Genomic DNA, 57,671 nt, shown 5'->3' on the forward strand with positions numbered 1-57,671 from the left:
CCGCGATCCAGGCGGCCGTGGCTGAATACGCCGGGCAAGCTGATGACTTTCAGCGGGCCTTCGGCCAGCGGCAACTCATAGGTTTGCGCCAGGCTTTCCAGCGGTTTGGCTTGTGGCGCATTGGCTACGGTGACCAGCCAGAGCTGGCAGTGCCGCGCGCTGTCGAGCTTGCGTGGCTTGCCGAACGGGTTGAGCTGTTTGGCTGCGCCTTCGATGCCGCTTTTTTTCTCACCGACCAGGTACAGCTCGCGACCGGCCAGCCGCGACGCGAGTGCGTTGAGGATGTAGTCGGTCAGGTCCTTGGACTTGGGCAGAAACACCACGGCACTCTCGAATGCACGCTCAGGCGCGTTCACGCCAAAATGGCTGCGCTCGGCAAAGCGTGCATCCAGCGCGGCCTGATCGCCGGCATGCCAGCACCAGCCATGGGCGTCGGGCAAGCGGCCCAGCAAATCATCGGCGGGCAAACCGGCCAAAAGCACCGAGCCCTGGAATAATTCGGCCTGACGAAGCAGTACTTCACTGCGCGGATCCATAACTGCTCCTGTGAAAAAAAGTGCCGCAGTTTATCAACTGACGACCCGCAGCGCCTTACCGCTGAAGTATCCCAAGGCGTTTTCGGTCAATTGGCCAACGATTCTCTGCCGTGCTTCACGGCTTCCCCAGGCGTTGTGCGGGGTGACGATCAGGCGCGGGATGTCATGGGCCAGCAACGGATTGCCGTTGTTCGGCGGCTCCACGCTCAAGACGTCAGTGGCAGCGCCACCCAGGTGGCCACTGCGCAAGGCGTCGGCCAGTGCCTGCTCGTCGATCAGGCCACCGCGGGCCGTGTTGACCACGAATGCGCCGGGCTTCATTGAGGCCAGTTCGCCGGCCCCAATGAAGTGACGGGTGTGTTCGTTGAGCGGGCAGTGCAGGGTCAGGGCGTCGATCTGTGGCAGCAGTTCGTCCAGCGGCAAGCGATCCGGCCGGGCAGGGCGCCCGGGAATCTGCCCGAGCAACACGCGCATGCCGAAGGCTTCGGCCAGCCGTGCGACGGCGCCGCCCAATTCGCCATGGCCAAGCAAACCCAGGGTTTTACCTTCCAGCTCGACGATCGGATAGTCCAGCAGGCAGAACTGTCTGGCCTGCTGCCAGCGACCTGCGCCGACGGCTTTCTGGTAGTCGGCCAGGCGCGTGGCCAGGTTGAGCAGTAGCATGATCGTGTGCTGGGCCACCGATGGCGTGCCATAGCCCTGGCAATTGCACACGGTAATACCATGGGCGCGGGCGGCCGCGAGGTCGACGTTGTTGGTGCCGGTGGCAGTAATGAGAATCAACTCAAGCTCGGGGCTGGCCGCCATGGCCGCCGCATCGATGAGGATTTTATTGCTGATGGCCACCGTAGCGCTCTTGAGGCGATCGATCACTTGCTCCGGCGACGTCTGAGCGAACAACTGCAACTCACCGAAACAAGCGCGCAGGGGGTTCAAATCGAGGTCGCCGAGGTCCAGGGAAGGATGGTCAAGGAAAACGGCGCGGTGAGTGTTCGTCATCAACTGTACCTTTTGTGCAATGAACTGAAGGCGTAATCTGCCGAGCCTACCAGATGAAATAAATAGTTACGCTTGGCCTTAAGGAGCTTCAATGTACTGGACAGAGTTCTTGACCGTTGCCCTGATTCACTTGTTGGCAGTGGCCAGCCCGGGCCCTGACTTCGCCGTGGTGGTGCGTGAAAGCGTGACCCACGGTCGCCGCGCCGGCACATGGACGGCGCTGGGTGTGGGCACGGCGATTTTCCTGCATGTCGGTTATTCACTGCTGGGCATCGGCCTGATCGTGTCCCAGTCCATCATGCTGTTCAACGCCTTGAAATGGGCCGCCGCCGCTTATCTGCTGTACATCGGCTTCAAGGCGCTGCGTGCACGGCCGGCCAAGCCAGTGGCGGACGATCTGCACAAGGAAGCCGGCGAGCGCACCGCGCGTGGGGCCTTCACTTCAGGGTTTGTCACCAATGGTCTGAATCCGAAAGCCACGCTGTTTTTCCTCTCGCTGTTTACCGTGGTGATCAACCCCCACACGCCGCTGTCTGTGCAGGCCGGTTACGGGGTTTACCTGGCGGTGGCGACGGCAGCCTGGTTCTGCCTGGTGGCGATGCTGTTCAGCCAGCAGCGCGTGCGCGCCGGTTTCGCCCGCATGGGCCACTGGTTCGACCGGACCATGGGTGCGGTGCTGATCGCAATCGGCGTGAAGCTGGCGTTTACCGAAATGCATTGATCCAATGCGCAGCCACCGCCATTGCTGGCAAGCCAGCTCCCACAGAAATTGAGGTCGCGCGCGCAAGGAAGTTGTGCGCGCAGAACTGTAGGAGCAAGCTTGCTCGCGACGAGGCCGGTACAGCCGCGACTGCGTCGACAGACACGCCGCCTGATAAGCCAGCTCAAGTGGGTGAACAATACGCGACACTTGATGGCGCAACGCTAGCATTTGCGAGGTTCTGCAAATCATTCCTTTGGCTGATTTGGCTGACGATCAGGAGCACTACAGTGCTAGCTTTCAGCCACGACCGTGCAGTCAGGAAAAGGGATTATTATGTTGCAGACTCGCGTTATTCCCCCAGCCGAAGGCGCTTACCAATATCCACTGCTGATCAAGCGGCTGCTGATGTCTGGCGCACGTTACGAGAAAACCCGCGAGATCGTTTACCGCGACAAGTTGCGCTACAGCTACCCGACCCTGATCGAGCGGGTCGCCCGGTTGGCCAATGTGCTCACGGCGGCGGGAGTCAAACCCGGCGATACCGTGGCGGTAATGGATTGGGACAGCCATCGTTACCTGGAATGCATGTTCGCCATCCCGATGATCGGCGCGGTGATCCACACCATCAACGTGCGCCTGTCGCCGGAGCAGATCCTCTACACCATGAACCACGCCGAGGACCGCTTTGTGCTGGTCAACAGCGAGTTCACCGGGCTGTACCAGGGCATAGCCGGGCATCTGACCACGGTCGAGAAAACCCTTCTGCTGACCGATCTGCCGGAAAAGACAGCCGAGCTGCCGAACCTCATTGGCGAATACGAAGAGTTGCTGGCGGCCGCGAGCCCAAAATACGACTTCGAGGATTTCGACGAAAACTCGGTCGCAACCACCTTCTACACCACCGGCACCACGGGTAATCCCAAGGGTGTGTACTTCACCCATCGGCAACTGGTGCTGCACACCATCGGCGTGTCGACCATCATGGGCGCGATCGACAGCGTGCGTCTGCTGGGCACCAACGACGTCTACATGCCGATCACCCCGATGTTCCATGTCCATGCCTGGGGGCTGCCGTATGTGGCGACCATGCTCGGGCTCAAGCAGGTTTATCCCGGCCGGTATGACCCGCAATACCTGGTAGAGCTGTGGCGCAAAGAGAAGGTGACTTTTTCCCACTGCGTACCGACCATCCTGCAGATGGTCCTCAATGCCAAGGCGGCGCAAGACGTCGACTTCGGCGGCTGGAAAATCGTCATCGGCGGCAGCGCGCTGAATCGCTCGCTGTACGAAGCGGCCAAGGCCAAAGGTATTCAGTTGACCGCCGCCTACGGCATGTCGGAAACCGGGCCGCTGGTGTCGTGCGCGCACCTGAACGACGAACTGATGGCCGGCAGCGAAGACGAGCGCACCACCTACCGGATCAAGGCCGGTGTGCCAGGGCCATTGGTAGAAGCCGCCATCGTCGACGCCAACGGCAACTTTCTGCCAGCCGATGGTGAAACCCAGGGCGAACTGGTGCTGCGCGCGCCGTGGCTGACCGAAGGCTATTTCAACGAGCCGCAAAAGGGCGCGGAGCTGTGGGCCGGGGGCTGGCTGCACACGGGTGACGTAGCGACCCTGGACAGCATGGGGGTGATCGACATTCGCGACCGGATCAAGGACGTCATCAAGACCGGTGGCGAGTGGATCTCCTCCCTGGATCTGGAAGACCTGATCAGTCGCCATGTGGCGGTACGCGAAGTAGCAGTGGTGGGCATCGCCGATCCACAGTGGGGCGAGCGTCCGTTTGCCTTGCTGGTGCTGCGCGAAGGGCACGAAATCGGGGCCCGGGAACTCAAGGAACACCTCAAGCCATTTGTCGAACTGGGGCACCTGAGCAAGTGGGCGATTCCGAGCCAGATTGCCCTTGTTACTGAAATTCCCAAGACCAGTGTCGGCAAACTCGACAAGAAGCGGATTCGGGCCGACATCACTGAATGGCAAGCCACCAATAGCACCTTCCTTTCGACGCTTTAAGTCTCTTCTGGCGTGTCCGAAAGGACACGCCAGCCCCACCAAGCAAGCGCTTGGCTTGTCAAATCCGTAATTTCAGCCATCCTTGCCGAGCCGACGTGTGTCGGACTGGCGAAAGGACTGTTCCAGAGTGGCTGGCAGCTGCAAATCACACTTTAGAGGGATCAAGCACTACAACCTGCTGGCTATAGTCCGTGCATGGATTTTTAGAAACGGAGCAACCGCACGAACAGGGGCGATGCAACTTTGGAATGACTTTGGGATGCCTTGGCTCCCGGTTATCCCAAGGCGTTTTTAAAAGTGCTCACTGCCATAAAAATAAAATGCACATGGAGTAGCGTCGATGACATCAGTAAACCAGTTCTGGCGCCGGGCGAAATTGCCTTTGGCCGTCAGTCTTGCCTCTACGCTCGCCGGGCCAGCATTCGGCGTCAGTTTCAACGTTGGTGAAATCGAAGGTCAGTTCGATTCGGCTCTGTCGATCGGTGCCAGCTGGTCTACCGAAAGTGCCAACAAGAACCTCATTGGCGTCAACAACGGCGGCCAAGGCCTGTCCCAGACCTCCGATGACGGTCACCTGAACTTCAAAAGCGGCGAAACCTTCTCCAAGATCTTCAAGGGTATCCATGACCTTGAATTGAAATATGGCGATACCGGTGTTTTCGTCCGTGGCAAATACTGGTACGACTTTGAGTTGAAAGACGAAAGCCGTCCGTTCAAGGACATCAGCGACGACAACCGCAAGGAAGGCGCCAAGTCCGCCGGCGGCCAGATCCTCGACGCCTTCGTCTACCACAACTACGCCATTGCCGATCAGCCGGGTTCCGTGCGTCTGGGCAAGCAGGTGGTGAGCTGGGGTGAAAGTACCTTCATCGGCGGTGGCATCAACTCGATCAACCCGATCGACGTGTCCGCGTTCCGCCGTCCGGGTGCCGAGATCAAGGAAGGCCTGATTCCGGTCAACATGTTCTATGTGTCCCAGAGCCTGACCGAAAACCTCTCGGGCGAAGCCTTCTACCAAATTGAATGGGACCAGACCGTCGTCGACAACTGCGGCACGTTCTTCTCACAGCCAGACATCGTTGCTGACGGCTGCAATAACAACCTGCGTGTGCTGAACAAGCGTTCGCAGATTCCGGCCATTGCCCTCGGACCTTTGGCCGCCAACGGCGTCGACGTCAACAATGAGGGTGTTCTGGTACGCCGTGGCGCGGACCGCGATGCCCGTGATGGCGGCCAGTGGGGCGCGTCCTTGAAGTACATGTTCGACCCGCTGGACACCGAGTTCGGTGCCTACTTCATGAACTACCACAGCCGTGCGCCAATCTTCAGCGCCACCGGTGCGCCGCAGTCGGTCTACAACACCGCAGCAGGCCTGCCAGGTCCGTTCGCCGCGCTGGCGCCACTGCTGGTTGCAGGTAATTCGCAGTACTTCATCGAATATCCTGAAGACATCCGACTCTATGGCCTGAGCTTCTCTACCACCCTGCCTACCGGTACGGCGTGGAGTGGTGAGGTCAGCTACCGTCCGAACGCACCGGTGCAGCTCAACTCCACCGACATCCTGTTCGCCGGTGTCCGTCCTATCGGCAATAACAACCCGAACAACCCGTTGACCAACGCATCGCTGCTTACCGGTGTGCCGGGTCAGGACCTGCACGGCTACCGTCGCAAGGAAATCACCCAGTTCCAGACCACCCTGACGCACTTCTTTGATCAGGTGATGGGCGCGAGCCGTTTGACCTTGGTAGGCGAAGTGGGCGTGACACACGTCGGCGGCCTGGAAAGCACCTCCGACGTGCGTTATGGCCGCGATCCGGTCTACGGTCCGGGCGAGTTGCCAGCCACTGGCGCGCTCGATACCTGCGTGGCGCTGAACAGCAGCACCATTAACGGCGCCGGTCCGGGTACGCCGACCAACAACCGCAGCCGCAACTGCGACAATGAAGGCTTCACCACCTCGACATCCTGGGGCTACCGCGGTCGCGCCATCTGGGAATACAACGACGTGTTCGCCGGTGTGAACCTCAAGCCTAACGTGGCCTGGTCCCATGACGTGGAAGGTTACTCCCCTGGCCCTGGCGGCAACTTCGAGGAAGGCCGTAAAGCGGTAAGCCTGGGTGTCGACGCCGAATACCAGAACACCTACACCGCGAGCCTGGCCTACACCAACTTCTTCGACGGCAAGTACACCACTGTGGATGACCGCGACTTCGTTGCGCTCAGCTTCGGCGTGAACTTCTAAGCACTGCATTTTCAGGACGAACACACATATGAAAATAACAAAGAGTCTGTTCCACGCCGGTGTTCTGGGGCTTTCGCTGCTGGCGACCAGCGTCATGGCGGCAGTGCCGGCAGCCGAAGCGGACAAGCTGGGCAAGAGCCTGACCCCGATGGGTGCCGAAATGGCGGGTAACGCCGACAGCTCGATCCCTGCCTGGAAACCCATGGCAAAGAACGCCGGTACGGTCGACAGCAAAGGTTTCCTGTCCAATCCATACGCCAGCGAAAAGCCGTTGTTCACCATCACGGCGCAGAACGTCGACCAGTACAAGGCCAAGCTCGCCCCGGGCCAGTACGCGATGTTCAAGCGCTACCCGGAAACCTTCAAGATGCCGGTCTATCCGTCCCATCGTGGCGCTACCGTGCCCGATGACGTATTCGCCGCCATCAAGCGCAACGCCACCAACACCAACCTGGTGTCGGGCGGCAATGGCTTGGAAAACTTCGAAACCGCGGTGCCGTTCCCTATTCCGAAGACCGGCGTTGAAGTCATCTGGAACCACATCACCCGCTATCGCGGTGGCAGCGTGACCCGCCTGGTAACCCAGGCCACGCCGCAGCCGAACGGCTCGTTCAGCCTGGTGTATTTCCAGGACCAGTTCGTGTTCCGCGACAAGATGAAGGACTACGACCCGAAAAATCCGGGCAATATCCTGTTCTACTTCAAACAGAAAGTGACCGCGCCGGCGCGTCTGGCCGGTGGTGTGCTGCTGGTGCACGAAACCCTTGACCAGGTTAAGGAACCGCGTTCGGCGTGGGTCTACAACGCCGGTCAGCGTCGTGTGCGTCGCGCCCCGCAAGTGTCCTATGACGGACCGGGTACCGCAGCCGACGGTCTGCGTACTTCCGATAACCTGGACATGTACAACGGTGCGCCGGATCGTTACGACTGGAAACTCGAAGGCAAGAAAGAGATGTACATCGCCTCCGACAGCTACAAGCTCGACGATCCGACCCTCAAGTACACCGACATCATCAAGGCCGGTCACATCAACCAGGATCTGGCGCGTTACGAGCTGCGCCGGGTGTGGCATGTGGTTGCCACCTTGAAGGAAGGTCAGCGCCACATCTACGCCAAGCGTGACTTCTACATCGACGAAGACACCTGGCAAGCCGCGGTGATCGACCACTATGACGGCCGTGGCCAACTGTGGCGCGTAGCCGAGGCACATGCCGAGAACTACTACGACAAGCAAGTGCCGTGGTATGCCCTCGAAACCCTGTACGACCTGCAATCGGGTCGCTACCTGGCCTTGGGCATGAAGAACGAAGAGAAGTCGGCGTATGACTTCGGCTTCCAGGCAACCACCAGCGACTTCACCCCTGCCGCCCTGCGCCAGGATGGTGTTCGCTAAGGTGACATGAGTAGAGGCCGCACCCTCTGAAAAACGCCCCGACCGGTTCGGGGCGTTTTTTTTGACGTTGAAAAAGATCCTCGTTTCACCTGTAGGCACTGTGTAGGAGCTGTCGAGTGAAACGAGGCTGCGATCTTTTCGATTACGAAGCGCAAGACTTTTTGTAGCCATTTGTAGCAATTACCTTCATTCCCTCGCCGATTACGGCTAGTCTGCGGACATCTGCAACGCCGCCACCGCATTTCAAACAAGAGCCGGCTATGACTGATTTGGCTATACCCCCAGGTTCTGCAACCGTTGCTGTCGCGACACTGGACGGGCGTTTTTTTCGCCCGCCATTGCCCGACGGCCATGTGCTGCGTCCGCGCCTGTGCGAGCGCCTGAGCGCCGGGCTGGGTGGCCGGTTGTTGCTGGTCAGTGCGCCTGCAGGGTTCGGCAAAAGTTCCTTGGCGGTGGAGTTCTGTCAGGCATTGCCGGCTCACTGGCAAAGCCTTTGGCTGGGCCTGAGCCCGCGAGACAATGACCCGGGGCGTTTTCTCGAACGCCTGCTCGAAGGCCTCCAGGATTACTTTCCGGACCTGGGCAGGCAGTCTCTCGGGCTGCTGAAAATGCGCCAGCGCCATCAGCCGTTTGCCTTCGAAGAATGGCTGGACGGGCTGCTCGACGAACTGTCCGAACATCTGTCCATTGCGACGCCATTGCTGCTGGTGCTCGACGATTATCATCTGGCCCAAGGGCCGGTTCTGGATCGTTGCCTGCAGTTTTTCCTCAACCATCTTCCCGATGGCTTGCTGGTGATGGTCACCAGTCGGCAGCGCCCCGACTGGCATCTGGCGCGGTTGCGACTGTCGCGGCAACTGCTGGAGTTGCATGAGCAGGATTTGCGCCTGACCCACGATGAAGCCTTGAGCCTGCTCGATCGCCACAGCACTTCCTTGCGCGGGGAGGCGCTGGAGAACCTGATCCAGCGCAGCGAAGGCTGGGTTGCAGGCTTGCGCTTCTGGCTTCTGGCGGCCTCCGAAGCCGGCACCGATGGTGCGTTGCCCCAATCGTTGCATGGCGGGGAAGGGCTGATCCGCGACTATCTGCTTGAAGAGGTGATTGATTGCCTGCCTGCCGAGGTCCAGTCATTTCTCTATGACACCGCACTTCAGGAGCGTTTTTGCAGCGAACTGTGCGACGCCGTTCGCGACGCCCATGACAGTGCCGAGATCCTGCGATTCCTGCTGGCCCATCAGGTGTTCCTGGTGCCCCTGGATGAGCATGGTCACTGGTATCGCTATCACCATCTGTTTTCCGACTTGTTGCGCACACGGCCAGCCTCCCAGTCGATGGTCCCGGCGGCCAGCCTGCACCTGCGAGCGTGCCGCTGGTTCAACGCCCAAGGGCTGCTCGACGAAGCGGTAGAGCAGGCCTTGCGTGCCGGCCATCTGGACGTCGCGGCGAATCTGGTACAAAACCTCTCTGAAGAACAACTGCTGGCCGAGCAGAATGTCGGCATGTTGCTGCGCTGGAAAATGGACTTGCCCGACAGCCTGCTGATCAGCACGCCGCGCCTGATCGTGCTCTACAGCTGGGCCTTGGGCATGGCATGCCAGCTGGACGCCGCCGAAGAACTGGCCAGTCATTTGAGTCGCTTCCTGCCTGCACCGTCGGCGACCGCGCAAAGGTCCATGTTGGCGCAGTGGCTGGCGTTGAGTGGAATCATCGCCCGCGGGCGCGGCAATCGTGAACTCACGCTGCGCTATTGCGGCGAAGCGCTGGAAAGCCTGCCGTGCAAGCGCTACGGACAACGCCTGATGTGCCTCTCGACCTTGTCCAACCTGGCCATTGCCGACGGCGACTTGTGGCGTGCGCGGGGCCTGAATCGGGATTCGCTGGAATTGGCGCAACGGGTCGGCAATCCACTGTTCGAAGCGCTGGCCCACTACGACCGCGCCCGTGTCCTGCAGGCGCGGGGGGAAGTCTTTCGGGCGCTGCAGGAAGTCCGCCAGGGTTTACAGCGACTTCAGGGACTTTCCCCGCAACGTCTCTATGCCGTTCGCGCACGACTGACCCTGTATGAAGGCTTCCTGTTGGCGCAGCGACTGCAGCCACAAGCAGCCCGAGTGCGTTTACAGGCCGGTCTGAACGAGGCGCGGGCCTGCCGCGATATCAGCGTACTGATAGGTCACTGTGTCATCGCCAGGGTTGAAGGCAGCAGCGGCGAATTTGCCAAGGCCTTTGCCGAACTGGCCGAAGCCGAACGACTGATGCATATCTGGGATGTCCCGCCGATTTACTATCTGGCGATGATCACCCTGGTCAAATGCGAACTCTGGCTTGCCCAGGGACGCACCGATCTGGCCGAAGCCTGGCTGTCACGATTGGGGCAGACCTACACCGGCGAGCACGCGGCAGCGCCCCCGGAATTCCACCCACAATTGCCACTGCATATCGAATTGCAACAAGCCTTGCTGGAGGTTATCCAGGGTCAACCGATGCTGGCCGAAGGGCGTTTGAATGCGCTGCTTGAACATGGCCAGAAAACCGGTCGGCAAATGCTCAGTACCATGGCGCTGACTCAGAAAGTTGCGTTACTGCTGGGCAGCGGGCGCGAGCCCGAGGCACGCAAAGCCCTGGCTCAGGCACTGGACGTCGCAGGCGGAGGTGTGCTGCAACCCTTTGAAAGATTGCTGGCCGAGCATTCGGACTGGCTGCGGGCTCAGTTGCAACTCTGCCCGCCGACACCTGTTTCACAGAGCCTGATGGAAAAGTTGCCGATTATGGTCGTTCGCCCCGCAGTGGAAGCCAGTGCGACGGCAGAACAGCTCAGCATGCGTGAACTGGCGGTCCTGCGCCTGATTGCCCAAGGTTGCTCGAATCAGGAAATCAGCGATCAACTGTTTATCTCATTGCATACCGTCAAGACCCACGCCAGCCATATCAACAGCAAGCTTGGGGTGGAGCGGCGTACGCAGGCGGTGGCGCGGGCGAAGGAGTTGGGGGTACTGAGTTAAGGAATTCTTCACGTTACACATCCCGGGCGATGGACCGATACTCAAGTATGCGAAAATCGCCCGTCCCCGTTTATTCGAGCAGGCTCTGATGTCCCAACAACCTTCCCTGATCCGCGAAACCTTCCCCGTCGGCCCTTTGCAGTGCAACTGCACGATCATCGGCGATCCGGTGACGAAAAAGGCGATTGTTGTCGACCCGGGTGGCAATCATGAACTGATCCTCGCGCGGCTCGATGCCCTGGGCCTGAAGGTGGTCAGCATCATCCACACTCATGCACACCTGGATCACTTCCTGGCTTCCGGTCAGCTTAAAGAGAAAACCGGTGCGACCCTGCATCTGCATAAAGAAGATCAGTTTCTCTGGGATAACCTGGAAATGCAGTGCCAGATGTTCGGCGTTCCCTACACCCCGGTGCCATCTCCGGACCGCTGGCTGGCCGATGATGAAGAACTGGCCTGCGGTTGCGGAGTGGCGCTGCACACGCCGGGTCACACGCCAGGTTCCATGAGCTTCTGGTTTTCAGACGCCAAACTGCTGATTGCCGGCGACACCTTGTTCCGTCGTGGAGTAGGGCGCACCGACCTGTGGGGCGGCGATCAGGCGACTATCGTGCGTTCGATCAAGCAGCGGCTGTACACCCTCGACGAAGAAGCGACGGTGGTGACGGGGCATGGTCCGGATACTCGCCTGGGCGACGAAATGCGCGAGAACCCTTTTGTACGGGCTTGATTTGTAACTCACGGAATTTTTATCGCATCCAATGATCTAACGCCCGCAAAGGCCGATGGTCCATTGCACCATAGAATGCAAAGTAGGAGCTCTTCATGTTCACCAAGCGTCGTTTGATTATTGTCGCTACCGCTGTGGCCTTGCTGTCTGGCTGCGCCTCGCCTAACCCTTACAATGAGCAGGGGCAGGCTGATGGCGGCTCCCAAGGCATGAGCAAGACCGCCAAGTACGGTGGTCTCGGCGCACTGGCCGGCGCTGTGGCGGGTGCCGCCATCAACCACGATAACCGTGGTAAAGGCGCGTTGATCGGTGCTGCGGTGGTCGGTGCTTCTGCTGCCGGCTACGGTTATTACGCCGACCAGCAAGAAAAGAAACTGCGCGCCAGCATGGCCAATACCGGTGTTGAAGTGCAGCGTCAGGGCGACCAGATCAAGCTGATCATGCCCGGCAACATCACTTTCGCCACCGATTCGGCGAACATCGCCCCAAGCTTCTATCAGCCGCTCAACAACCTGGCGGGCTCGTTGAAAGAGTTCAACCAGAACCAGATCGAGATCGTCGGCTACACCGACAGCACCGGCAGCCGCCAGCACAACATGGACCTGTCCCAGCGTCGTGCCCAGAGCGTGGCCACCTACCTGACTTCGCAAGGCGTCAGCGGTGCCAACCTGAGTGCCCGTGGCGCCGGTCCGGATAATCCGGTTGCCAGCAACGGTGACACCAATGGCCGGGCGCAGAACCGCCGTGTCGAGGTCAACCTCAAGGCGATCCCGGGCCAGCAGTATGGTGCCCAGCAGTAAGGCTGGATTTCAGCAGTACCGTTGATGTCTGATTGAACCCCAGGCGTAAACAGAGCCCGCCCGATCCATATCAGATCGGGCGGGCTTTTTTGTGGTGCCTGTTCTGGCCTTTTCGCGGGCAAGCCCGCTCCCACAGGGAACTCTGTCGTACACAAACCTTGTGGGAGCGGCGGTGCGACGATTCGACTTGCCCCCGAAGAGGCCAGTGTGGGCAACAGAAATATCGGATCAAAAACTAAAAAGCCCCCGGACAATCACTCATCCGGGGGCTTTTTGTGTCGCGCGAACCTGGTTACTTCTTCAGGCCATAATGCTCATCGAGCATGCCCGGCGCATTCGGGGCTTTCGGTGCGTAGTCGCGTGGCGGTTCCTGATTGCGCGGTGGCGTCAGGCGCTCGCGTGGTGCTTGCGTCGCATCGGCGTGCAGCGAGGCCAGCAGGCGTTGACGGGTCTGCTCGTCCAGGGCCAGGCGGTTGGCGCCCTCGGCGAGATGATCCTGCACTTCCTGATAGCTCTGGGTCAGCTTTTTAACCAGTGTTGCCGTGCTGTTGAAGTGGGTGACCACCTCATTCTGATAACTGTCGAAACGTTCCTGAATATCGTCCAGCTGGCGTTGTGTGCTGCTAGGCACGGCATTCGGCGCAAGGCGAGCGATCAGAAACCCAATGGCGACACCCACAACCAGGGCAAGAGTCGGTAACAACCAAACTAAGAGCGAGTGTTCCACGAGTCCTTCCTCTATAAACGGCTTTGCTTTACGTTAACGGCTCGAACCTGCGCTGTATACCGCGATTCACTCGCAATAGATTGGCACAGACAATTTGCTAGACGAGTCGACCCGATTCGAGGTCACGGAGTTCCTTCCTTGCTTATGCGCGAAACACCTGTAGTGATTGACGGGCCGGTCGGCCAATTGGAAGCCCTTTACCTGGATAACGAGCAGCCGCGTGGCCTCGCGCTGATCTGCCATCCGAACCCGGTGCAGGGCGGCACCATGCTCAACAAAGTGGTCTCAACCCTGCAGCGCACGGCGCGCGATGCCGGTTTGATTACCCTGCGTTTCAACTACCGTGGCGTCGGCGCCAGCGAAGGTTCCCACGACATGGGCACCGGTGAAGTCGACGATGCCCAGGCGGTAGCCGAGTGGTTCCGGGCCAGACATCCGGACTTACCATTGACCCTGTTCGGTTTTTCCTTCGGCGGATTTGTTGCAGCAAGTCTCGGCGGGCGGCTGGAAGCGCAGGGCGAGCTACTCAAGCACCTGTTCATGGTCGCACCGGCGGTCATGCGCCTGGGTGATCAGGATCAACTGCCACAGAACGGCGAACTGACCCTGATCCAGCCGGAAACCGACGAAGTCATCGATCCGCAAGTCGTTTATCAATGGTCCGACAAGCTCGAACGTCCCCATGAGCTGCTGAAAGTGGCAGAATGCGGACACTTTTTTCATGGCAAGCTGACCGATCTCAAGGATCTGATCCTGCCGCGTCTCTCGAATTGATTGCAGTCTGACAAGCGATTACCCATGACGACTCGTACCCGTATCCTCACCGGCATCACCACCACCGGCACGCCGCACCTGGGCAACTACGCCGGCGCCATCCGCCCGGCGATCGTCGCCAGCCGTGACAGCAATGCCGATTCGTTCTACTTCCTGGCCGACTATCACGCCCTGATCAAGTGCGATGACCCGCTGCGCATCCAGCGCTCGCGTCTGGAAATCGCCGCGACCTGGCTGGCCGGTGGCCTGGATGTGGAGCGCGTGACCTTCTATCGCCAGTCCGACATTCCGGAAATCCCCGAGCTGACCTGGCTGCTGACTTGCGTCGCCGCCAAGGGCCTGCTCAACCGTGCCCACGCCTACAAGGCCTCGGTGGACAAGAACGTCGAGACCGGCGAAGACCTGGATGCCGGCATCACCATGGGCCTGTACAGCTACCCGGTGCTGATGGCGGCGGACATTCTGATGTTCAACGCGCACAAGGTGCCGGTCGGTCGCGACCAGATCCAGCACGTGGAAATGGCGCGGGACATTGGCCAGCGCTTCAACCACCTGTTTGGCCAGGGCAAAGAATTCTTCACCATGCCTGAAGCGCTGATCGAAGAAAGCGTTGCCACGCTGCCAGGCCTCGACGGCCGCAAGATGTCGAAGAGCTACGACAACACCATTCCGTTGTTCAGCAGCGCCAAGGAAATGAAGGACGCGATTTCGCGGATCGTCACTGACTCCCGCGCACCGGGCGAAGCCAAGGATCCGGACAACTCGCATCTGTTCACCCTGTTCCAGGCGTTCGCCACTCCTGCCCAGGCCGACGAGTTCCGCAGTGAACTGTTGCAGGGCCTGGGTTGGGGCGAGGCGAAGAATCGCCTGTTCCAGTTGCTGGACAACGAACTGGGCGAGTCCCGCGAGCGCTATAACCAACTGATCGAGCGCCCGGCTGACCTGGAAGACATCCTGCAGCACGGCGCGAAAAAGGCCCGTGCGGTTGCTACGCCGTTCCTCAACGAGCTGCGTGAAGCGGTTGGCCTGCGTTCTTTCGTGGCCCAGACCCAAGTTGCACCGACCACCAAGAAAAAAGCTGCGAAAGCCGCGCGTTTTGTCAGCTTCCGCGAGGACGACGGCAGTTTCCGTTTCCGTCTGCTGGCTGCCGATGGCGAACAGCTGCTGTTGTCGTGCAATTTTGCCGACGGCAAGACCGCCGGTCAGGTAACCAAGCAACTGCAAGCAGGCCAGCCACTGGAGGTGCGCAGTGAAGCGCTGAGCTTCAGCGTCTGGCTGGAAGGCCAGTGCGTGGCTGACAGTCCCGCCTTCGCTGATAGCGCGGCGCGCGACGCTGCAATCGAAGCGTTGCGGATTGCTCTTACGCCGGTTCAGGACTAATCAACGGCTCGGCCCGATCAAGGGCCGATTGCCATTCCCCGGGGCCATCGCTACAGTGACGGCCCGTTTTTGTTGCCTTGCTAACGAATTATGACGCCCCTAGAACGATATCAAGCTGATCTGAAACGCCCGGAATTCTTCCATGATGCCGCGCAGGAAACTGCCGTGCGTCATTTGCAGCGCCTGTACGACGACCTGGTCGCCGCCGAGCAAAACAAACCGGGCCTGCTGGGCAAGCTGTTTGGCAAGAAGGATCAGACCCCGGTCAAGGGCCTGTACTTCTGGGGCGGCGTCGGTCGCGGCAAGACTTACCTGGTGGACACCTTCTTCGAAGCGCTGCCATTCAAGGAAAAGTCTCGTACTCACTTCCACCGCTTCATGAAGCGCGTGCACGAAGAGATGAAGACCCTGGGTGGCGAGAAAAACCCGCTGACCATCATCGCCAAACGTTTCGCCACCGAAGCCCGGGTCATCTGCTTCGATGAGTTCTTCGTATCCGACATCACCGACGCCATGATCCTCGGCACCCTGATGGAAGAGCTGTTCAAGAACGGCGTAACCCTGGTCGCGACCTCGAACATCGTGCCGGACGGCCTGTACAAGGACGGCCTGCAACGCGCTCGTTTCCTGCCGGCCATTGCGTTGATCAAACAGAACACCGAGATCGTCAACGTCGACAGCGGCGTCGACTATCGCCTGCGTCACCTCGAACAGGCCGAGCTGTTCCACTATCCACTCGACGAAGCCGCCAACGAAAGCCTGCGCAAGAGCTTCCGTGCGCTGACGCCGGAATGCACGGCGGCGGTCGAAAACGACGTGCTGATGATCGAAAACCGCGAAATCCGTGCCCTGCGCACCTGTGATGACGTGGCCTGGTTCAACTTCCGCGAATTGTGCGACGGTCCGCGCAGCCAGAACGACTACATCGAACTGGGCAAGATCTTCCACGCCGTGCTGCTCAGCGATGTCGAGCAAATGAGCGTCACCACTGACGACATCGCCCGACGCTTCATCAACATGGTCGACGAGTTCTACGACCGTAACGTCAAGCTGATCATATCCGCCGAAGTCGAACTTAAAGACCTCTATACCGGCGGTCGCCTGAACTTCGAGTTCCAGCGCACCCTCAGCCGCCTGCTGGAAATGCAGTCCCACGAATTCCTGGCGCGGGCGCACAAGCCTTAAGCAATTCGCAAACAAAAAAGGGCCTGCAAATGCAGGCCCTTTTTTGTGCTGAAAGCAATCCACCAGGGTCACCACAATAGTGTGGGAGCGGGCTTGCTCGCGAAAGCGTCGTGTCAGTCGATATCAATTTATCTGGCACACCGCATTCGCGAGCAAGCCCGCTCCCACAGTGGAAGTGTCAGTCTTTTGAGAGATAAATCGCCAGCGCATCCTGTCGCTGACAACCGACTAACAGCCACAATAGAACCCTGGCTTTGCGCGGGCACAGAAGTCCGGCCATTGATGCGCCTTTGCGGATCAGGTCCATCTCGCCACCGACAAAGCCATAAGTGGACAGCGCGGTAGAGCCGGATCCGGTCCGGGTTGCAATAATGACCGGGATTTTTCCGGCGATAGTTTCGATCACCTCCGCCCAGTTCTCGGGAACATGCCCTGCACCAAATCCCGCGATAACGAGTCCGTCGTAGCCGAGTTCGAGAATGCTTTCCAGCATGAGGCTGTCTGCAGAAAGCGACGCTTCCAACAGGGCGATTTTCTGTGTTGTCTGCTGTGGCAGCGGTAAAACCTTGCGCTGGGCTGGCGGGCGCAAATAGTGGATGGTGTTTTCCACGAGCATGCCAACAGGCCCCACGATGGGAGAGGAGAAAGCCTGCAACGCTAACGAGTCGGTTTTGCGGACGGCGCTCGCGCAGTGAATCTGCCCGTTCATGACCACCTGAACGCCTCGTTGCCGGCTGTTCGCCGCCAGGGCGACCCGGCAAGCGTCCAGAAGGTTTGCCGGCCCATCGGCCCCCGCATTGGCAGCGGAGCGCATGGCGCCGGTCAGGACTAGCGGCTGATCGTGGGCCCACAAATAATCGAAAAAAGTGGCCGTTTCTTCGAGGGTGTCTGTGCCTTGGGTAATGACGACACCGATCGCACCTTGTTGGATTTGAACGTTCGCCCAGGAAAGGACACCCAGCAGGAACTCGAAATCCAGTGAGGCACTTGGCAACAGGCCCAGGGTTTCAACGCTGACCCGTGCCAGCGTCGCCAATTCCGGTACCGACTCCAACAGTGTTTCGCCGGTGACTGCCGGGACTATTCCCTCACCGGCGTTTCTGGCCTGCATGCTCACAGTGCCACCCAGGGCTGCGATGGCCAGTTTAGGCAGATCCATGTAATACCTCGCTTGCTCGTTATGGAAAGTGGCTGTACCCGGACTGAAGTCCGCGATACAGCCGCAAGGCAGCTTCCGTCAGTTGGCTATCAAGAGTCCGATGAATGGAACGATCAACAAGGTGCTGATGGCCATGGACAGGACGTTACCGATGTAACCATGCATATCGGCAGGTAACCTTCTGGCAATCGCATAAGCCAATGGTGGCGCAATCAGGGCGCCCAGCAGCGCACTCATGACAATGACCTGCCAACTGCCGCCATAGGTCAGAATCGCCGCCGGCACCACTGAGACCAGTGGAACGTAGGTGGGGTACCAGCCGTGCAACATCCATTGCCGACGCCAGATCAGCACGCCTATTGCCGAGGTCAATGCCTGTGCGCCGATCAGCTGTGGCAACAGACCAGAACCGTAAACCGGGCTCAACGGGTTCAGGGTGTAGGCCAGCATTGCCCCCAATAGCAGGCCGAGGCTTGCCAGTTCATTGCCAAAGAACGGCGCTTCCGAAAAGTCGGCCAGGACTCGCCGCAGGCTCCAGATAACACCGTAGTCCGGTGCTTTGGTGGGTGGTGGAGGCGGGGCGCAAGGCTTCGTGGATGCTTGCGACTTCATCAGGCTTGGGAGATATCGACAGAGCAGAAAGGCAAAGACACTGGCGACAGCCATTCCCAGTACGTTGCCGATCACCGCTGGCAGTCCGAGTGGATTGCAGACGTAGTTGACGATCAACAAGCACATCGGGGTGACCATCACCGCGCCCATGAGCGCGCCGTTGATCGTGACTTTCCAGCCACCGCCAAACATCAGCACCATCGCTGCCGGTAACGAAACAAAGGCTGCGAACGTGGGTTGCCAGGTAGTGGCGGTAACCGTCCACCCCCACAGCAGGTTGCTCAGCAGCAGTCCGAGCAACGAACTGGTGATCAACCACGGCCAGAGTCCGCTGCCGTAGGAAATGGCAAAACCTTGCCAGGCTTTCCCCGTTCGATTCGCCCAGTAAGCCAGATAGGCGCCGGCTAGCAATCCGATCGAGGCGAATTCGTGTTTGTAGAATGCAACCTCGCTGATGTCCCCCAATACCCAGCGCAACCAGGCGCTCGGTTCGGGAAGGCCGGACAGCATGTCGCCGTAGCTTGGCCAATGCGCTGCCCAGGCAGAACGGTAGGTGAATGAAAGCCAGATAATCAGCAAAATCGCGCCAAGTATCAGCAAAAGGATCGCCGCATCGAACGGCGACTTGCGCTCAATTGGGCTATTTCGGGACGTGTTTTCCATCCTTAGGCCCCCATTAACGCGGCAGACATGGATGTTCGGTGTAGCCGAGCATCTGGTCGTACAGATCGGTTCGACGATCGCGATGCAGATCGTTCAGGTCGTTCCAGATCGGGGCGCTGCGGGAGCTGGTGAGATCGATATCGGCCAACAGGATTTCTTGTTTGTCCGCCGAGGCAACTGCACCAATCGGCCAGCCATTGGTGCCGGCAATCAGCGAGCAGCCGAGATATCGAGCCCCGCGCTCTTCGCCTATTCGGCTGGCTGCGGCAATGAACACGTTGTTTACATGTGCCGCTGTCATGGTCAGATAAGACGCCATGCACTTGCCCGCCTCATCAAAAAGCGGCGGTGGCGTCCAGACCCAGTTGTTCAGGCTGCAAATGATGTCAGCGCCTTGCTGGCTCAGAATTCGCGGCACTTCCGGGAACCAGATATCCCAGCAGATCAGTAAGCCGATGCGTCCAATCGGCGTATCGAAAACCGGAAAGCCCAGATCTCCTGGTGTGAACCACAGTTTTTCCTGGTTCCATAAATGGGCCTTGCGATACTTGCCGATGAAGCCGTCAGGGCCGACAAGAACGCCAGTGTTGAACAGCCGCATGCCGTCGCGCTCAGCCAGACCGGCGACAACGTAGACCTTGTGCTGGCGCGCGAAATCAATCCAGGTTTTTACGCTCGCGCCGTCTGGAATCAACTCCGAGTGATCAAACGCGTGCTGCCTGTTTTTGAAGAAATACCCGGTGTTCGAGAGTTCAGGCAGGACAACAAGATTCGCCCCGTCCTTTACCGCTTCCATCGCCAATTGCAGGCTGCGATGCAGATTGCCCTCACGATTTTCTACGCCCACCTGCGGGTCGAATTGCACGACTGCTACACGAACAGGGCTTGTTGGCTCACGCATTGTTGATGACCTCTTTTTATTGTTATTCACGCTGTTGAAATGCGTGGATATAAGAGGTCAATCAGGAGTTCTACGTATGTCGGCCACTTCCGTTTAGGTTGTAGTCCGGGTCCCAAACAGGGTCAATGCACGTCGTGCCTGGTCGTTGTGAAGCTGCCGCAGGCTGCGATCTTTTGATCTTGCTTTTTAAAGACAAAATCAAAAGATCGCAGCCTGCGGCAGCTCGGGGGTTATGTGAACGCAATGAGGTTCAGGCGGCCTGCAGAAACTGCTGCCGATACTGGTTCGGCGACAGCTCGGTGTGTTGGCGGAACAGTCGCGCAAAGAAGCTGGCATCGTCGTAGCCGACTTCGTAGCTGATGGTCTTGATGCTCTTGCGGCTGCCGGAGAGCAGGCCCTTGGCGGTTTCGATGCGCAAGCGTTGCAGGTAGTGCAGGGGCTTGTCGCCGGTGGCGGTCTGGAAGCGGCGCATGAAATTGCGGATGCTCATGCCGTGTTCGCGAGCGACGTCCTCGAAGCGGAATTTGTCGGCGTAGTGCTCTTCGAGCCAGTGCTGGATCTGCAGGATGATCACATCCTGATGCAGCTTCTGCCCGCCGAAGCCGATGCGTCCCGGCGAGTAGCTGCGCTGGACTTCGTAGAGAATGTCCCGGGCTACGGCCTGGGAGACGTTGGCGCCGCAAAAACGCTCGATCAGGTAAACGTACAGGTCGCTCGCCGAGGTGGTGCCGCCGGCGCAGTAGAGGTTGTCGGCGTCGGTCAGGTGCTTGTCCTGATTGAGCTGCACCTGGGGGAAACGCTCGGCGAACGCATTGAAAAAGCGCCAATAGGTGGTCGCTTCCTTGCCATCGAGCAACCCGGCTTCGGCCAGCCAGAACACGCCAGTGGCTTCGCCGCAGAGCACGGCGCCGCGGGCATGTTGCTGGCGCAGCCAGGGCAGGACCTGTGGATAACGTTTGCTGAGGGAGTCGAAGTCGTCCCAGAAGGCGGGAATGATGATGATGTCGGTATTTTCCAGCCCGCCATCTACCGGGATCTTCACATCGCTGAAGGTATTCACCGCATTGCCGTCGGGGCTGACCAGCCGGGTTTCGAACGCCGGTGTCAGGCCCAGGCCCAGCTGTTTGCCGTAGCGCAGGCTGGCGAGGTGGAAGAAATCCTTGGCCTGCATGAGGGTAGAGGCGAAAACCCGGTCAAAGGCCAGGATGCTGACGCGCCGCAAGGGCGTGGAGGCTTGGTTAGACATAATTCAACTTTATTCTTATAGGGGAAAGTGGTCACCAGACGGCTGGATCGTCTTATTTTTTGTCGGATGTGTCCAGTGTCCTGTATCGGTAGCGGGGCTTAGTCTCTGAAGGCTTATTCCTTCTAAAAATAAAAGAAAGGTGCCGCATGATTCCCAGAACCTTGTTCAGCTCCGAGCACGAACTTTTCCGTGACAGCGTGCGAACCTTCCTTGAAAAAGAAGCAGTGCCGTTCCATGGGCAATGGGAAAAACAGGGCTACATCGACCGCAAACTGTGGAACAAGGCGGGGGAGGCGGGAATGCTTTGTTCGCACCTGCCGGAGGAGTACGGCGGTCTTGGGGCGGACTTTCTCTATAGCGCAGTAGTGATCGAGGAAGTAGGGCGTCTGGGCCTTACCGGCATTGGTTTTTCCCTGCACTCCGACATCGTTGCGCCCTACATCCTGCATTACGGCAGTGAAACGCTGAAACACAAATACCTGCCAAAGCTGGTGTCCGGCGAGATGGTCTCGGCCATTGCCATGACCGAGCCGGGTGCCGGTTCCGACCTGCAAGGGGTGAAGACCACGGCGGTGCTCGATGGCGATGAGTACGTGATTAACGGCTCGAAAACCTTCATTACCAACGGTTACCTGGCGGATCTGGTAATTGTCGTCGCCAAGACCGATCCGAAGGCCGGCGCGAAGGGCATCAGCCTGTTTCTGGTGGAGGCCGATACGCCAGGCTTCGACAAGGGCAAGCGCCTGGAGAAGGTCGGCATGAAAGCGCAGGACACCTCGGAGCTGTTCTTTCAGGACGTTCGTGTGCCCAAGGAAAACCTGCTGGGCCAGGCCGGGATGGGCTTCGCCTATCTGATGCAGGAGCTGCCCCAGGAGCGCCTTACCGTGGCGATTGGCGGGCTGGCTTCAGCCGAGGCCGGTTTGCAATGGACGCTGGATTACACCCGTGAGCGCAAGGCATTCGGCAAGTCGATCGCGGACTTTCAGAACACCCGATTCAAGTTGGCGGAGATGGCGACGGAGATTCAGATCGGTCGCGTCTTTGTCGATCGCTGCCTGGAGCTGCATCTGCAAGGCAAACTGGATGTGCCGACGGCGGCAATGGCCAAGTACTGGGGCACCGACCTGCAATGCAAGGTGCTCGACGAATGCGTGCAATTGCACGGCGGCTACGGGTTCATGTGGGAATACCCGATCGCCCGGGCGTGGGCGGATGCACGGGTGCAGCGGATTTATGCGGGTACTAACGAGATCATGAAGGAGATCATTGCGCGCTCTCTTTGATCTGCGGTGAATTGGCGGGCGCCATCGCGGGCAAGCCCGCTCCCACAAGGTCTGGCGGTGTTCAAGAAATATGTGAACGACACAGAACCTATGGGAGCGGGCTTGCCCGCGATAGGGTCTATGAATCAGTCAAGGAGCCGGATTCGGATGATCCTTGTGAATCGCCTCTATCCCTTCCAGCACTTCTTCCGACAGTTTCAGTTCGAAACTGGCGATGTTGCTGTCCAGTTGCTCAAGCGTGGTCGCACCAATGATGTTGCTGGTCACGAACGGCTGCTGCGTGACGAACGCCAATGCCATCTGCGCCGGGTCCAGGCCGTGCTCACGAGCCAGCGCCACATACCGGCTGCACGCCGCTTCCGATTGCGGGTTGAAATAGCGGCTGAAGCGGCTGTAGAGGCTCAGGCGACCTTTTGGCGGCCGTGCGCCGCCTTCGTATTTGCCCGACAGGAAACCGAACGCCAGCGGTGAGTAGGCAAGCAGGCCGCATTGCTCGCGGATGGCGATTTCCGCCAGGCCGACTTCAAAGCTGCGGTTGAGCAGGTTGTACGGGTTCTGGATCGACACGGCACGCGGCCAGCCACGGGCTTCGGCCAGGGCGAGGAAACGCATGGTGCCCCACGGTGTTTCGTTGGACAGGCCGATATGGCGAATCTTGCCGGCTCGCACCTGTTCGTCCAGGGCTTCGAGGGTGTCTTCCAGAGGCGTCAGGTTGGCTTCGGTCTGGTGCTTGTATCCCAGCTGTCCGAAAAAGTTGGTGCTGCGCTCCGGCCAGTGCAGTTGGTACAGGTCGATGTAGTCGGTTTGCAGGCGCTCGAGGCTGGCGTCGACGGCTGCGGTGATGTGCTGGCGATTGTGCCGCAGGTTCTTGTCGCGGATGTAGTCGATGGTATTGCCGGGGCCGGCGATCTTGCTGGCCAGGATCCAGTCGGCGCGGTCACCGCGGTTTTTGAAGTAATTGCCGATGTAGCGCTCGGTAGTGGCGTAGGTTTCGGCCTTGGGCGGCACCGGATACATTTCGGCGGTGTCGATGAAGTTGATCCCGGCGCTCTTGGCCCGGTCAATCTGGGCGAAGGCGTCTGCCTCGCTGTTTTGCTCGCCCCAGGTCATGGTGCCGAGGCAGAGGGCGCTCACGTTCAGATTGGTTCGGCCTAGCTGGCGATAGTCCATCGGGTGCTCCTTGGGCAAAACAATCATAAAAGCAGGTTGAATTATTTTTCGCAATCTGCATAATTGCGCACCTCTTTCTGCAGTGGAAGTGATGCGCCGCCGCCGAAGAATCTTGCCGTTGAACGGACGCGCCGACCCGAGCCCCCGAAAGCGTCTGTATCCGGCTGCCTTTGACTTGTCAAAGTACGCACTATTCAGTAAGATCCGCCGTCTAATTTACAGGGCGGCCCCTGAGGCTATAAAGAATGAAAACTTTTACTGCTAAACCGGAAACAGTAAAGCGCGACTGGTTTGTCGTCGACGCTGCTGGTCAGACCCTGGGTCGTCTGGCCACCGAAATCGCGAGCCGTCTGCGTGGCAAGCACAAGCCTGAGTACACTCCTCACGTTGACACCGGCGACTACATCGTCGTAATCAACGCTGAGCAGATCCGTGTTACCGGTGCTAAAACCACTGACAAAATGTACTACTCCCACTCTGGTTTCCCGGGCGGTATCAAGTCGATCAACTTTGAAAAGCTGATCGCCAAGGCCCCTGAGCGCGTGATCGAGACCGCGGTTAAAGGCATGCTGCCTAAAAACCCACTGGGTCGCGACATGTACCGTAAGCTGAAAGTCTATGCGGGCGCTGCACACCCACATACTGCTCAGCAGCCCCAAGAACTGAAGTTTTAACGGAATAGTACATTATGTCGGCGACTCAAAATTACGGCACTGGCCGTCGCAAGACCGCAACCGCACGCGTTTTCCTGCGTCCGGGTACTGGTAACATCTCCATCAACAACCGTTCGCTGGATAATTTCTTCGGCCGCGAAACTGCCCGCATGGTAGTTCGTCAGCCGCTGGAATTGACTGAGACTGTCGAGAAGTTCGACATCTACGTCACCGTGATCGGCGGTGGTGTAAGTGGTCAAGCTGGCGCAATCCGCCACGGCATCACTCGCGCTCTGATGGACTACGACGAGACTCTGCGCAGCGCCCTGCGTAAAGCCGGCTTCGTAACCCGCGATGCTCGTGAAGTTGAACGTAAGAAAGTCGGTCTGCGTAAAGCGCGTAAGCGTCCGCAGTACTCGAAGCGTTAATTCGCTTCCACGTTCAAAAAAGAACGCCCAGTATCCTCACGGAGCTGGGCGTTTTTTTATGCGTGCGATTTATTGAAGATTTGCGCTGTGACAACTTGCCACATCCGCAGACGCCCTATACTACAAGGCTTGGGGGTGATGGCCTCCGGTAATTACCTTGTCAGAATTGGGGCTTTTCATTACCATTCGGCAAAATTTTTATAAGTACATAGATTTACTTAGTAGATGCCTGATTTAACAGGCCACAAAGCTGATGGGAGAGGACTGAATGAGCAATGACGGCGTGAATGCAGGCCGGCGTCGCTTCTTGGTAGCAGCCACATCCGTGGTGGGTGCTGCAGGAGCGGTGGGGGCTGCGGTCCCGTTCGTGGGGTCATGGTTTCCCAGTGCCAAGGCGAAAGCCGCAGGTGCACCGGTGAAAGTGAATGTCAGCAAAATCGAGCCAGGCCAGCAGATGATTGCTGAGTGGCGCGGTCAGCCGGTGTTCATCGTCCGCCGTACACAGGAAATCCTGGGGAATCTGAAAAAGATCGAGGGCCAGCTTTCTGACCCGACCTCCAAGAACTCGACACAACCGACTTACGTTGATCCGGAAACCCGTTCGATCAAACCTGAGGTTCTGCTGCTGATCGGTATCTGCACGCACCTGGGTTGCTCGCCGACATTCCGTCCCGAAGTGGCACCTGCCGATCTGGGCAAGGACTGGGTAGGCGGATATTTCTGCCCTTGCCACGGTTCCCACTACGATCTGGCTGGTCGCGTCTACAAGTCGCAACCTGCGCCTTTGAACCTGCCAGTTCCCCCGCATTCCTATGAGACCGATGACATCATTGTCGTTGGCGTCGATACGGAGAAAGCGTGATGAGCAAATTCATGGATTGGGTTGATGCGCGCTTTCCCGCCACAAAAATGTGGGAAGACCATCTCAGCAAGTATTACGCTCCGAAGAACTTCAACTTCTTCTACTTCTTTGGCTCCCTGGCGCTGCTCGTTCTGGTCAACCAGATCGTTACCGGTGTCTGGCTGACCATGAGCTATACCCCTTCGGCGGAAGACGCCTTTGCTTCCGTCGAATACATCATGCGCGACGTCGAGTACGGCTCGATCCTGCGTCTGCTGCACTCCACTGGCGCTTCGGCGTTCTTCATCGTGGTCTATCTGCACATGTTCCGTGGCTTGCTCTACGGTTCGTACCAGAAGCCGCGTGAGCTGGTGTGGGTCTTCGGCATGCTGATCTACCTGGCATTGATGGCTGAGGCCTTCATGGGTTACCTGCTGCCGTGGGGTCAGATGTCTTACTGGGGCGCCCAGGTAATCATTTCGCTGTTCGGTGCGATTCCGGTCATCGGCGACGACCTGACCCAGTGGATCCGTGGTGACTACCTGATTTCCGGGATTACCCTCAACCGCTTCTTCGCCTTGCACGTCGTGGCTTTGCCTATCGTCATTCTTGGCCTGGTAGTGCTGCACGTTCTGGCACTGCACGAAGTCGGTTCGAACAACCCGGACGGTGTTGACATCAAGAAATACAAAGACGAAAACGGCGTACCGCTGGACGGCATTGCCTTCCACCCGTACTACACCGTGAAAGATATCGTCGGCGTGGTGGTGTTCCTGTTCATCTTCTGCTCGATCGTGTTCTTCTTCCCTGAAATGGGCGGTTACTTCCTCGAGAAGCCGAACTTTGAAGTGGCGAACGCCTTCAAGACCCCAGAGCACATCGCTCCGGTCTGGTACTTCACTCCGTTCTACGCGATTCTGCGGGCGGTTCCGGACAAGCTCCTGGGCGTTATCGCCATGGGTGCCGCGATTGCCGTGCTGTTCGTCCTGCCATGGCTTGACCGTAGCCCGGTAAAATCCATGCGCTACAAAGGCTGGATGAGCAAGATCTGGCTCTGGGTGTTCTGCATTTCGTTCGTGATTCTGGGTGTACTGGGCGTGCTCGCTCCGACCCCGGGCCGTACGTTGCTGTCGCAGGTATGTACCTTCCTGTACTTCGCCTACTTCATTCTGATGCCGTTCTACACCAGGCTCGAGAAGACCAAACCGGTTCCGGAAAGGGTGACTGGCTGATGAAAAAACTATTTGCTGTTTTGATGCTTGCTGTGTTGCCAGTGTTCGCTTTCGCAGCTGAACACGGTGGCCCGGAGCTGGAAAAAGTCGACATCGACGTTTCCGATAAAGCGGCCATGCAGGATGGTGCACGTACGTTCGCCAACTACTGCATGGGTTGTCACAGTGCCAAGTTCCAGCGGTATGAGCGTGTTGCCGATGACCTGGGCATTCCCCACGAGTTGATGCTGGAGAAGCTGGTTTTCACTGACGCCAAGATTGGCGATCACATGAACATCGGCATGCAACCGGCGGACGCCAAGGCCTGGTTTGGCGCGGCGCCTCCGGACCTGACCCTGGTTGCCCGGGTTCGCGGTACCGACTGGCTCTACGGCTACCTGAAGTCGTTCTACGAAGATCCGTCGCGCCCTTGGGGTGTGAACAACAAGGTCTTCCCGAACGTGGGTATGCCTAACGTCCTGGTCGGCCTGCAAGGTCGTCAGGTAGTCGGTTGCAAACAGGTTCAGATCGTCGAAGACGGCAAGAAGCAATATGATCCGTTGACGGGCACGCCGCTGACTCATGAAGCGTGCGATCAACTGACCATCGTGCCGAAAAGCGGTGCTCTGACCGAAGAGCAGTTCGATGAGAAGGTCAAGAATCTGGTAACCTTCCTGGCTTACTCGGCTAACCCGGTTAAGCTGCAACATCAGCGCATTGGTACATACGTTTTGCTGTACCTGGCGTTCTTCTTCGTATTTGCCTACTTGCTCAAGCGTGAATACTGGAAAGACGTGCACTGATAAAGCTTCAAGCTATTGCTGTTAATCGCGCGCGCCCAAGGGCGCCTCTGAAAGTGTAGCGAGCCTGGTGATCCAGCCGCTACGAGAGGCGCCCTCTGGGCGCGCTCGTTTTTCCGTATCCGATAATTTCTACAAGCGAGGAGGATCGCCATGGGCGTGACCAATCGGTTGGCCTGTTACTCCGACCCCGCCGACCACTATTCCCACCGAGTGCGCATCGTACTGGCAGAGAAGGGTGTCAGCGCCGAGATCATTTACGTGGAAGCTGGACGCCAGCCACCTAAACTGATTGAAGTGAACCCTTACGGCAGCTTGCCCACCCTGGTCGATCGTGACCTGGCGTTGTGGGAGTCGACCGTGGTGATGGAATATCTGGATGAGCGTTACCCGCACCCGCCGCTACTGCCGGTTTATCCCGTGGCGCGTGCCAACAGCCGTCTGCTGATTCATCGAATCCAGCGTGACTGGTGTGGTCTGGTGGATCTGATCCTGGATTCGCGGACCAAGGAAGCGGCCCGTGCCGTGGCTCGTAAAGAGCTGCGCGAAAGCCTGACTGGCGTGTCGCCATTGTTCGCCGACAAGCCGTTTTTCCTCAGTGAGGAACAAAGTCTGGTGGATTGCTGCCTATTACCCATACTCTGGCGCTTGCCGATTTTGGGTATTGAACTGCCGCGGCCTGCCAAGCCGCTGCTTGATTACATGGAGCGCTCGTTTGCGCGTGAGGCTTTCCAGGCGAGTCTGTCTGGTGTCGAACGCGATATGCGCTAAGGCTTAAGGAGCCGTTATGAACTCCAGTCGTCCTTATCTGGTCCGCGCGCTCTATGAGTGGATTGTAGATAACGATTGCACCCCGCACATGCTGGTCAATTCCGAGTATCCGTCGGTGCAGGTGCCCCAGGGTTTTGCCAGTGACGGGCAGATTGTCCTGAACGTGTCGCCACAGGCCGTGCGTCATTTGCACATGGATAACGAGGCGGTCAGCTTCGAGGGGCGCTTTGGTGGCGTGCCGCACACCCTGTACGTGCCTATCGCATCGATCCTTGGCATTTACGCCCGGGAGAATGGCCAGGGCATGGTGTTTGATCTGGAATCGTCTGTAGATGACGAGGAAGAGATCGAGCCCGATGATGATATCCCGCCACCGGACAGTGAGCCGCCGCGTCCAAGCGGAAGGCCCAGCTTGAAGGTTGTGAAGTAATAAAAAAGGCGATCCGGATGGATCGCCTTTTTTATTACTGTAGGAGCCGGCTTGCTGGCGAAGGCGTCGGATCAGTCAATATCAATGTCGCCTGATACACCGCCATCGCCAGCAAGCTGGCTCCTAAAAGCTCGCCCGATCAACATTTATCAATCGATGTACTCAAACAGCTTCACAATCTTCTGCACGCCGGAAACGCCCTGTACCAGGTTGGTCGCCTGTGCGGCTTCCTGTTTGGTCAGCAGGCCCAGCATGTAGACGATGCCGTTTTCAGTGATGACTTTGATGCGCGAGCCGGGAATGTTCGCATCGGCGAGCATCTGCGCCTTGATCTTGGTGGTCAGCCAGGCGTCATTCTGGCGTGCCAGCAACGAAGAGGGGGCAATGACTTGCAGCTCGTTATGGACCTTCTTCACGCGCTGGACGGCGGCGGCGGCTTGTTCGGCCTTGGCCTTGAGGTCTGCGCGCGGCGTTTGCCCGGCGAGCAGCACCACCCCGTTGAAGCTGGAGACGACAATGTGCGAGTCCTTGTCCAGGCCAGGGTCGGCCTTGGCAATGTTCACGCCGACCTTGGTGTCGATCAGGGAGTCGTCGATCTTGCTGCCGAGTGTACGAGTGCCACGGTCATCATCAATCGGTGCTTCGCGGCTGGCATTCACCACCGAGGTGCAGCCGCTGATGCCTAGGCACAGGGTCAGGGCCAGTAGGCCAAGGCGATTAGGGGTCATTCTTCACTCCCGAACAATTGGCTGTCGATCAAATCACAAAGACAGTGGATCGCCAGCAGGTGGACTTCCTGGATACGTGCGGTGACGTTGGCCGGTACGCGAATCTCGACGTCTTCGGGCAGCAACAGGGACGCCATGCCGCCGCCGTCACGACCGGTCATTGCTACGACAATCATTTCGCGATCATGTGCGGCCTGGATCGCTTGAATTATGTTGGCCGAGTTGCCGCTGGTGGAAATGGCCAGCAATACATCGCCCGGCTGGCCGAGTGCGCGAATCTGCTTGGAGAAGATTTCGTTGTAACTGTAATCGTTGGCGATCGAGGTGATCGTCGAACTGTCGGTGGTCAGGGCAATGGCTGGCAGGCTCGGGCGCTCGCGCTCAAAGCGATTGAGCAGCTCGGAAGAAAAATGCTGGGCGTCGCCGGCGGAGCCGCCGTTGCCGCAGGAAAGCATTTTGCCTTCGTTGAGCAGGGCGTTGACCATGACCTGGCTGGCTTGCTCGATGTGCGGTGCAAGTACTTCCATCGCCTGTTGCTTGGTGTCGATACTGGCCTGGAAAAGCTGGCGAATTCGGGATTGCATGTCCATCTGTGTGACCTTAATTAGCGCGGCTACCTGGCACATGAATGTGCAGCCCGCAAAGCAAAGAGCAAAAGTGTTGGGTGGTGGCGTTCGGTTCGGTCTGCAAGCGTTCAGCCGTCGAAGGCATTCTGCAGCCAGTTCAGCTGATCGAGGTTGCTATCGATGGCGACCACGTCGAAGCGGCAAGGGGAATTGGCCCAACGCGATTCGCGCTGAAGAAAATACTGCGCGGCAAAAATCAGTTTCTGCCGTTTGCGCCCATCGATGCTATCGAGCGCGCCACCCCATTGAGTGTTTTTTCTGTAACGGACCTCAACGAATACTACTGTATCGCCATCTAGCATGACCAGATCAAGCTCGCCGCGTTTACACAGCCAGTTCTGCGCCACCAGGCGCAGACCTTGTTGTTGCAGATGCTCGAGCGCGTGGCGCTCGGCATCTTTACCGCTTTGCTGGCGTGACCTGTCGGGCATCAGCGAGGCGTGTCCGGCAGGCGTTGAACCTGGCCGTTGACGAACTCGGCCCAGGGCAGTTGACGCACCACGCGCTGGCTCTGGGTCATGCCCAGACTACCCGACTGACCTTCGATGCGGCTGTCTGGCAGGGCCTTGAGTTGCCCCAGTCGCGGCGCCAGGCGATAGGCGTCGACGCCCATGGCGTACAGGCGGCCCAGGCTGCCGGCGGCTTGTGGCCATTGGGCTGCGACCTGGCGACGCAGTGGGTCATTGGCGTCCAGCAACCAAGGCGTTTCGCAAAAGCGAATGCCGTTCATGTCGTTGTACTGGTTCACGTCACCACTGGCGCTGAATACGTGGGAGGTGGCGTAGACCGGAACGTCGCCAGCGTATTGGAAGTTAAGGGTCGGTTTGATCTGCTGCGCCTGTTGCGGAGTGGCGGCCAGGAAGATGAATTCAATGTCCTGGCGGCGCGACGGCTGGGCGGCAACCTGGGAGCCAACGGTGCTTTGCAGGCTCTTGGCGCGGCCTTCGCTCTGGCGCAGCTGAAACATGTCGGCAATCTGCTGGGCCAGCTGCACTGGCTGGTCGACGCGTTCGGTGGCGACGATGGTGCCACCGTTGGCTTGCCAGTCCTGGCTGAACGCCTTCAGGACGCGGTCGCCCCATTCGCCTTTCGGCACCATGATGGCAGCGCGATGCAAGCCATCGGCACGGGCGCGGCGAGATACTTCGCGAGCTTCGTCTTCAGCCGCCAGGCCAAACTGGAATAGCTGTGCCGGGCCTTGCTCGCCTTCGCTGTAGTTCAGCGCCAGCGTGGTGATCGGCAGTTGCGGGCGAGTGCTGAGCTGTTTGACCAGCGGCTTTTCCAGCGGCCCGACGACCAGTTGCACGCCATCGGCCTGGGCCTTGCGATAGAACTCATCCATGGAGGTCAGGCGCGAGCTGTCGTAGAACTCGATGGCTGGCGGATTCTGCCCGGCTTGTTGCGCCTGGTAGTGAGCAGCCATGAAGCCGTCACGCAGCGCTTTGCCGACATTGGCCAACTGACCGTCCTGCGGCAGGAGCAAGGCGATCTTGCTCAGGGGCTGGCTGGCCAGCTCCTTGAGTTTGGTCAATGGCAGTGGCAGCTGAATGGCGGCCGGGTGTTTCGGGTTCTGTGCACGCCAGTTATCAATGGCGGCTTGCTGTTGTTCCAGGGTTCCGGCGCTTTTCACCGCCAGTGCCAAGGCCATCCAGCCGCCGAGGTCGTCGGTGGTGGTGGGCTGCAATTGATCGGTCGGCAGCGAGGCGATCAAGGTCCAGATGGCTTCGTGGTTTTTGCTGGCCGCTTCACCGCTGAGCATCGGCGCGATAAAGATGCGTTCACGGGCCGCGGCCAGGGTTTGGCCATCGGCTTCAAGGGCGCGGGCGCGAACGGTGCCGGTGCGAACCTGTTGGTCCTCGGGCAGTTCGCCAAGACGCTGCAGGCTCGGGTGGCTCAAGGCGGTCAGTGCTGCCTTGGGCTGATTGCGGGTCATGGCCAGTTCGGCCGCCAGGGTGCTGGCGAAGACCTGCGGGCCTGGCTTGAGCTGTTCGACCGGCACTTGTTGCAGGATTTGCGCGGATTGGCCGGCATTACCCTGGCGGTAAGCCAGGTCTGCCGCGCTCAGGCGCAACAGGGCCGCATCTTCCGGCGATTTGCTCTGAGCGGCTTTGGCAAGCAGTTGCTCGATAGACGCATCCGGGGTCCGTGGAAGTTCGCCAAGGCTGGAGGAGGGCGAGCTGGCGCAAGCCGCCAGCAAGGCAGCGAGGCAGAGGGCAGATAACAGCCGCAGGCAAGCGATCATGTAAGCGTTCCTGATACTCGATCAAATTAGCGTGGAATTGTACCCAAGCACTGGCCGGGGCGCGATGTTACTGGCGTGAATCGATCAATTTAGCTCAAGCAAATATTGCGCAAGTGCACAAAACGTCGTTAAAACAGCGGATAGCGGCACGCATTGCAAGCGTCGCTACGCGGTACAATGTGGCTTTTTACCGAACATGAGGTATGCGTTTTGACTGCTCCAGGTGCTTTGAATTCCGCTGCTGGCTCGCTTTATGTGGTGGCGACGCCCATCGGCAACCTGGATGACATCAGTGCGCGTGCGCTGAAAATCCTGCGCGAAGTGGCGTTGATCGCCGCAGAAGATACCCGTCATTCCCAGCGACTGATGCAGCATTTCGGTATTTCCACCCCGCTGGCGGCCTGCCACGAGCACAACGAACGCGATGAAGGTAGTCGTTTTATTACCCGTCTGCTCGCTGGCGACAATGTGGCATTGATTTCCGATGCCGGCACACCACTGATTTCCGATCCGGGTTATCACCTGGTGCGTCAGGCGCGGGCTGCGGGCATCAATGTGGTGCCGGTTCCTGGTGCCTGCGCATTGATCGCGGCTTTGTCGGCAGCGGGTTTGCCGTCTGACCGATTCATTTTCGAAGGCTTCCTGCCGGCCAAGGCGGTGGGGCGCAGGGCGCGTCTGGAGCTGGTAAAGGAAGAGCCGCGCACGCTGATTTTTTATGAGGCCCCGCACCGCATCCTGGAATGCCTGCAGGACATGGAGCTGGTTTTTGGTCCGCAGCGGCAGGCATTGCTGGCGCGGGAATTGACTAAAACCTTTGAAACACTCAAGGGCTTGCCGCTGGCTGAGCTGCGTGAGTTCGTGGAGTCCGACAGCAATCAGCAGCGCGGCGAGTGTGTGGTGCTGGTGGCGGGCTGGTCTGCCCCGGAATCGGAAGAAGCCGTCAGCAGTGAGGCGATGCGCGTCCTCAACCTGTTGCTCGAAGAAATGCCCCTCAAGCGTGCGGCGGCTTTGGCGGCGCAAATAACCGGCGAGCGCAAGAATGTCCTGTATCAGATTGCCCTCGATAAGCAGAAGGCTGAGTAAAACCCGACGTGCAGGCGTGCTCAAGGGCGTTTAGCGCTTGTTCTTCGGCCTCTGTGCCGTTAACCTTCGCGGCGGAGAGTCGATCGGACAGTCGCTGCCCTCTATGAAAATTAGGGGGGGGAGGAAAGTCCGGGCTCCATAGGGCGAAGTGCCAGGTAATGCCTGGGAGGCGTGAGCCTACGGAAAGTGCCACAGAAAATAACCGCCTAAGCGCTTCGGCGCCGGTAAGGGTGAAAAGGTGCGGTAAGAGCGCACCGCACGTCTGGCAACAGTTCGTGGCTAGGTAAACCCCACTTGGAGCAAGACCAAATAGGGTCCCAAGGCGTGGCCCGCGCTGGGACCGGGTAGGTTGCTAAAGATGTCCAGTGATGGCCATCGTAGACGAATGACTGTTCAAGACAGAACCCGGCTTACAGATCGACTCTCCACCTTTTTTCTTTCCTCTGCTTAAATCATTAGGCAGGGTGTGGTGATGGCACTTTAGTCAGCACCGGCGACACTCGCGGTAGCTCGTTTCTCCCTCTTTTCAGAATCATAGGCAGGAGGGTTCGTGATACCGATTAGCTTGTGCAGGTAAAACCTCCAGGCGACTCCGTTTCCCCCCGTTTCAGAATCGTCGGCAGAGCACTTTCGTAATACCGAAAAAATCTTACTCTTAATAAATTACTTTAACTTCCGAACGCAGCCCCCTGTGCTGATTCAAGTTATCGGGCGGTTTCATCCGCCAGATTCTCGTTACCCCTCCTTTTATGCTCCTAAATCTCAGTTCTGTAAGGGTTTTCCTTTACCGCGCGCCTTGACGGTGTGGTGGGCGCATTCCTATAGTGTGCGCAAGTGGCGGAAAGTGGCATGAAGTGGGTTTTTTGAACTCAAAACGCTAGAATTTGGAGAAACGCTGACGTGTTTCGCGGAGCCAACGCTATCAGTCTCGATGCAAAGGGCCGTCTCGCCATGCCGAGCCGGTACCGTGACGAGCTCGTTTCGCGTAGTTCCGGTCAGCTGATCGTCACCATTGATGCCGTTGATCAATGTCTGTGCGTTTACCCGCTCGATGAGTGGGAAATCATTGAAACCAAACTGCGCGCACTGCCTTCGCTTCGCGAAGAGAACCGCCGCCTGCAACGTTTATTGATCGGTAATGCCGTCGACCTCGAACTCGATGGCAGCGGTCGTTTTCTGGTTCCGCCGCGTCTTCGTGAATATGCCAAGTTGGATAAGCGCGTGATGTTGGTGGGGCAACTGAACAAGTTCCAGTTATGGGACGAGGATGCCTGGGATGCGGTTTCTGCCGATGACCTGGCTGCCATTCAACAACCGGGCGCGATGCCTGATGAACTGCGTGATTTGATCCTGTGACTATTGATAGCGGCTTTAACCACATCACCGTACTGCTTGACGAAGCCGTCGAGGCTCTCGCTGTACGCCCTGATGGCTGCTATCTGGACGGCACGTTCGGGCGTGGCGGACACAGCCGGCTGATCCTGAGCCAGCTTGGCCCTGATGGTCGGTTGCTCGGATTCGACAAGGATCCACAAGCGATTGCCACCGGGCAGACGCTAGCGGCCGAAGACGGCCGCTTTGTCGTTGTGCAGCGCAGCTTTGCCGAGCTCGGTGCGGAAGTCGCCGAGCGCGGCATGAACGGCAAGGTCAGCGGTGTCCTGCTTGACCTGGGTGTGTCTTCGCCGCAGCTCGACGACCCGGAGCGCGGTTTCAGTTTCCTCAACGATGGCCCGCTGGACATGCGCATGGACCCGTCCCGCGGGATCAGCGCCGCCGAATTCGTCAACACCGCACCGGTGGAAGAAATCGCCCGGGTGTTCAAGGAATACGGCGAAGAGCGGTTCTCCGGTCGCATGGCCCGTGCCGTGGCCGAGCGTCGCGACATCAAGCCGTTCGAGCGAACGGCCGATCTCGCCGAAGTTTTGAAGGTTGCCAACCCGGCGTGGGAAAAGGGCAAGAACCCGGCAACCCGCGCATTCCAGGGGTTGCGCATTCACGTCAACAACGAGCTGGGCGATCTGGAAGCGGGCCTCGAAGCCGCGCTGGAATGCCTGGAAGTCGGCGGCCGCCTGGTCGTCATCAGCTTCCATTCGCTGGAAGATCGCATCGTCAAACTGTTCATGCGCAAGCTGGTGAAAGGCGAAGCCGACAACCTGCCGCGCAACCTGCCGGTTCGGCATGTAGCTTTCGAACCGAAAGTCAAAGTCCATGGCAAAGCGCAGACGGCCTCCGACGCCGAACTCAAAGCCAACCCACGATCCCGTAGCGCTGTCATGCGTGTGGCGGAGAAACTGCGGTGAGCAAGCTTTTCGCCAAGCCACTGCCCGGCGGAAGCTTTTTCATGCTGCTGTTGTTTGTCGGCGTGCTCGTGTCGGCGATCGGCGTGTCTTACAGCGCACACTGGAATCGCCAGCTGCTCAATACGCTGTACGGCGAATTGAGCGTGCGGGACAAGGCGCAGGCCGAGTGGGGCCGGCTGATTCTTGAACAGAGCACCTGGACGGCCCACAGCCGTATTGAAGTGTTGGCCACCGAACAACTGAAAATGCGCATTCCGGGCGCCGCCGAAGTGCAGATGGTGGCGCCATGATGAAACTCGAAGGGGCACTCTTTCCCTGGCGGTTCCGCGTGGTGTTGGGCTTGCTCGGCATCATGGTGGTGGCGATTGCCTGGCGCATCATCGACCTGCAGGTGGTCGACCGTGACTTCCTCAAGGGCCAGGGCGATGCGCGCAGCCTTCGTCATATTCCGATTCCGGCGCACCGTGGTCTGATCACCGACCGCAACGGTGAGCCCCTGGCCGTCAGTACCCCGGTCACCACGCTGTGGGCCAATGCCAAGGAAATGCAGCTGGAGAAAGGCAAGTGGCCGGCGCTGGCCGCTGCGCTGGGCCAAGACCCGAAAGCCCTGACCGAGCGCCTCGAAGCCCAGGCGAACAAGGAGTTCATCTATCTGGTGCGCGGGCTGACACCTGAGCAGGGTCAGGCCGTGCTCGATCTGAAAGTGCCAGGTGTCTACGGCATTGAAGAATTCCGGCGTTTTTACCCGGCCGGTGAGGTCACCGCCCATATGGTCGGTTTTACCGATATCGACGATCACGGGCGCGAAGGTATCGAACTGGCCTATGACGAATGGCTGGCCGGCGTCCCCGGCAAGCGTCAGGTGATCAAGGACCGGCGTGGCCGGCTGATCAAGGATGTCCAGGTCACCAAAAACGCCAAGGCCGGCAAGCCCTTGGCGTTGTCCATTGACCTGCGCCTGCAATACCTGGCCAACCGCGAACTGCGCAACGCGATCATCGAGAACGGTGCCAAGGCCGGCAGCCTGGTGATCATGGACGTCAAGACCGGCGAGATTCTCGCCATGGTCAACCAGCCGACCTTCAACCCGAACAACCGTCGCAACCTGCAACCGGCGATGATGCGTAACCGCGCAATGATCGACGTATTCGAACCGGGTTCGACCATGAAGGCGATCTCCATGAGCGCCGCGATTGAAAGCGGTCGCTGGAAACCGACCGACACTGTCGAGGTGTATCCGGGCTCCCTGCAGATTGGCAAGTACACCATCAAGGACGTATCCAAGACCGAAGGCCCGGTGCTCGACCTGACGGGCATCCTGATCAACTCCAGTAACGTCGGCATGAGCAAGATCGCGTTCGATATCGGTGGCGAGACGATTTTCCGTCTCGCACAGAAAGTCGGCCTCGGCCAGGACACCGGCCTCGGTTTCCCGGGCGAGCGTGTCGGCAACCTGCCGAACTACCGCGAATGGCGCAAGGCTGAGACAGCGACGCTGTCCTATGGCTACGGTGTTTCCGTGACTGCCATCCAGTTGGTCCACGCCTTCTCGGCCCTGGCCAACAACGGTCGCCTCGCGCCACTGACCCTGATCAAGACCGACAAGGCGCCGCAAACCACCCAGGTACTGCCTGAAACGGTTGCGAAAACCATGCAAACCATGCTGCAACAAGTGATCGAGGCCCCGCGCGGTGTGTTCCGCGCGCAGGTGCCGGCGTATCACGTGGGCGGCAAGTCGGGTACTGCGCGCAAGACCTCGGTCGGCACCAAAGGCTACGCCGTGAATTCCTACCGCTCGCTATTTGCCGGTTTCGGCCCGATGAGCGATCCGCGTTACGCCATCGTGGTCGTTATCGACGAGCCGAGCAAGGCCGGTTACTTCGGCGGCCTGGTATCCGCGCCGGTGTTCAGTCGGGTGATGTCGGGCACCTTGCGCCTGATGAACGTTACCCCGGATAACCTGCCACCTACTCAACAAGCGAACGCAACACCGGTCGTTCCGCTGAAAGCCAATGGAGGGCGCGGCTGATGTCTCTGAGCCTGAACAAGATATTCCCTCACGCCGGCCACGATCTGCTGATTCGCGAGCTCGCACTCGACAGCCGCAAGGTGCGCGCGGGTGATCTGTTCCTCGCCGTACCGGGGGGCAAATTCGATGGCCGCGCGCACATTGACGACGCCTTGCAGCGTGGTGCCGCAGCCGTGGCCTATGAAGTTGAAGGCGCCACGGTATTACCGATCACTGATATACCGCTGATCCCGGTCAAAGGCCTGGCCGCGCAACTGTCGGACATCGCCGGGCGTTTTTATGGCGAGCCAAGTCATCATCTGAATATGGTCGGCGTGACCGGCACCAACGGTAAAACCAGCGTGACCCAACTGGTGGCCCAGGCACTTGACCTGCTCGGCCAGCATTGTGGTCTGGTTGGTACCCTCGGCTGCGGTTTCTACGGTGCGCTGGAAAGCGGCCTGCATACCACGCCGAACCCGATTGCCGTGCAGGCGACGTTGGGCGATCTGAAAAAGGCCGGCGCCAAGGCCGTGGCGATGGAGGTTTCTTCCCATGGTCTGGACCAGGGCCGTGTGACGGCATTGGCGTTCGATGTGGCGGTGATGACCAACCTGTCCCGTGACCATCTGGACTACCACGGAACCATGCAGGCCTACGGCGAAGCCAAGGCCAAGCTGTTTGCCTGGAATGATCTGAAATGCCGGGTGGTCAACCTCGATGATGATTTCGGTCGGCAGTTGGCCGCCGACAAGCGCGAGTCGCGTCTGATCACCTACAGCCTGGAAGACTCCGGCGCCTACCTGTATTGCCGTGAAGCGCAGTTCGACGATGAAGGTGTGCGCGCCACACTGGTGACGCCCCAAGGCGAACACCACCTGCGCAGTACCTTGCTCGGTCGCTTCAACCTGAGCAACGTACTGGCGGCTGTCGGTGCCTTGCTGGGCCTGGATTACGCGCTGGACGAAATCCTCAAGGTGCTGCCGAAACTCGAAGGCCCGGCCGGTCGCATGCAGCGTTTGGGTGGCGGTTCGCAACCTTTGGTGGTGGTCGACTACGCCCACACCCCGGATGCGCTGGAAAAAGTATTGCTGGCCCTGCGTCCCCACGCCAAGGGCCGTTTGCTGTGCCTGTTCGGCTGCGGCGGTGATCGCGATCGCGGCAAGCGCCCATTGATGGCTGAGGTGGTCGAGCGTCTGGCCGATGGCGTGCTGGTTACCGATGACAATCCGCGCACTGAAGACCCTGCAGTGATTTTCGACGACATCCGCGCCGGTTTCACCGCTGTGGATAAAGTGACCTTCGTTGCTGGACGCGGCCAGGCCATTGCCCAGCTTATCGCCGGCGCTTCGGCGGATGACGTGATTGTCCTGGCCGGTAAAGGTCATGAGGACTATCAGGAAATCAACGGTGAGCGCCATGCCTTCTCCGATCTGGTCGAGGCCGATCATGCCTTGACCGCGTGGGAGGTGGCCCATGCTTAAGGCCTTGAAGCTGAGCGAACTGACCGGGGCGCTGAATGCTCGTTTGCTGTCCGCCGATGCCGTTTTCGACGGCGTCAGCATCGACAGCCGCGCGATCCAGCCCGGTCAGCTGTTTATTGCCTTGAGTGGTCCGCGTTTCGACGGCCATGACTATCTGAATGAAGTCGCAGCCAAAGGCGCCGTGGCGGCGCTGGTCGAGCGTGAAGTCGCCAACAGTGCGCTGCCGCAATTGCTGGTGAGCGATACCCGCCAGGCCTTGGGCCAGTTGGGCGCGCTGAATCGCGCTGCCTACACCCAGCCAGTTGCGGCTGTCACCGGTTCCAGCGGCAAGACCACGGTCAAGGAGATGCTTGCGAGCATCCTGCGTACCCGTGGCCCAGTGCTGGCGACCCGCGGCAACCTGAACAACGACCTCGGCGTGCCGTTGACCCTGCTCGAACTGGCGCCGGAACACACCGCCGCCGTGATCGAACTCGGTGCTTCACGCCTGGGTGAAATTGCCTACACCGTCGGCATGACCAAACCGCATGTGGCGATCCTCAACAATGCCGGGACCGCCCACGTGGGTGAGTTCGGCGGGCCGGACAAGATCGTCGAGGCCAAAGGCGAGATTATCGAAGGGCTGGGCGCTGATGGCGTCGCCGTTCTCAATCTTGATGACAAGGCGTTCGGCATCTGGAAGGCCCGTGCTGCCGGTCGCAAAGTGCTGACGTTTGCGCTGAGCAACCTCAGCGCCGATTTCTACGCCAGCGACCTGGACCATGACGTCCGGGGTTGCCCGGCCTTCAATCTGCACAGCCCTGAAGGCGTGGAGCGCGTTCAACTGAACCTGCTCGGTACCCATAACGTCGCCAATGCCATGGCCGCCGCCGCTGCCGCGCACGCCCTGGGCGTGTCGCTGTCCGGCATCGCCGCCGGTCTTGGCGCGGTGCAGCCGGTCAAGGGGCGTACCGTTGCGCAACTGGCCAGCAATGGCATGCGCGTCATCGATGATACTTACAACGCAAACCCCACCTCCATGTGCGCAGCCGTTGATATACTGGCCGGCTTTTCCGGCCGCACCGTTCTGGTGCTCGGAGATATCGGCGAGTTGGGCGACTGGGCGGAGCAGGGCCACCGTGACGTGGGCGAATACGCCCGTGGCAAGGTTGATGCGCTCTATGCCGTTGGGCCAATGATGGCTCACGCCGTGAACGCTTTCGGTCCACAAGCCTTTCACTTCAGCACCCAGGCCGAGTTGATCAAGGCCCTGGGCGCTGAACAAGACACAAACACCACCATTTTGATCAAGGGTTCGCGCAGCGCTGCGATGGAAAACATCGTTGCCGCTTTGTGCGGGTCCAGTCCGGAGAAACATTAATGCTGCTGCTGCTAGCGGAGTATCTGCAACAGTTCTACAAAGGCTTCGCGGTCTTCCAGTACCTGACCCTGCGCGGGATTCTCGGTGTGCTGACCGCGCTGGTTTTGTCGCTGTGCTATGGCCCGTGGATGATCCGCACTTTGCAGAACCGTCAGATTGGTCAATCGGTTCGCAACGATGGCCCGCAGTCGCACCTGTCCAAGTCGGGTACGCCGACCATGGGCGGCGCGCTGATTCTGTCGTCCATCGGTGTCAGCACCTTGCTCTGGGCCGACCTGACCAACCGTTACGTCTGGGTCGTGCTGCTGGTGACCTTGCTGTTCGGCGCCATCGGCTGGGTCGACGACTACCGCAAAGTGATCGAGAAAAACTCCCGTGGCCTGCCGAGTCGCTGGAAGTATTTCTGGCAGTCGGTGTTTGGCCTGGGTGCGGCGATCTTCCTTTATATGACCGCTGCCACACCGGTGGAAACCACCCTGATCCTGCCGATGCTCAAGGACTACAGCATTCCTCTGGGCGCAGGCTTCATCGTCCTGACCTATTTCGTGATCGTCGGTTCGAGCAACGCAGTCAACCTGACCGACGGCCTCGATGGCCTGGCAATCATGCCGACCGTGATGGTTGGCGGTGGCCTGGGGATCTTCTGCTACCTGTCGGGTAACGTGAAGTTCGCCGAATACCTGCTGATTCCTTACGTACCGGGCGCGGGTGAGCTGATCGTGTTCTGCGGCGCGCTGATCGGCGCCGGCCTGGGGTTCCTCTGGTTCAACACCTATCCGGCACAGGTTTTCATGGGTGATGTCGGCGCACTGGCGCTCGGCGCAGCCCTGGGCACCATCGCAGTGATCGTCCGTCAGGAAATCGTCCTGTTCATCATGGGTGGCGTGTTCGTGATGGAAACCCTGTCAGTCGTCATTCAGGTTGCCTCCTTTAAGCTGACCGGTCGCCGCGTATTCCGCATGGCGCCGATTCACCACCACTTTGAACTCAAGGGCTGGCCCGAGCCGCGCGTGATCGTCCGTTTCTGGATCATTACCGTGATTCTCGTACTGGTCGGCCTTGCCACCCTGAAGCTGAGGTAGAAACTCGTGTCTCTGATCGCTTCTGACCACTTCCGCATCGTTGTCGGCCTCGGCAAGAGCGGCATGTCCCTGGTTCGCTTCCTGGCGAACCGGGGCGTGGCGTTTGCAGTGGCCGATACGCGGGAAAATCCACCGGAACTGGCCACGCTCAAGCGTGACTATCCGCACGTGGAAGTGCGTTGTGGCGAGCTGGATGTCGAATTCCTGTGCCGCGCCGACGAGCTCTACGTCAGCCCCGGCCTGGCGCTGGCGACCCCGGCCCTGCAGGCCGCTGCTGCCCGTGGCGTGAAACTGTCCGGCGACATCGAGCTGTTCGCGCGTAATGCGAAGGCGCCGATCGTGGCCATCAGCGGCTCCAACGCGAAAAGCACCGTGACCACCCTGGTCGGCGAAATGGCGGCTGCGGCCGGCAAACGCGTCGCCGTCGGCGGCAACCTCGGCACACCGGCGTTGGACCTGCTGGATGATGACGTCGAGCTGTACGTGATGGAGTTGTCGAGTTTCCAGCTGGAAACCACCGATCAACTCAACGCCGAAGTGGCGACCGTACTCAACATCAGCGAAGACCACATGGACCGCTACAGCGGCCTGCCGGCCTATCACCTGGCCAAGCACCGGATTTTCCGTGGTGCGAAGCAGTTTGTGGTCAACCGTCAGGATGCGCTCAGTCGCCCATTGATAGGCGAGGGCCAGCCGTGCTGGACCTTCGGCCTGGGTAAACCGGATTTCAAGGCCTTTGGCCTGCGCGAAGAAGGTGGCGAAAAGTACCTGGCCTTCGAATTCCAGAACCTGATGCCGGTGCGCGATCTGAAAGTTCGTGGCGCGCACAACCAGTCCAACGCCCTGGCAGCATTGGCGCTCGGGCACGCAGTCGGCTTGCCGTTCGACGCCATGCTCGCGGCCCTGCGCAACTTCGCCGGCCTCGAACATCGCTGCCAGTGGGTGCGTGATGTGGATGGCGTTGGCTATTACAACGACTCCAAAGCGACCAACGTCGGTGCCGCTCTTGCAGCCATCGAAGGCCTGGGCGCGGACATCGACGGCAAGATCGTGCTGATCGCCGGTGGCGACGGCAAGGGCGCCGAGTTCAATGACCTGCGTGATCCGGTGGCGGCCAACTGCCGCGCCGTGATCCTGATGGGCCGCGACTCCGACAAGATCGGTGGAGCCATTGGCGACGCCGTACCGCTGATCCGCGCCGCTTCGCTGGTCGACGCCGTGGAGCAATGCCGCGCTGCCGCGCAACCGGGTGATGTGGTGCTGCTGTCACCGGCCTGCGCCAGTTTCGACATGTTCAAGAACTACGAAGACCGTGGTCACCAGTTCGTCCGCGCCGTGGAGGATCTGGCATGAGCCTGCTGAGCATCATCAAGCCTTATCCGTCGCCGCTCATCACCGGGCGGGGCATCGACCTCGACTTCCCGATGCTCGCCGGCTGCCTGACCTTGCTCGGCCTGGGGCTGATCATGATCGCCTCGGCATCGACCGAAGTGGCGGCGGTGCAGTCCGGCAGCGCGCTCTACTACATGATTCGTCACCTTATTTATGTCGTGCTCGGCCTTGGCGCCTGCATCGTCACAATGATGATCCCCATCGCCACCTGGCAACGCCTGGGCTGGCTGATGCTGCTGGGTGCATTCGGTTTGCTGGTGATGGTGATCGTCCCGGGGATCGGCCGTGAAGTGAACGGTTCGATGCGCTGGATCGGCTTCAGTTTCTTCAACGTTCAGCCTTCCGAGATCGCCAAGGTGTTCGTGGTGATCTACCTCGCTGGCTATCTGGTGCGTCGCCAGAAAGAAGTGCGGGAAAGCTGGATGGGCTTCTTCAAGCCGTTCATCGTCTTGCTGCCGATGGCAGGGCTGTTGCTGATGGAGCCGGACTTCGGTGCCACCGTGGTGATGATGGGGGCGGCGGCGGCGATGCTGTTCCTTGGCGGGGTCGGGCTGTTCCGTTTTTCCCTGATGGTAGTGCTTGCCGTCGGCGCGGTGGTGTTGCTGATTCAGATGCAGCCGTATCGAATGGCGCGCCTGACCAACTTTGCCGACCCCTGGGCCGACCAGTTCGGCGCTGGCTATCAGCTGTCGCAAGCATTGATCGCCTTCGGTCGTGGCGAATGGCTGGGCGTTGGCCTGGGCAACAGCGTGCAGAAACAGTTTTACCTGCCCGAAGCCCACACTGACTTCGTGTTCTCGGTCCTGGCCGAAGAACTGGGTGCCGTGGGTTCGCTGTGCACGGTCGCGCTGTTTGTTTTCGTGTGTATTCGCGGCATGTACATCGGCTTGTGGGCCGAGAAGGCCAAGCAGTTCTTCGCCGCCTATGTCGCCTACGGTTTGTCGTTCCTGTGGATCGGCCAGTTCCTGATCAACATCGGGGTGAACGTCGGCCTGTTGCCAACCAAAGGCCTGACGCTGCCGTTCCTGAGCTATGGCGGTAGTTCGCTGGTGATCTGCTGTGCCTGTCTCGGCTTGCTGCTGCGCATCGAATGGGAGAGTCGAACCCACCTGGGCAGCGAAGAGATGGAGTTCCATGAGAGCGACTTCGCCGAGGAGCCGAACCATGGGCGCTAACGTCATGATCATGGCCGGTGGCACCGGTGGTCACGTATTCCCGGCGCTGGCTTGCGCCCGGGAATTTCAGGCGCGCGGCTACACCGTGCACTGGCTCGGCACGCCACGTGGAATCGAGAACGATCTGGTCCCGGCGGCCGGTATCGAACTGCACCGGATCAACGCCAGCGGCCTGCGTGGCAAGGGCAAGCTGTCCCTGCTCAAGGCACCGTTCATGTTGCTCAAGTCGATCTGGCAGGCGCGGGCAATCATTCGTCGGCTGCAGCCTGTGTGCGTGGTCGGCTTTGGTGGTTATGTGACCGGTCCTGGTGGCGTTGCCGCCAAACTGGCCGGCGTGCCAGTGATCGTTCACGAACAGAACGCCGTGGCCGGTACCGCCAATCGGTTGCTGGTGCCGTTGGCCGCCCGAGTCTGTGAAGCGTTCCCCGACACCTTTACCCTGTCGAGCAGCCGTCGGACCACCGGTAACCCGGTGCGCACCGAGTTGTTCCTCGAAACACCGCGACCAGCCCTGGCCGGTCGCAAGGCGCGTTTACTGATCCTGGGCGGAAGCCTGGGTGCAGAGCCGTTGAACAAGTTGCTGCCTGAAGCCCTGTCGCAAGTCGCCGTCGACCTGCGCCCGGAAGTGTTCCATCAGGCCGGCAAAAACCACGATGAAGTGACTGCAGAGCGCTATCGCGCGGCTGGCGTCGAGGCGCAGGTGCAGCCTTTCATCAAAGACATGGCCCAAGCCTATGGCTGGGCCGACCTGGTGGTGTGCCGCGCAGGCGCGCTGACCATCAGCGAACTGGCTGCCGCCGGTCTGCCCTCGATGCTGGTGCCCTTGCCCCATGCGATCGACGATCACCAGACCCGCAATGCCGATTATTTGGCCCGTGAAGGCGCTGCCTTCCTGATGCCGCAAAGAACGACTGGTGCAGCGGATCTTGCCGCTCGCCTGACAGAGGTCCTGATGCAACCACAACGTCTCAACGATATGGCCACTGCGGCACGCCGCCTGGCCAAACCCGATGCCACCCGTAACGTGGTCGATACCTGTCTGGAGGTGGTCCATGGTTGAGAATCAGAAAGCCATGCCACAACCGGAAATGCGCCGTATCCGTCGCATCCACTTCGTCGGTATCGGCGGCGTGGGCATGTGCGGGATTGCCGAAGTGCTGTTGAACCTGGGCTATGAAGTGTCCGGTTCCGACCTGAAAGCTTCGCCGGTCACCGAACGCCTGGAATCCTTCGGCGCGCAGATCTTCATCGGCCACCGTGCCGAGAATGCCGCCACCGCCGACGTGCTGGTGGTGTCGAGTGCCGTGAACACGTCCAACCCGGAAGTCGCTACCGCGCTGGAACGCCGCATTCCGGTGGTGCCGCGCGCCGAAATGCTGGCTGAGCTGATGCGCTATCGCCACGGCATCGCCGTCGCCGGTACCCACGGCAAAACCACCACCACCAGCCTGATCGCTTCGGTGTTCGCCGCCGGCGGCCTGGACCCGACCTTCGTCATCGGTGGCCGCCTGAACGCCGCGGGCACCAATGCCCAGCTCGGTACCAGCCGTTACCTGATCGCCGAAGCCGACGAAAGCGACGCCAGTTTCCTGCACTTGCAGCCGCTGGTGGCCGTGGTCACCAACATCGACGCCGATCACATGGCGACCTACGACGGTGACTTCAACAAACTGAAGAAAACCTTCGTCGAATTCCTCCACAACCTGCCGTTCTATGGTCTGGCCGTGGTGTGCCTGGATGATCCGGTGGTTCGCGAGATCCTGCCGCAGGTCAAACGCCCGGCGGTCACCTATGGCTTCGGCGAAGACTGCGACGTACGCGCCATCAACGTGCGCCAGCAAGGCATGCAGACATTCTTTACCGTCCTGCGCCCTGAGCGCGAGCCGCTGGATGTCTCGGTGAACATGCCGGGCAACCACAACGTACTCAATGCCCTGGCCACCATCTGCATCGCCACTGACGAAGGCGTCAGCGATGAAGCCATTGTTCAGGGGCTGTCGGGATTCCAGGGTGTCGGTCGACGCTTCCAGGTCTATGGCGAACTGCCGGTCGAGGGCGGCAACGTGATGCTGGTCGACGACTACGGCCACCACCCGACCGAAGTCGCGGCAGTGATCAAGGCCGTACGCGGTGGCTGGCCGGAGCGCCGTCTGGTGATGGTTTACCAGCCGCATCGTTACAGCCGCACTCGTGACCTGTACGACGATTTCGTCAATGTACTGGCCGACGCCAATGTGTTGCTGCTGATGGAAGTCTATCCGGCCGGCGAAGAGCCGATCCCGGGGGCCGACAGCCGCAAGCTGTGCAACAGCATCCGTCAGCGCGGCCAGCTTGATCCGATCTATATCGAGCGTGGGGTCGACCTTGCACCGCTGGTCAAGCCGTTGCTGCGTGCCGGCGACATCCTGCTGTGCCAGGGCGCCGGTGATATCGGCGGTCTTGCACCGAAATTGTTGAAAAGTGAGTTGTTCGCCGGCGCCGTGGCGGCGTCGGTCGAGGGGAAGTTGAAATGACTGCTGCCTACACCAACCTGTTCTCCACCATCGCGCCGAAAGATTTCGGCCGTGTAGCCGTGCTGTTCGGCGGCAAGAGCGCCGAACGTGAAGTGTCGCTGAAGTCGGGTAACGCTGTGCTCTCGGCGCTGCAAAGCGCCGGCGTGGATGCGTTCGGCCTCGATGTCGGCGATGACCTGCTGCAGCGTCTGCTGAACGAAAAGATCGACCGCGCCTTCATCATCCTCCACGGTCGTGGCGGTGAAGATGGCAGCATGCAAGGCCTGCTCGAATGCCTGGGCATTCCGTACACCGGCAGCGGCATCCTCGCTTCCGCCCTGGCCATGGACAAACTGCGTACCAAGCAGGTCTGGCACAGCCTGGGCATTCCAACGCCACGTCACGCGGTACTGAGCAGCGAGGCCGATTGTATTTCGGCAGCGACGGAACTGGGCTTCCCTTTGATCGTCAAACCGGCCCATGAAGGTTCAAGTATCGGTATGGCCAAAGTGACTTCCACGTCGGAATTGATCGACGCCTGGAAAGCGGCCAGTACCTACGATTCGCAAGTGTTGGTCGAGCAATGGATCCATGGTCCGGAGTTCACCATCGCCACCCTGCGTGACCAGGTGTTGCCACCGATTGCCCTGGGTACGCCGCACACTTTCTACGATTACGACGCCAAGTACATCGCCAACGATACCCAGTACCGCATTCCGTGCGGGCTGGACAGCGCCAAGGAAAAGGAACTCATGGACCTCACGGCGAAAGCCTGCGAGGCGCTGGGTATCGCCGGTTGGGGCAGGGCAGACGTGATGCAGGACGCCGACGGGCAGTTCTGGTTCCTGGAAGTCAACACCGCACCGGGCATGACCGATCACAGCCTGGTGCCGATGGCGGCCCGTGCCGCCGGTCTGGATTTCCAGCAACTGGTTCTGGCCATTCTGGCCGAGAGCTTCGGCAAGCAAGAGCCGCGAGGTTAAGACCATGCAAGGCGCACAGCTACGTCATCAGCCTACCGCACCGACCGGCCGCAAGCCGGTACCGCGGGGTGCCAGCCGAATGGTGGCCAAAGAGCCGATGTCTGCGCGCCTGCCCAAAGCCAATTTCGGTTTTCTCAAAGCGTTGTTCTGGCCGGTGCTGCTGGTGGCGCTGGGGTTCGGTACTTACGAAGGCGCGCAACGGTTGCTGCCGTATGCCGATCGGCCGATCACGAAGATTAACGTGCAAGGCGACCTGAGTTACATCAGCCAGCAAGCGGTACAGCAGCGGATCGCCCCGTTCGTGGCGTCGAGCTTCTTCACCATCGACCTGGCAAGCATGCGCACCGAGCTGGAACAGATGCCATGGATTGCCCACGCCGAAGTGCGGCGGGTGTGGCCGGATCAAGTAGTGATCCGCCTGGAAGAACAGCTGCCGGTAGCCCGTTGGGGTGACGAGTCGCTGTTGAACAACCAGGGACAGGCGTTCACCCCGCGCGAGTTGGCCAATTATGAACACTTGCCGCAGTTGTTCGGTCCACAGCGGGCTCAACAGCAAGTGATGCAGCAGTATCAGGTGCTGAGCCAGATGCTCAGGCCACTGGGTTTCTCGATTGCACGCCTGGAGTTGCGTGAACGCGGCAGCTGGTTCCTGACCACCGGCCCCGGCAGTGCCGGCCCGGGGATCGAACTGCTGCTGGGACGCGGCAAGCTGGTGGAAAAGATGCGCCGCTTCATTGCCATCTACGACAAGACGCTTAAAGAACAGATTACGAACATTGCGCGCATCGATCTGCGCTATGCCAACGGCCTTGCTGTTGGCTGGCGGGAACCTGTAGCGCCCACGGCAGCCCAACCCGCTGTCGCGAAGAATTAAGAAGAGGCAGGACCCATGGCAAACGTGCAAAGCGGCAAAATGATCGTCGGTCTCGATATCGGCACATCCAAGGTGGTGGCGCTGGTAGGCGAAGTTGCGGACGACGGCACGCTGGAAATCGTCGGGATCGGCACCCATCCGTCCCGTGGCCTGAAAAAAGGCGTGGTGGTTAACATCGAGTCCACCGTGCAATCGATCCAGCGCGCCATCGAAGAGGCGCAGCTGATGGCCGGTTGCCGCATTCACTCGGCATTTGTCGGCGTCGCCGGCAATCACATCCGCAGCCTGAATTCCCACGGCATCGTGGCAATTCGTGATCGCGAAGTCAGCTCGGCTGACCTTGAGCGTGTACTCGACGCTGCCCAGGCCGTGGCGATTCCGGCCGACCAGCGTGTGCTGCACACCCTGCCGCAGGATTACGTGATCGACAACCAGGAAGGCGTCCGTGAGCCCTTGGGCATGTCCGGCGTGCGTCTGGAAGCCAAGGTTCACGTGGTTACCTGCGCCGTCAACGCCGCCCAGAACATTGAAAAGTGCGTGCGCCGCTGCGGTCTGGAAATCGACGACATCATTCTCGAACAGCTTGCTTCCGCGTATTCGGTCCTGACCGATGACGAGAAAGAGCTCGGTGTTTGCCTGGTGGACATCGGTGGTGGCACTACTGACATCGCGATCTTCACCGAAGGCGCGATCCGTCACACCGCGGTGATCCCGATTGCCGGCGACCAGGTGACCAACGACATCGCCATGGCGCTGCGCACGCCGACCCAGTACGCCGAAGAAATCAAGATTCGCTACGCCTGCGCCCTGGCCAAACTGGCTGGCGCCGGCGAAACCATTAAGGTGCCAAGCGTTGGCGACCGTCCACCGCGCGAGCTGTCCCGCCAGGCCTTGGCCGAAGTGGTCGAGCCGCGTTACGACGAGTTGTTCACGCTGATCCAGGCCGAGCTGCGTCGCAGTGGCTACGAAGACCTGATCCCGGCCGGCATCGTGCTGACCGGCGGTACCGCGAAGATGGAAGGCGCCACCGAGCTGGCCGAGGAAATCTTCCACATGCCGGTCCGCCTGGGCGTGCCCCATGGCGTCAAGGGCCTGGATGACGTGGTGCGCAACCCGATCTACTCCACCGGTGTCGGCCTGTTGATGTACGGCCTGCAGAAGCAGTCCGACGGCATCTCGTTCTCGGGCATCGGCAGTCGCGACAGCTACAGCAACGAAGAGCCGCAGGCTCCGTTGCTCGACCGGCTGAAGAAATGGGTTCAAGGCAATTTTTAAAACAGTTTCAAGCGACACGCAGTAAAAGCAGCAAAAAGCAGTAGGCGAAAAAACTAGAGAACGTAAAGGAGAGGGAAAATGTTCGAACTCGTAGACAACATCCCCGCAAGCCCGGTCATTAAAGTCATCGGTGTTGGCGGTGGCGGCGGTAACGCCGTGAATCATATGGTCAAGAGCAACATTGAAGGCGTTGAGTTCATCTGCGCCAACACTGATGCCCAGGCGCTCAAGAGCATCAGCGCGCGGACCATCCTGCAACTGGGTACCGGCGTGACCAAAGGTCTGGGCGCTGGCGCCAACCCTGAAGTAGGTCGTCAGGCCGCTCTCGAAGACCGTGAGCGCATTGCCGAAGTCCTGCAGGGCACCAACATGGTGTTCATCACCACTGGCATGGGCGGTGGTACCGGTACCGGTGCTGCGCCGATCATCGCTGAAGTGGCCAAGGAAATGGGGATCCTCACCGTTGCGGTGGTGACCCGTCCGTTCCCGTTCGAAGGCCGCAAGCGCATGCAGCTGGCCGACGAAGGCATCCGCCTGCTGTCCGAAAGCGTCGACTCGTTGATCACAATCCCCAACGAGAAGCTGCTGACCATCCTCGGTAAAGACGCCAGCCTGCTGTCGGCTTTCGCCAAGGCTGACGATGTACTGGCCGGTGCCGTTCGCGGTATCTCCGACATCATCAAGCGTCCGGGCATGATCAACGTCGACTTTGCCGACGTACGTACCGTGATGAGCGAAATGGGCATGGCGATGATGGGCACTGGCTGCGCCAGCGGTCCGAACCGTGCACGTGAAGCCACTGAAGCGGCCATCCGCAACCCGTTGCTCGAAGACGTGAACCTGCAAGGTGCACGCGGCATCCTGGTGAACATCACCGCCGGTCCAGACCTGTCCCTGGGTGAGTACTCCGACGTGGGTAGCATCATCGAGGCGTTTGCTTCCGAGCACGCGATGGTCAAGGTCGGTACCGTTATCGATCCGGACATGCGCGACGAGCTGCACGTGACTGTTGTAGCAACCGGTCTGGGCGCTAAAATCGAGAAGCCTGTGAAGGTCATCGACAACACCGTCCATACATCGATGGCTGCACAGCCACAACAACAGGCCCCTGTTCGTCAGGAAGCTCCAGCGGTGAACTACCGTGATCTGGACCGTCCGACCGTCATGCGCAACCAGGCTCAGGCCGGTGCTGCGGCTGCCGCGAAGATGAATCCGCAAGATGATCTGGATTATCTGGACATCCCGGCATTCCTGCGTCGCCAGGCCGATTGATGAAATGTATCAGGGCTATGAAGGTGATTGGTGTTCAGCAAAGGCGCGGTCTGATATCATCGCCAGCCTTTGTTGATACCAGTTCGCAATTTGCGCTGAAGCGGCCCAAGCCATGATTAAACAACGCACACTGAAAAATATTATCCGTGCCACCGGTGTAGGTCTGCACTCCGGGGAGAAGGTATACCTGACCCTCAAGCCTGCGCCGATCGACACCGGCATCGTCTTTCGCCGTGCGGACCTCGATCCGGTGGTCGAGATCCCGGCTCGAGCGGCTAACGTCGGCGAGACAACCATGTCGACGACGCTGGTCAACGGTGACGTGAAGGTGGATACGGTGGAGCACTTGCTCTCGGCCATGGCTGGCCTGGGCATCGATAACGCCTACGTCGAGCTCTCCGCGTCCGAAGTCCCGATCATGGATGGTAGCGCTGGACCCTTCGTATTTCTGATTCAGTCGGCCGGCCTGGAAGAACAGGACGCCGCCAAGAAGTTCATCCGCATCCTGCGGGAAGTGACAGTGGAAGACGGCGACAAGCGCGCCACTTTCGTCCCTTTCGAAGGTTTCAAGGTGAGCTTCGAGATCGATTTCGATCACCCGGTTTTCCGTGACCGCACACAAAGTGCAAGCGTGGATTTTTCCAGCACTTCGTTCGTAAAAGAAGTCAGCCGCGCCCGTACCTTTGGTTTCATGAGTGATATCGAGTACCTGCGCAAGCACAACCTCGCACTCGGCGGCAGCGTGGAAAACGCTATTGTGGTCGACGCGGATGGTGTACTGAACGAAGACGGCCTTCGCTATGAAGACGAATTCGTGAAGCACAAGATCCTCGATGCAATTGGTGACCTCTACCTGCTGGGCAATAGCCTGATTGGTGAGTTCAAGGGCTTCAAGTCCGGCCACGCACTGAACAACCAGCTGCTGCGCAAGTTGATTGAGCAGACAGATGCCTGGGAAGTCGTGACCTTTGAAGACGCCAGCACTGCACCGATCTCTTACATGCGTCCGGTTGCGGCCGTGTAAGTAAAAAACCTCTCTAGTTTTTAAAGGCTGCCTTCGGGTGGCCTTTTTTTATGTCCTGATATTTCTGATCGGAAAGCTCCACAACAAAAAAAGCCGCTGATGGCAGCGGCTTGGAGACAACTTTTGCAACGGGAAGAGCCGATGAAAAGTGTCGGGGGAAACTGGAGTGGACAGGTTTAATCAGCTGTCTTTTTCGCCCATAGGCTGGGCCTGGAGGCTGGATGCTTGCGGCGCCCGGGTGGGGTCGGATGCCTTGGCCGTCATTTCAATCTGGTGCTCTTCGAACGCTGCCGCTCGCGAGGCGTTGTGCGCCACGAAAGTCTGCGATTCTTCGGCCATCGCCAATGGCGACAGGAACAGAGAGGACAAAACGAAAGCGCTGGCAATACCCATACTGTTAGACATCTTTAAAACCTTCCTGCCTGGCAGGTGCTGTTTGGTCCGGGCAAAGATAAGGATGTCGGGCGCAGGGAAAAAGAGCGGATTCATGAAAGGACTGTTGCAGCAGGGGCAATAGTGAGCCAGGGTTCGCTCCCACAAAGGAAAGGGTTAAACGGGAAGATGAATGCCGAACGTATTCATCCCATGGTCACTGCGCACAAACACATCCCCGCCATGCATCAAAGCAATCGCCTTGACGATCGCCAGTCCCAGTCCATGGTTGTGACCACTGTTGCTGCGTGAAGCATCGACCCGATAGAAGCGCTCGAACAGTCGTGGCAGATGTTCGCGGGCGATCGGCGAGCCGGGGTTGGCCACGCCAATGCTGACCTGGTGCTCTTCAATCGCTATCCGCACCTGGATCACCTGGCCGGGGGCGGTGTGTTGCACCGCGTTGTTCAACAGATTGATCAAGGCGCGACGCAGATGAGCGATTTCGATCCGTACCTGCGCATCGCCACTCACCTGTACCTGAACCTGGGCATCTTCGAGGATGAAATCCAGGTACTCCAGGGTGGTGGCCACTTCAACGGCCAGGGAAGTAGAGGTCAGTTTGGTCGCCTTGCTACCCTGATCGGCGCTGGCGAGGAACAGCATGTCATTGATGATCGAGCGCAGGCGTTCAAGTTCTTCCAGGTTCGATTGCAGCACTTCGAAGTAATGCTCCGCGGAACGGCCACGGGTCAGCGCGACCTGGGTCTGGCCGATCAGGTTGGTCAGTGGTGAGCGCAGTTCGTGGGCGACATCGGCATTGAACGACTCAAGGCGCGAGTAGGCCTGTTCGACCCGTTCCAGCGTCGAGTTGAACGAGCTGACGAACTGATTGAGCTCCGGCGGCAGCGGCGACAGGCGCAAGCGTCCGGCACGCAGGGGAGGGGCCAGGCGCTGGGCTTCCTGAGACAATTTGATCAACGGCTTGAGCCCGATCCGCGCCACCCAGTAACCCAGTGCCGAAGCCAGCAGCACGCCGACAATCGCCAGGCTGATCAAGGCAATCAGCAGATGGTGCTGTGTTTCCAAAAAGGTTTCGGTGTCGATGGCGATCATGAAGCGCAGCGGCGGGCGCTGATCTTTGGCGGGGAACTGGCTGACCAGTACTTTCAGCGGATAGGGACGGTCAGGCAACTGCATGTCGCGCATGCCCAGCGGCCCTTCGGCGAAGGCGCGGATCTGCGCTGTCGGGTTGCCGTACTCATACTGGGGATCGCCGCTGGTGATCCAGAAACTGATGCGCTTATCTTCTTCACCCAATAGCTTGAGCTTGTTGTTGATCTTTACCCAATGCTCCGGCGTTCCATAACGGCCGACCGTGGATTCGAGCACGCTGTAACGCGCGTCCAGCTCTGCTTCGGGCAGCAGGCCCAGGCCTTTATCGACCTGCTGGTACAAGGCCCAGCCGATCAACAGGAACACCAGCAGCGCCACCAGCGTGAACATTCCGCTCAGGCGCAGGGCAATGCTGTTACTGGACACCACGGCTCTCCAGCACATAACCCATGCCGCGAATGGTGTGCAGCAGTTTCTCCTCGAACGGCCCGTCGAGCTTGGCCCGCAAGCGTTTGATCGCGACTTCGACGACGTTGGCGTCACTGTCGAAATTGATGTCCCAGACCATTTCGGCAATGGCGGTTTTCGAGAGGATTTCCCCCTGGCGACGGGCCAGCACGCTGAGCAGCGAGAACTCCTTGGCGGTCAGCTCCAGACGTGTGCCGGCACGGGTGGCCTTGCGGCTGATCAAATCTATCCACAGGTCGGCGATGCTCACTTGCACCGGTTCATGGCCGCCGCTGCGCCGGGTCAGCGCCTGCAGGCGGGCCACCAGTTCAAGGAAGGAAAAGGGTTTGCCCAGGTAATCGTCGGCACCATCGCGCAGGCCCTTGATACGGTCTTCAACGCGCTCGCGGGCGGTGAGCATGATCACCGGGGTTTGCTTGCGCGCTCGCAGGGCACGCAGCACGCCGAAGCCGTCGAGGCCGGGCAACATCACGTCGAGGACGATCACCGCGTAGTCGCTTTCCAGCGCCAGGTGCAGACCTTCCACGCCATCGCGCGCCAGGTCCACGGTGTAACCCTGTTCCGTCAGGCCGCGGTGCAGATAATCCGCGGTTTTTTCCTCGTCTTCGATAATCAGAACGCGCATGACCCGCCTCAGTCTGTGGTCGCCAGCGACGGCTGGGGTGCGGCCGCCGGTGGGAGAGAGTGCCGATGGAACAGCCGCTCAAGCCATAAGTATATGACCGGCGTGGTGAACAGCGTCAGTGCCTGGCTCACCAACAGGCCGCCGACCACCGCGATCCCCAGGGGTTGGCGCAACTCGGCGCCAGTGCCGTACCCGAGCATCAGTGGCAGGGCGCCGAGCAGGGCGGCAAGGGTGGTCATGATGATCGGCCGGAATCGTGTGATACAGGCCTTGAAGATCGCTTCTTCCGGCGACAGGCCGCCATTGCGTTGTGCTTCGAGGGCGAAGTCGATCATCAGGATGCCGTTCTTCTTGACGATGCCGATCAGCAGCACCAGGCCGATCAGGGCCATGATCGAAAAATCCTGGCCACATATCCACAGCATTATCACCGCACCCAGGCCCGCCGAGGGCAAGGTCGAGATGATCGTCAGCGGATGCACGAAGCTCTCGTAGAGCACGCCGAGAATGATGTACACCGCCACCAGTGCCGCGAGGATCAGCCACGGCTGGCTGGCCAGGGAACTCTGGAAGGCCTGGGCCGCGCCCTGGAAGTTACCGCTGATGGCGGCGGGCATACCGATGTCGGCTTTGGCCTGGTTGAGCATGATCACCGCGTCGCCCAGGGCCACACCGGGCGCCAGGTTGAACGACAGGTTGGCGGCGGGGAACATGCCGTCATGGGCGATGGACAGCGGGCCGCTGGTCGGCGCATCGAATTTGGCCAGGGCCGACAGCGGCACCATTTCTCCGCTCAGGGGCGAGCGCAGGTAGAAATAGTTGAGGCTTTCGGCCTTGCCGCGTTGTTTGGTGTCCAGTTCCAGGATCACGTTGTACTGGTTGATCTGGGTCTGGAATTCATTGATCTGCCGCTGACCGAAAGCATCGTACAGCGCTTCGTCGACATCGCTGGCGGTCAGGCCGAAGCGTGCCGCCGCGCTGCGGTCGATGCTGATATGGGTGATGCTGCCGCCCAGTTGCAGGTCGTTGGAAATATCGCGGAAGGCCGGGTTGCCGCGCAGTTTTTCGGTCAGGCGCTGGGTCCAGGTGCTGAGGGTCGCGCCGTCGTTGCTCTTGAGCACATATTGGTACTGGGCACGGCTTGGGCCGGAGCTGAGGTTGATGTCTTGTCCGGCACGCAGATACAGCACGATGCCAGGGACTTTCATCAGTTGTGGGCGAATCCGGTCGATGAATTCGCTGGCGGAAACGTCGCGGTCGCCGCGTTTTTTCAGGGCGATCCAGAAGCGGCCGTTGGCGATGGTCTGGTTGCTGCCGGAAACGCCGACGGAGTGGGAAAACGCCTGAACAGCCGGGTCTGCGGCGACGATTTCGGCCATAGCCAGGTGCTTTTTCACCATGTCGCCGTAGGAAATATCTGCTGCCGCTTCAGTGGTACCGAGGACGAAGCCGGTGTCCTGAATCGGGAAGAATCCTTTGGGGATGAAAATGTATCCGCCGATGGCCAGGGCGAGCGACAGGCCGAAGACGCCGATCATGAATTTCTGATGGGCGAGGGCGCGGTGCAGGCCCTTTTCGTACCACGCCAGCAGACGCTCACCGAAGCCCGGCTTGCTATGGGCGTGATGAACCGGAGCGCGCATGAACAGCGCAGCCAGGGTTGGCGCCAGGGTCAGGGACACCACCACCGAGATCATGATGGTCGACGTGGCGGTCAGGGCGAACTCCTTGAACAGTCGCCCGACCACGCCTCCCATGAACAGCAGCGGAATGAACGCCGCCACCAGCGAGAAGCTGATCGAGACTACGGTGAAGCCAATCTCGCCGGCACCTTTGATCGCCGCTTCGCGCATGCCGTCGCCGGCCTCGAGATGGCGGTGAATGTTCTCCACCACCACTATCGCATCGTCGACCACAAACCCAACGGCCACCACGATCGCGACCAGGGTCAGGTTGTTCAGGCTGAAGCCCATGACATACATCAGGGCAAAGGTGGCGATCAGCGACACACCGAGCACCGCCGAGACGATCAGGGTCGCCGACAGCTGACGCAGGAACAGCGCCATGACCGCCACCACCAGCATGACCGCGATCAGCAGGGTAATTTCCACTTCATGCAGGGAGGCACGGATGGTCTGGGTGCGGTCGATCAGCACCTTGACCTGCACCGAAGCCGGCAGCATGGCTTCCAGGCCCGGCAGCGCCGCCTGGATGCGGTCCACGGTCTCGACAATGTTGGCCCCAGGCTGGCGGAAAATCACCAGGTTGACCCCCGGTAGCGAGCCCGCCCAGGCCTGGACGTAGGCGTCTTCCGAACCGTTGACGACCTTGGCGACATCCCTGAGGTGAACCGGGGCGCCATCCTTGTAGGAAACGATCAGCTCGCTGTATTCCTCGGGGTGGAATAACTGATCATTGGTGGACAGCGTTGAAATGCTCGATTCGCCGTACAGCGCACCCTTGGCCAGGTTAAGGCTGGTTTGCTGGATCGCCAGGCGCACGTCCGCGAGGGTCAGGCCAATGGCAGCCAGTTTGTCGGCGGACACCTGGACGCGGATCGCCGGGCGTTGCTGACCGGTAATCGAGACCTGGCCCACTCCGTCGATCTGGCTTATCTGCCGGGACAGCAGGGTTTCGGTGAGGTCGCTGAGCTCCGGGCCGGGCATCAGGTTGGAGTTGACACTGAGGATCAGCACCGGGCTGTCGGCCGGATTGACCTTGCGCCAGGTCGGCAGGTTCGGCATGTCCTTGGGCAGCTTGCCGGCGGCGGTGTTGATGGCCGCCTGAACTTCCTGGGCGGCGGTGTCGATGCTTTTATCGAGGGTGAATTGCAGGGTCAGGTTGGTCGAGCCCAGCGCGCTGCTCGATGTCATCTGGGTAACGCCGGGGATGGCGCTGAACTGCACTTCCAGCGGTGTGGCCACCGACGAAGCCATGGTTTCCGGGCTGGCACCGGGCAATTGCGCCGCCACCTGAATGGTCGGGAACTCCGCTTCCGGCAGCGGTGCGATCGGCAAGCGCGGGAAGGCAATCGCGCC

At 59.7% G+C, this 57,671-nt stretch carries 51 protein-coding genes and 1 other RNA gene (2 of these 52 running past the window's edge); 36 read left to right on the forward strand and 16 right to left on the reverse strand.

Going from position 1 to position 57,671, the window contains the following annotated elements:
* Together AC07OG_RS05135 and AC07OG_RS05140 are read right to left on the reverse strand one after the other, a co-directional pair.
* Positions 1-536, reverse strand: the 5' portion of a protein-coding gene (locus AC07OG_RS05135; RefSeq protein WP_495066386.1) for a methyltransferase. It extends 463 nt beyond the left edge of the window; 536 of the gene's 999 nt are visible here — the first part of the coding sequence; its start codon is at positions 534-536; its stop codon lies off the left edge, out of view.
* Between the two features lie 33 nt (positions 537-569).
* A complete protein-coding gene (locus AC07OG_RS05140) occupies positions 570-1,535 on the reverse strand; it encodes a 2-hydroxyacid dehydrogenase (protein WP_495066387.1) in 966 nt (321 codons plus the stop codon).
* A gap of 91 nt (positions 1,536-1,626) precedes the next feature.
* Between AC07OG_RS05140 and AC07OG_RS05145 the strand changes: the two genes are divergently transcribed.
* The 7 genes from AC07OG_RS05145 to AC07OG_RS05175 all read left to right on the forward strand — a co-directional run bounded on the left by AC07OG_RS05145 (position 1,627) and on the right by AC07OG_RS05175 (position 12,418).
* A complete protein-coding gene (locus AC07OG_RS05145; RefSeq protein ID WP_060539453.1) occupies positions 1,627-2,256 on the forward strand; it encodes a LysE family translocator in 630 nt (209 codons plus the stop codon).
* A gap of 315 nt (positions 2,257-2,571) precedes the next feature.
* Entirely contained in the window at positions 2,572-4,254 is a 1,683-nt protein-coding gene (locus AC07OG_RS05150) for a fatty acid--CoA ligase (protein WP_060539454.1), read from the forward strand.
* Between the two features lie 340 nt (positions 4,255-4,594).
* Positions 4,595-6,496, forward strand: coding sequence for a DUF1302 domain-containing protein (locus AC07OG_RS05155; RefSeq protein ID WP_495066388.1), 1,902 nt, complete (start codon positions 4,595-4,597; stop codon positions 6,494-6,496).
* A gap of 28 nt (positions 6,497-6,524) precedes the next feature.
* Entirely contained in the window at positions 6,525-7,889 is a 1,365-nt protein-coding gene (locus tag AC07OG_RS05160; RefSeq protein ID WP_060539456.1) for a DUF1329 domain-containing protein, read from the forward strand.
* A gap of 260 nt (positions 7,890-8,149) precedes the next feature.
* Positions 8,150-10,888: a winged helix-turn-helix domain-containing protein gene (locus AC07OG_RS05165; protein WP_495066389.1), complete on the forward strand. Its 2,739-nt coding sequence runs from the start codon at positions 8,150-8,152 to the stop codon at positions 10,886-10,888.
* Positions 10,889-10,976: 88 nt separating this feature from the next.
* Positions 10,977-11,618, forward strand: coding sequence for an MBL fold metallo-hydrolase (locus AC07OG_RS05170; RefSeq protein WP_495066390.1), 642 nt, complete (start codon positions 10,977-10,979; stop codon positions 11,616-11,618).
* Positions 11,619-11,713: 95 nt separating this feature from the next.
* Positions 11,714-12,418, forward strand: coding sequence for a YiaD family glycine zipper/OmpA-like lipoprotein (locus AC07OG_RS05175; protein ID WP_060539459.1), 705 nt, complete (start codon positions 11,714-11,716; stop codon positions 12,416-12,418).
* A 292-nt stretch (positions 12,419-12,710) separates the two neighbouring features.
* Here AC07OG_RS05175 and AC07OG_RS05180 read toward each other — a convergent pair whose 3' ends face one another.
* The gene (locus AC07OG_RS05180) at positions 12,711-13,145 is read right to left on the reverse strand and encodes a Z-ring associated ZapG family protein (protein ID WP_060539460.1); all 435 of its coding nucleotides are present in this window, start codon (positions 13,143-13,145) and stop codon (positions 12,711-12,713) included.
* Between the two features lie 144 nt (positions 13,146-13,289).
* Here AC07OG_RS05180 and AC07OG_RS05185 point away from each other — a divergent pair, with 144 nt between their 5' ends.
* From AC07OG_RS05185 to zapE, 3 genes are all read left to right on the forward strand, one after another.
* Entirely contained in the window at positions 13,290-13,919 is a 630-nt protein-coding gene (locus tag AC07OG_RS05185; RefSeq protein ID WP_218424732.1) for an alpha/beta hydrolase, read from the forward strand.
* Between the two features lie 24 nt (positions 13,920-13,943).
* Positions 13,944-15,299 (forward strand): tryptophan--tRNA ligase, encoded by a 1,356-nt coding sequence (locus AC07OG_RS05190; protein ID WP_495066391.1) that lies wholly within the window; start codon positions 13,944-13,946, stop codon positions 15,297-15,299.
* Positions 15,300-15,389: 90 nt separating this feature from the next.
* The gene (gene zapE / locus AC07OG_RS05195; protein ID WP_033047639.1) at positions 15,390-16,484 is read left to right on the forward strand and encodes a cell division protein ZapE; all 1,095 of its coding nucleotides are present in this window, start codon (positions 15,390-15,392) and stop codon (positions 16,482-16,484) included.
* Between the two features lie 178 nt (positions 16,485-16,662).
* Here the strand turns inward: zapE and AC07OG_RS05200 are convergent, their stop codons facing one another.
* The 4 genes from AC07OG_RS05200 to AC07OG_RS05215 all read right to left on the reverse strand — a co-directional run bounded on the left by AC07OG_RS05200 (position 16,663) and on the right by AC07OG_RS05215 (position 20,990).
* On the reverse strand, positions 16,663-17,643 hold the full coding sequence (locus AC07OG_RS05200) for an asparaginase (RefSeq protein WP_495066392.1): 981 nt from the start codon (positions 17,641-17,643) through the stop codon (positions 16,663-16,665).
* 78 nt (positions 17,644-17,721) lie between these two features.
* Positions 17,722-18,918, reverse strand: a complete 1,197-nt coding sequence (locus AC07OG_RS05205; protein ID WP_495066393.1) for a hypothetical protein — start codon at positions 18,916-18,918, stop codon at positions 17,722-17,724.
* A gap of 13 nt (positions 18,919-18,931) precedes the next feature.
* Positions 18,932-19,819 (reverse strand): nitrilase family protein, encoded by an 888-nt coding sequence (locus tag AC07OG_RS05210; protein WP_495066394.1) that lies wholly within the window; start codon positions 19,817-19,819, stop codon positions 18,932-18,934.
* 250 nt (positions 19,820-20,069) lie between these two features.
* On the reverse strand, positions 20,070-20,990 hold the full coding sequence (locus AC07OG_RS05215; RefSeq protein WP_177336933.1) for a GlxA family transcriptional regulator: 921 nt from the start codon (positions 20,988-20,990) through the stop codon (positions 20,070-20,072).
* A 221-nt stretch (positions 20,991-21,211) separates the two neighbouring features.
* On the opposite strand from AC07OG_RS05215, the gene AC07OG_RS05220 reads away from it, so the two are divergent.
* On the forward strand, positions 21,212-22,348 hold the full coding sequence (locus AC07OG_RS05220; protein ID WP_495066395.1) for an acyl-CoA dehydrogenase family protein: 1,137 nt from the start codon (positions 21,212-21,214) through the stop codon (positions 22,346-22,348).
* Positions 22,349-22,477: 129 nt separating this feature from the next.
* On the opposite strand, the gene AC07OG_RS05225 is transcribed toward AC07OG_RS05220, so the two are convergent.
* A complete protein-coding gene (locus AC07OG_RS05225; protein WP_218424700.1) occupies positions 22,478-23,518 on the reverse strand; it encodes an NADP(H)-dependent aldo-keto reductase in 1,041 nt (346 codons plus the stop codon).
* Positions 23,519-23,763: 245 nt separating this feature from the next.
* On the opposite strand from AC07OG_RS05225, the gene rplM reads away from it, so the two are divergent.
* The 7 genes from rplM (at position 23,764) to AC07OG_RS05260 (ending at position 28,652) form a co-directional block, all read left to right on the forward strand.
* Positions 23,764-24,192, forward strand: coding sequence for a 50S ribosomal protein L13 (rplM, locus tag AC07OG_RS05230; protein WP_007917032.1), 429 nt, complete (start codon positions 23,764-23,766; stop codon positions 24,190-24,192).
* Between the two features lie 14 nt (positions 24,193-24,206).
* On the forward strand, positions 24,207-24,599 hold the full coding sequence (gene rpsI, locus AC07OG_RS05235) for a 30S ribosomal protein S9 (RefSeq protein ID WP_003228056.1): 393 nt from the start codon (positions 24,207-24,209) through the stop codon (positions 24,597-24,599).
* 268 nt (positions 24,600-24,867) lie between these two features.
* A complete protein-coding gene (gene petA, locus AC07OG_RS05240) occupies positions 24,868-25,461 on the forward strand; it encodes a ubiquinol-cytochrome c reductase iron-sulfur subunit (RefSeq protein WP_034149537.1) in 594 nt (197 codons plus the stop codon).
* Positions 25,461-26,672 (forward strand): cytochrome b, encoded by a 1,212-nt coding sequence (locus AC07OG_RS05245; RefSeq protein ID WP_495066396.1) that lies wholly within the window; start codon positions 25,461-25,463, stop codon positions 26,670-26,672. The genes petA and AC07OG_RS05245 overlap by 1 nt, the downstream gene beginning before the upstream one ends.
* A complete protein-coding gene (locus tag AC07OG_RS05250) occupies positions 26,672-27,454 on the forward strand; it encodes a cytochrome c1 (protein WP_218424699.1) in 783 nt (260 codons plus the stop codon). The genes AC07OG_RS05245 and AC07OG_RS05250 overlap by 1 nt, the downstream gene beginning before the upstream one ends.
* A 150-nt stretch (positions 27,455-27,604) precedes the next feature.
* Entirely contained in the window at positions 27,605-28,222 is a 618-nt protein-coding gene (locus tag AC07OG_RS05255; RefSeq protein ID WP_060539471.1) for a glutathione S-transferase N-terminal domain-containing protein, read from the forward strand.
* A 16-nt stretch (positions 28,223-28,238) separates the two neighbouring features.
* Positions 28,239-28,652, forward strand: a complete 414-nt coding sequence (locus AC07OG_RS05260) for a ClpXP protease specificity-enhancing factor (RefSeq protein WP_060539472.1) — start codon at positions 28,239-28,241, stop codon at positions 28,650-28,652.
* Positions 28,653-28,801: 149 nt separating this feature from the next.
* Here the strand turns inward: AC07OG_RS05260 and AC07OG_RS05265 are convergent, their stop codons facing one another.
* From AC07OG_RS05265 to AC07OG_RS05280, 4 genes are all read right to left on the reverse strand, one after another.
* Positions 28,802-29,380 carry a BON domain-containing protein gene (locus tag AC07OG_RS05265; RefSeq protein WP_060539473.1) on the reverse strand — a complete coding sequence of 193 codons (579 nt, stop codon included), beginning with the start codon at positions 29,378-29,380 and terminating at the stop codon, positions 28,802-28,804.
* Positions 29,377-29,970 carry a phosphoheptose isomerase gene (locus tag AC07OG_RS05270; RefSeq protein ID WP_028624534.1) on the reverse strand — a complete coding sequence of 198 codons (594 nt, stop codon included), beginning with the start codon at positions 29,968-29,970 and terminating at the stop codon, positions 29,377-29,379. Before AC07OG_RS05270 ends, AC07OG_RS05265 begins: the two co-directional genes overlap by 4 nt.
* A gap of 104 nt (positions 29,971-30,074) precedes the next feature.
* Entirely contained in the window at positions 30,075-30,437 is a 363-nt protein-coding gene (locus AC07OG_RS05275; protein WP_060539474.1) for a YraN family protein, read from the reverse strand.
* Positions 30,437-32,248 carry a penicillin-binding protein activator gene (locus AC07OG_RS05280; protein WP_060539475.1) on the reverse strand — a complete coding sequence of 604 codons (1,812 nt, stop codon included), beginning with the start codon at positions 32,246-32,248 and terminating at the stop codon, positions 30,437-30,439. The genes AC07OG_RS05275 and AC07OG_RS05280 overlap by 1 nt, the downstream gene beginning before the upstream one ends.
* Before the next feature lie 177 nt (positions 32,249-32,425).
* Here AC07OG_RS05280 and rsmI point away from each other — a divergent pair, with 177 nt between their 5' ends.
* The 18 genes from rsmI to lpxC all read left to right on the forward strand — a co-directional run bounded on the left by rsmI (position 32,426) and on the right by lpxC (position 52,052).
* Positions 32,426-33,331, forward strand: coding sequence for a 16S rRNA (cytidine(1402)-2'-O)-methyltransferase (rsmI, locus tag AC07OG_RS05285; RefSeq protein WP_495066397.1), 906 nt, complete (start codon positions 32,426-32,428; stop codon positions 33,329-33,331).
* A gap of 75 nt (positions 33,332-33,406) precedes the next feature.
* Positions 33,407-33,760, forward strand: an RNA gene (rnpB, locus tag AC07OG_RS05290) — RNase P RNA component class A.
* Between the two features lie 471 nt (positions 33,761-34,231).
* Positions 34,232-34,687 carry a division/cell wall cluster transcriptional repressor MraZ gene (gene mraZ, locus AC07OG_RS05295; RefSeq protein ID WP_060539477.1) on the forward strand — a complete coding sequence of 152 codons (456 nt, stop codon included), beginning with the start codon at positions 34,232-34,234 and terminating at the stop codon, positions 34,685-34,687.
* Positions 34,684-35,631: a 16S rRNA (cytosine(1402)-N(4))-methyltransferase RsmH gene (gene rsmH / locus AC07OG_RS05300; protein ID WP_060539478.1), complete on the forward strand. Its 948-nt coding sequence runs from the start codon at positions 34,684-34,686 to the stop codon at positions 35,629-35,631. The genes mraZ and rsmH overlap by 4 nt, the downstream gene beginning before the upstream one ends.
* Entirely contained in the window at positions 35,628-35,921 is a 294-nt protein-coding gene (gene ftsL, locus AC07OG_RS05305) for a cell division protein FtsL (protein ID WP_032834661.1), read from the forward strand. Before rsmH ends, ftsL begins: the two co-directional genes overlap by 4 nt.
* On the forward strand, positions 35,921-37,660 hold the full coding sequence (locus AC07OG_RS05310; protein ID WP_495066517.1) for a peptidoglycan D,D-transpeptidase FtsI family protein: 1,740 nt from the start codon (positions 35,921-35,923) through the stop codon (positions 37,658-37,660). Before ftsL ends, AC07OG_RS05310 begins: the two co-directional genes overlap by 1 nt.
* The gene (locus AC07OG_RS05315; RefSeq protein ID WP_060539480.1) at positions 37,660-39,123 is read left to right on the forward strand and encodes a UDP-N-acetylmuramoyl-L-alanyl-D-glutamate--2,6-diaminopimelate ligase; all 1,464 of its coding nucleotides are present in this window, start codon (positions 37,660-37,662) and stop codon (positions 39,121-39,123) included. The genes AC07OG_RS05310 and AC07OG_RS05315 overlap by 1 nt, the downstream gene beginning before the upstream one ends.
* Complete coding sequence (locus AC07OG_RS05320) at positions 39,116-40,483, forward strand: UDP-N-acetylmuramoyl-tripeptide--D-alanyl-D-alanine ligase (RefSeq protein ID WP_495066398.1); 1,368 nt, start codon at positions 39,116-39,118, stop codon at positions 40,481-40,483. Before AC07OG_RS05315 ends, AC07OG_RS05320 begins: the two co-directional genes overlap by 8 nt.
* Positions 40,483-41,565 carry a phospho-N-acetylmuramoyl-pentapeptide-transferase gene (mraY, locus tag AC07OG_RS05325; protein WP_008005012.1) on the forward strand — a complete coding sequence of 361 codons (1,083 nt, stop codon included), beginning with the start codon at positions 40,483-40,485 and terminating at the stop codon, positions 41,563-41,565. Before AC07OG_RS05320 ends, mraY begins: the two co-directional genes overlap by 1 nt.
* Before the next feature lie 6 nt (positions 41,566-41,571).
* A complete protein-coding gene (gene murD / locus AC07OG_RS05330; RefSeq protein ID WP_495066399.1) occupies positions 41,572-42,918 on the forward strand; it encodes a UDP-N-acetylmuramoyl-L-alanine--D-glutamate ligase in 1,347 nt (448 codons plus the stop codon).
* A 2-nt stretch (positions 42,919-42,920) separates the two neighbouring features.
* Positions 42,921-44,132: a putative lipid II flippase FtsW gene (gene ftsW, locus AC07OG_RS05335; RefSeq protein WP_495066518.1), complete on the forward strand. Its 1,212-nt coding sequence runs from the start codon at positions 42,921-42,923 to the stop codon at positions 44,130-44,132.
* Positions 44,122-45,192 carry an undecaprenyldiphospho-muramoylpentapeptide beta-N-acetylglucosaminyltransferase gene (gene murG, locus AC07OG_RS05340; RefSeq protein ID WP_495066400.1) on the forward strand — a complete coding sequence of 357 codons (1,071 nt, stop codon included), beginning with the start codon at positions 44,122-44,124 and terminating at the stop codon, positions 45,190-45,192. The genes ftsW and murG overlap by 11 nt, the downstream gene beginning before the upstream one ends.
* Positions 45,185-46,645 (forward strand): UDP-N-acetylmuramate--L-alanine ligase, encoded by a 1,461-nt coding sequence (murC, locus tag AC07OG_RS05345; protein ID WP_060539485.1) that lies wholly within the window; start codon positions 45,185-45,187, stop codon positions 46,643-46,645. Before murG ends, murC begins: the two co-directional genes overlap by 8 nt.
* Positions 46,642-47,607 (forward strand): D-alanine--D-alanine ligase, encoded by a 966-nt coding sequence (locus AC07OG_RS05350; protein ID WP_495066401.1) that lies wholly within the window; start codon positions 46,642-46,644, stop codon positions 47,605-47,607. Before murC ends, AC07OG_RS05350 begins: the two co-directional genes overlap by 4 nt.
* A gap of 4 nt (positions 47,608-47,611) precedes the next feature.
* The gene (locus tag AC07OG_RS05355) at positions 47,612-48,481 is read left to right on the forward strand and encodes a cell division protein FtsQ/DivIB (RefSeq protein WP_060539487.1); all 870 of its coding nucleotides are present in this window, start codon (positions 47,612-47,614) and stop codon (positions 48,479-48,481) included.
* Positions 48,482-48,496: 15 nt separating this feature from the next.
* Complete coding sequence (gene ftsA, locus AC07OG_RS05360) at positions 48,497-49,756, forward strand: cell division protein FtsA (protein WP_007972611.1); 1,260 nt, start codon at positions 48,497-48,499, stop codon at positions 49,754-49,756.
* Positions 49,757-49,834: 78 nt separating this feature from the next.
* Positions 49,835-51,028: a cell division protein FtsZ gene (gene ftsZ / locus AC07OG_RS05365; RefSeq protein WP_060539488.1), complete on the forward strand. Its 1,194-nt coding sequence runs from the start codon at positions 49,835-49,837 to the stop codon at positions 51,026-51,028.
* A gap of 112 nt (positions 51,029-51,140) precedes the next feature.
* Entirely contained in the window at positions 51,141-52,052 is a 912-nt protein-coding gene (gene lpxC, locus AC07OG_RS05370) for a UDP-3-O-acyl-N-acetylglucosamine deacetylase (protein ID WP_027619572.1), read from the forward strand.
* 180 nt (positions 52,053-52,232) lie between these two features.
* Here lpxC and AC07OG_RS05375 read toward each other — a convergent pair whose 3' ends face one another.
* The 4 genes from AC07OG_RS05375 to AC07OG_RS05390 form a co-directional block, all read right to left on the reverse strand.
* Entirely contained in the window at positions 52,233-52,457 is a 225-nt protein-coding gene (locus AC07OG_RS05375; protein WP_495066402.1) for a hypothetical protein, read from the reverse strand.
* Positions 52,458-52,601: 144 nt separating this feature from the next.
* Positions 52,602-53,966 carry a heavy metal sensor histidine kinase gene (locus AC07OG_RS05380; protein WP_495066403.1) on the reverse strand — a complete coding sequence of 455 codons (1,365 nt, stop codon included), beginning with the start codon at positions 53,964-53,966 and terminating at the stop codon, positions 52,602-52,604.
* Positions 53,956-54,633, reverse strand: coding sequence for a heavy metal response regulator transcription factor (locus AC07OG_RS05385; protein ID WP_060539491.1), 678 nt, complete (start codon positions 54,631-54,633; stop codon positions 53,956-53,958). Before AC07OG_RS05385 ends, AC07OG_RS05380 begins: the two co-directional genes overlap by 11 nt.
* A gap of 8 nt (positions 54,634-54,641) precedes the next feature.
* Positions 54,642-57,671: the 3' portion of a multidrug efflux RND transporter permease subunit gene (locus tag AC07OG_RS05390; RefSeq protein ID WP_060539492.1), read on the reverse strand. Its footprint extends 78 nt past the window's final position; the window shows 3,030 of its 3,108 coding nt (coding positions 79-3,108); its start codon lies off the right edge, out of view; the stop codon is at positions 54,642-54,644.

Source organism: Pseudomonas sp. GW821-FHT09H03 (genome assembly GCF_059415945.1).

Coding starts and splice junctions, on each gene's coding strand:
- AC07OG_RS05275 (WP_060539474.1), bottom strand. CDS start 30,437: ATGCCCGACAGGTCACGCCAGCAAAGCGGTAAAGATGCCGAGCGCCAC.
- petA (WP_034149537.1), top strand. CDS start 24,868: ATGAGCAATGACGGCGTGAATGCAGGCCGGCGTCGCTTCTTGGTAGCA.
- AC07OG_RS05315 (WP_060539480.1), top strand. CDS start 37,660: ATGTCTCTGAGCCTGAACAAGATATTCCCTCACGCCGGCCACGATCTG.
- AC07OG_RS05250 (WP_218424699.1), top strand. CDS start 26,672: ATGAAAAAACTATTTGCTGTTTTGATGCTTGCTGTGTTGCCAGTGTTC.
- AC07OG_RS05185 (WP_218424732.1), top strand. CDS start 13,290: ATGCGCGAAACACCTGTAGTGATTGACGGGCCGGTCGGCCAATTGGAA.
- AC07OG_RS05150 (WP_060539454.1), top strand. CDS start 2,572: ATGTTGCAGACTCGCGTTATTCCCCCAGCCGAAGGCGCTTACCAATAT.
- AC07OG_RS05205 (WP_495066393.1), bottom strand. CDS start 18,918: ATGGAAAACACGTCCCGAAATAGCCCAATTGAGCGCAAGTCGCCGTTC.
- AC07OG_RS05155 (WP_495066388.1), top strand. CDS start 4,595: ATGACATCAGTAAACCAGTTCTGGCGCCGGGCGAAATTGCCTTTGGCC.
- zapE (WP_033047639.1), top strand. CDS start 15,390: ATGACGCCCCTAGAACGATATCAAGCTGATCTGAAACGCCCGGAATTC.
- murC (WP_060539485.1), top strand. CDS start 45,185: ATGGTTGAGAATCAGAAAGCCATGCCACAACCGGAAATGCGCCGTATC.
- AC07OG_RS05265 (WP_060539473.1), bottom strand. CDS start 29,380: ATGACCCCTAATCGCCTTGGCCTACTGGCCCTGACCCTGTGCCTAGGC.
- AC07OG_RS05215 (WP_177336933.1), bottom strand. CDS start 20,990: ATGCAGGCCAAGGATTTCTTCCACCTCGCCAGCCTGCGCTACGGCAAA.
- AC07OG_RS05220 (WP_495066395.1), top strand. CDS start 21,212: ATGATTCCCAGAACCTTGTTCAGCTCCGAGCACGAACTTTTCCGTGAC.
- AC07OG_RS05210 (WP_495066394.1), bottom strand. CDS start 19,819: ATGCGTGAGCCAACAAGCCCTGTTCGTGTAGCAGTCGTGCAATTCGAC.
- AC07OG_RS05175 (WP_060539459.1), top strand. CDS start 11,714: ATGTTCACCAAGCGTCGTTTGATTATTGTCGCTACCGCTGTGGCCTTG.
- AC07OG_RS05145 (WP_060539453.1), top strand. CDS start 1,627: ATGTACTGGACAGAGTTCTTGACCGTTGCCCTGATTCACTTGTTGGCA.
- AC07OG_RS05260 (WP_060539472.1), top strand. CDS start 28,239: ATGAACTCCAGTCGTCCTTATCTGGTCCGCGCGCTCTATGAGTGGATT.
- AC07OG_RS05310 (WP_495066517.1), top strand. CDS start 35,921: ATGAAACTCGAAGGGGCACTCTTTCCCTGGCGGTTCCGCGTGGTGTTG.
- AC07OG_RS05165 (WP_495066389.1), top strand. CDS start 8,150: ATGACTGATTTGGCTATACCCCCAGGTTCTGCAACCGTTGCTGTCGCG.
- AC07OG_RS05255 (WP_060539471.1), top strand. CDS start 27,605: ATGGGCGTGACCAATCGGTTGGCCTGTTACTCCGACCCCGCCGACCAC.
- AC07OG_RS05190 (WP_495066391.1), top strand. CDS start 13,944: ATGACGACTCGTACCCGTATCCTCACCGGCATCACCACCACCGGCACG.
- AC07OG_RS05355 (WP_060539487.1), top strand. CDS start 47,612: ATGCAAGGCGCACAGCTACGTCATCAGCCTACCGCACCGACCGGCCGC.
- rpsI (WP_003228056.1), top strand. CDS start 24,207: ATGTCGGCGACTCAAAATTACGGCACTGGCCGTCGCAAGACCGCAACC.
- AC07OG_RS05225 (WP_218424700.1), bottom strand. CDS start 23,518: ATGGACTATCGCCAGCTAGGCCGAACCAATCTGAACGTGAGCGCCCTC.
- AC07OG_RS05280 (WP_060539475.1), bottom strand. CDS start 32,248: ATGATCGCTTGCCTGCGGCTGTTATCTGCCCTCTGCCTCGCTGCCTTG.
- AC07OG_RS05200 (WP_495066392.1), bottom strand. CDS start 17,643: ATGGATCTGCCTAAACTGGCCATCGCAGCCCTGGGTGGCACTGTGAGC.
- murG (WP_495066400.1), top strand. CDS start 44,122: ATGGGCGCTAACGTCATGATCATGGCCGGTGGCACCGGTGGTCACGTA.
- AC07OG_RS05160 (WP_060539456.1), top strand. CDS start 6,525: ATGAAAATAACAAAGAGTCTGTTCCACGCCGGTGTTCTGGGGCTTTCG.
- AC07OG_RS05170 (WP_495066390.1), top strand. CDS start 10,977: ATGTCCCAACAACCTTCCCTGATCCGCGAAACCTTCCCCGTCGGCCCT.
- rplM (WP_007917032.1), top strand. CDS start 23,764: ATGAAAACTTTTACTGCTAAACCGGAAACAGTAAAGCGCGACTGGTTT.
- ftsZ (WP_060539488.1), top strand. CDS start 49,835: ATGTTCGAACTCGTAGACAACATCCCCGCAAGCCCGGTCATTAAAGTC.
- AC07OG_RS05140 (WP_495066387.1), bottom strand. CDS start 1,535: ATGACGAACACTCACCGCGCCGTTTTCCTTGACCATCCTTCCCTGGAC.
- ftsA (WP_007972611.1), top strand. CDS start 48,497: ATGGCAAACGTGCAAAGCGGCAAAATGATCGTCGGTCTCGATATCGGC.
- lpxC (WP_027619572.1), top strand. CDS start 51,141: ATGATTAAACAACGCACACTGAAAAATATTATCCGTGCCACCGGTGTA.
- AC07OG_RS05375 (WP_495066402.1), bottom strand. CDS start 52,457: ATGTCTAACAGTATGGGTATTGCCAGCGCTTTCGTTTTGTCCTCTCTG.
- rsmI (WP_495066397.1), top strand. CDS start 32,426: ATGTGGCTTTTTACCGAACATGAGGTATGCGTTTTGACTGCTCCAGGT.
- AC07OG_RS05270 (WP_028624534.1), bottom strand. CDS start 29,970: ATGGACATGCAATCCCGAATTCGCCAGCTTTTCCAGGCCAGTATCGAC.
- AC07OG_RS05385 (WP_060539491.1), bottom strand. CDS start 54,633: ATGCGCGTTCTGATTATCGAAGACGAGGAAAAAACCGCGGATTATCTG.
- AC07OG_RS05320 (WP_495066398.1), top strand. CDS start 39,116: ATGCTTAAGGCCTTGAAGCTGAGCGAACTGACCGGGGCGCTGAATGCT.
- mraY (WP_008005012.1), top strand. CDS start 40,483: ATGCTGCTGCTGCTAGCGGAGTATCTGCAACAGTTCTACAAAGGCTTC.
- AC07OG_RS05350 (WP_495066401.1), top strand. CDS start 46,642: ATGACTGCTGCCTACACCAACCTGTTCTCCACCATCGCGCCGAAAGAT.
- AC07OG_RS05245 (WP_495066396.1), top strand. CDS start 25,461: ATGAGCAAATTCATGGATTGGGTTGATGCGCGCTTTCCCGCCACAAAA.